47 protein-coding genes (2 of these 47 cut by a window edge) are annotated in these 56,606 nt (G+C 63.5%); 22 read left to right on the top strand and 25 right to left on the bottom strand.

Going from position 1 to position 56,606, the window contains the following annotated elements:
- The 3 genes in view from oadA to ACF8C6_RS17075 are tightly spaced (at most 53 nt apart) and all read left to right on the top strand, a layout consistent with a single transcriptional unit that may run on beyond the window.
- Positions 1-240, top strand: the 3' end of a protein-coding gene (gene oadA / locus ACF8C6_RS17085) for a sodium-extruding oxaloacetate decarboxylase subunit alpha (protein WP_392500375.1). It extends 1,569 nt beyond the left edge of the window; the window shows 240 of its 1,809 coding nt (coding positions 1,570-1,809); its start codon lies off the left edge, out of view; the stop codon is at positions 238-240.
- A gap of 53 nt (positions 241-293) precedes the next feature.
- On the top strand, positions 294-1,229 hold the full coding sequence (locus tag ACF8C6_RS17080) for a sodium-dependent bicarbonate transport family permease (protein ID WP_392500374.1): 936 nt from the start codon (positions 294-296) through the stop codon (positions 1,227-1,229).
- Position 1,230: 1 nt separating this feature from the next.
- Positions 1,231-1,533 carry a P-II family nitrogen regulator gene (locus tag ACF8C6_RS17075; protein WP_392500373.1) on the top strand — a complete coding sequence of 101 codons (303 nt, stop codon included), beginning with the start codon at positions 1,231-1,233 and terminating at the stop codon, positions 1,531-1,533.
- A gap of 134 nt (positions 1,534-1,667) precedes the next feature.
- On the opposite strand, the gene ACF8C6_RS17070 is transcribed toward ACF8C6_RS17075, so the two are convergent.
- Complete coding sequence (locus ACF8C6_RS17070) at positions 1,668-3,092, bottom strand: aspartate ammonia-lyase (protein WP_392500372.1); 1,425 nt, start codon at positions 3,090-3,092, stop codon at positions 1,668-1,670.
- Between the two features lie 174 nt (positions 3,093-3,266).
- Here ACF8C6_RS17070 and ACF8C6_RS17065 point away from each other — a divergent pair, with 174 nt between their 5' ends.
- The gene (locus ACF8C6_RS17065) at positions 3,267-4,172 is read left to right on the top strand and encodes a LysR substrate-binding domain-containing protein (RefSeq protein ID WP_277687977.1); all 906 of its coding nucleotides are present in this window, start codon (positions 3,267-3,269) and stop codon (positions 4,170-4,172) included.
- Here ACF8C6_RS17065 and ACF8C6_RS17060 read toward each other — a convergent pair.
- Positions 4,169-4,462: a YceK/YidQ family lipoprotein gene (locus ACF8C6_RS17060; protein WP_392500371.1), complete on the bottom strand. Its 294-nt coding sequence runs from the start codon at positions 4,460-4,462 to the stop codon at positions 4,169-4,171. The two genes, ACF8C6_RS17065 and ACF8C6_RS17060, sit on opposite strands and share 4 nt — an antisense overlap.
- A gap of 159 nt (positions 4,463-4,621) precedes the next feature.
- Between ACF8C6_RS17060 and ACF8C6_RS17055 the strand changes: the two genes are divergently transcribed.
- The gene (locus ACF8C6_RS17055; protein WP_392500370.1) at positions 4,622-5,848 is read left to right on the top strand and encodes a nucleoside recognition domain-containing protein; all 1,227 of its coding nucleotides are present in this window, start codon (positions 4,622-4,624) and stop codon (positions 5,846-5,848) included.
- 316 nt (positions 5,849-6,164) lie between these two features.
- Here the strand turns inward: ACF8C6_RS17055 and norR are convergent, their stop codons facing one another.
- The gene (gene norR, locus ACF8C6_RS17050) at positions 6,165-7,721 is read right to left on the bottom strand and encodes a nitric oxide reductase transcriptional regulator NorR (RefSeq protein WP_392500369.1); all 1,557 of its coding nucleotides are present in this window, start codon (positions 7,719-7,721) and stop codon (positions 6,165-6,167) included.
- A gap of 151 nt (positions 7,722-7,872) precedes the next feature.
- Between norR and hmpA the strand changes: the two genes are divergently transcribed.
- Together hmpA and ACF8C6_RS17040 are read left to right on the top strand one after the other, a co-directional pair.
- Positions 7,873-9,048, top strand: a complete 1,176-nt coding sequence (gene hmpA, locus ACF8C6_RS17045; protein WP_392500368.1) for an NO-inducible flavohemoprotein — start codon at positions 7,873-7,875, stop codon at positions 9,046-9,048.
- Between the two features lie 69 nt (positions 9,049-9,117).
- Positions 9,118-10,734, top strand: a complete 1,617-nt coding sequence (locus ACF8C6_RS17040; RefSeq protein WP_392500367.1) for a methyl-accepting chemotaxis protein — start codon at positions 9,118-9,120, stop codon at positions 10,732-10,734.
- A gap of 141 nt (positions 10,735-10,875) precedes the next feature.
- On the opposite strand, the gene ACF8C6_RS17035 is transcribed toward ACF8C6_RS17040, so the two are convergent.
- Both ACF8C6_RS17035 and ACF8C6_RS17030 read right to left on the bottom strand, forming a co-directional pair.
- A complete protein-coding gene (locus ACF8C6_RS17035; protein ID WP_392500366.1) occupies positions 10,876-11,883 on the bottom strand; it encodes a DUF5924 family protein in 1,008 nt (335 codons plus the stop codon).
- 83 nt (positions 11,884-11,966) lie between these two features.
- Positions 11,967-13,652: a Na/Pi cotransporter family protein gene (locus ACF8C6_RS17030; protein WP_392500365.1), complete on the bottom strand. Its 1,686-nt coding sequence runs from the start codon at positions 13,650-13,652 to the stop codon at positions 11,967-11,969.
- Positions 13,653-13,843: 191 nt separating this feature from the next.
- Here ACF8C6_RS17030 and recC point away from each other — a divergent pair, with 191 nt between their 5' ends.
- From recC to ACF8C6_RS17010, 4 genes are all read left to right on the top strand, one after another.
- Complete coding sequence (recC, locus tag ACF8C6_RS17025; protein WP_392500364.1) at positions 13,844-17,200, top strand: exodeoxyribonuclease V subunit gamma; 3,357 nt, start codon at positions 13,844-13,846, stop codon at positions 17,198-17,200.
- Positions 17,197-20,742 carry an exodeoxyribonuclease V subunit beta gene (gene recB, locus ACF8C6_RS17020; RefSeq protein WP_392500363.1) on the top strand — a complete coding sequence of 1,182 codons (3,546 nt, stop codon included), beginning with the start codon at positions 17,197-17,199 and terminating at the stop codon, positions 20,740-20,742. Before recC ends, recB begins: the two co-directional genes overlap by 4 nt.
- Positions 20,743-20,956: 214 nt before the next feature.
- On the top strand, positions 20,957-22,798 hold the full coding sequence (recD, locus tag ACF8C6_RS17015) for an exodeoxyribonuclease V subunit alpha (RefSeq protein ID WP_392500362.1): 1,842 nt from the start codon (positions 20,957-20,959) through the stop codon (positions 22,796-22,798).
- 116 nt (positions 22,799-22,914) lie between these two features.
- On the top strand, positions 22,915-23,442 hold the full coding sequence (locus ACF8C6_RS17010; RefSeq protein WP_392500361.1) for a transposase: 528 nt from the start codon (positions 22,915-22,917) through the stop codon (positions 23,440-23,442).
- 86 nt (positions 23,443-23,528) lie between these two features.
- On the opposite strand, the gene ACF8C6_RS17005 is transcribed toward ACF8C6_RS17010, so the two are convergent.
- A complete protein-coding gene (locus ACF8C6_RS17005) occupies positions 23,529-24,290 on the bottom strand; it encodes a TerC family protein (protein ID WP_392500360.1) in 762 nt (253 codons plus the stop codon).
- 104 nt (positions 24,291-24,394) lie between these two features.
- The gene (locus ACF8C6_RS17000) at positions 24,395-25,330 is read right to left on the bottom strand and encodes an AEC family transporter (RefSeq protein WP_392500359.1); all 936 of its coding nucleotides are present in this window, start codon (positions 25,328-25,330) and stop codon (positions 24,395-24,397) included.
- 55 nt (positions 25,331-25,385) lie between these two features.
- Here ACF8C6_RS17000 and ACF8C6_RS16995 point away from each other — a divergent pair, with 55 nt between their 5' ends.
- A complete protein-coding gene (locus ACF8C6_RS16995) occupies positions 25,386-25,787 on the top strand; it encodes a GFA family protein (RefSeq protein ID WP_392500358.1) in 402 nt (133 codons plus the stop codon).
- Between the two features lies 1 nt (position 25,788).
- On the opposite strand, the gene ACF8C6_RS16990 is transcribed toward ACF8C6_RS16995, so the two are convergent.
- From ACF8C6_RS16990 to ACF8C6_RS16960, 7 genes are all read right to left on the bottom strand, one after another.
- Complete coding sequence (locus ACF8C6_RS16990) at positions 25,789-27,738, bottom strand: DUF4105 domain-containing protein (RefSeq protein ID WP_392500357.1); 1,950 nt, start codon at positions 27,736-27,738, stop codon at positions 25,789-25,791.
- 2 nt (positions 27,739-27,740) lie between these two features.
- Positions 27,741-28,061, bottom strand: a complete 321-nt coding sequence (locus ACF8C6_RS16985) for a DUF2388 domain-containing protein (protein ID WP_392500356.1) — start codon at positions 28,059-28,061, stop codon at positions 27,741-27,743.
- Between the two features lie 99 nt (positions 28,062-28,160).
- Positions 28,161-29,066, bottom strand: coding sequence for a glycosyltransferase family 2 protein (locus ACF8C6_RS16980; RefSeq protein ID WP_392500355.1), 906 nt, complete (start codon positions 29,064-29,066; stop codon positions 28,161-28,163).
- Between the two features lie 141 nt (positions 29,067-29,207).
- Entirely contained in the window at positions 29,208-31,055 is a 1,848-nt protein-coding gene (locus ACF8C6_RS16975; protein WP_392500354.1) for an HAD family hydrolase, read from the bottom strand.
- Between the two features lie 13 nt (positions 31,056-31,068).
- A complete protein-coding gene (locus tag ACF8C6_RS16970) occupies positions 31,069-34,089 on the bottom strand; it encodes a glycosyltransferase (RefSeq protein WP_392500353.1) in 3,021 nt (1,006 codons plus the stop codon).
- Between the two features lie 13 nt (positions 34,090-34,102).
- On the bottom strand, positions 34,103-34,873 hold the full coding sequence (locus tag ACF8C6_RS16965) for an ABC transporter ATP-binding protein (protein WP_392500352.1): 771 nt from the start codon (positions 34,871-34,873) through the stop codon (positions 34,103-34,105).
- A 7-nt stretch (positions 34,874-34,880) separates the two neighbouring features.
- A complete protein-coding gene (locus tag ACF8C6_RS16960) occupies positions 34,881-35,636 on the bottom strand; it encodes an ABC transporter permease (RefSeq protein WP_392500351.1) in 756 nt (251 codons plus the stop codon).
- Between the two features lie 130 nt (positions 35,637-35,766).
- Between ACF8C6_RS16960 and ACF8C6_RS16955 the strand changes: the two genes are divergently transcribed.
- From ACF8C6_RS16955 to ACF8C6_RS16930, 6 genes are all read left to right on the top strand, one after another.
- The gene (locus ACF8C6_RS16955) at positions 35,767-36,519 is read left to right on the top strand and encodes a sulfotransferase family protein (RefSeq protein WP_392500350.1); all 753 of its coding nucleotides are present in this window, start codon (positions 35,767-35,769) and stop codon (positions 36,517-36,519) included.
- Between the two features lie 16 nt (positions 36,520-36,535).
- The gene (locus ACF8C6_RS16950; RefSeq protein ID WP_392500349.1) at positions 36,536-37,459 is read left to right on the top strand and encodes a glycosyltransferase; all 924 of its coding nucleotides are present in this window, start codon (positions 36,536-36,538) and stop codon (positions 37,457-37,459) included.
- A complete protein-coding gene (locus ACF8C6_RS16945; RefSeq protein ID WP_392500348.1) occupies positions 37,456-38,424 on the top strand; it encodes a glycosyltransferase in 969 nt (322 codons plus the stop codon). The genes ACF8C6_RS16950 and ACF8C6_RS16945 overlap by 4 nt, the downstream gene beginning before the upstream one ends.
- Before the next feature lie 77 nt (positions 38,425-38,501).
- On the top strand, positions 38,502-39,263 hold the full coding sequence (locus ACF8C6_RS16940; RefSeq protein WP_392500347.1) for a class I SAM-dependent methyltransferase: 762 nt from the start codon (positions 38,502-38,504) through the stop codon (positions 39,261-39,263).
- A gap of 28 nt (positions 39,264-39,291) precedes the next feature.
- Positions 39,292-40,299, top strand: a complete 1,008-nt coding sequence (locus ACF8C6_RS16935; RefSeq protein ID WP_392500346.1) for a phytanoyl-CoA dioxygenase family protein — start codon at positions 39,292-39,294, stop codon at positions 40,297-40,299.
- Positions 40,300-40,482: 183 nt separating this feature from the next.
- Complete coding sequence (locus ACF8C6_RS16930) at positions 40,483-41,631, top strand: acyltransferase family protein (RefSeq protein WP_392500345.1); 1,149 nt, start codon at positions 40,483-40,485, stop codon at positions 41,629-41,631.
- Here ACF8C6_RS16930 and ACF8C6_RS16925 read toward each other — a convergent pair.
- Positions 41,594-42,397 (bottom strand): 2OG-Fe(II) oxygenase, encoded by an 804-nt coding sequence (locus tag ACF8C6_RS16925; RefSeq protein WP_392500344.1) that lies wholly within the window; start codon positions 42,395-42,397, stop codon positions 41,594-41,596. The genes ACF8C6_RS16930 and ACF8C6_RS16925 overlap by 38 nt on opposite strands.
- Positions 42,398-42,454: 57 nt before the next feature.
- Between ACF8C6_RS16925 and ACF8C6_RS16920 the strand changes: the two genes are divergently transcribed.
- Entirely contained in the window at positions 42,455-44,287 is a 1,833-nt protein-coding gene (locus ACF8C6_RS16920) for a sulfatase-like hydrolase/transferase (RefSeq protein ID WP_392500343.1), read from the top strand.
- Positions 44,288-44,891: 604 nt separating this feature from the next.
- Here ACF8C6_RS16920 and ACF8C6_RS16915 read toward each other — a convergent pair.
- From ACF8C6_RS16915 to ACF8C6_RS16900, 4 genes are all read right to left on the bottom strand, one after another.
- Positions 44,892-46,340 carry an NAD(P)(+) transhydrogenase (Re/Si-specific) subunit beta gene (locus ACF8C6_RS16915; RefSeq protein ID WP_392500342.1) on the bottom strand — a complete coding sequence of 483 codons (1,449 nt, stop codon included), beginning with the start codon at positions 46,338-46,340 and terminating at the stop codon, positions 44,892-44,894.
- Between the two features lies 1 nt (position 46,341).
- Positions 46,342-46,656 carry an NAD(P) transhydrogenase subunit alpha gene (locus ACF8C6_RS16910; protein WP_021700956.1) on the bottom strand — a complete coding sequence of 105 codons (315 nt, stop codon included), beginning with the start codon at positions 46,654-46,656 and terminating at the stop codon, positions 46,342-46,344.
- A gap of 11 nt (positions 46,657-46,667) precedes the next feature.
- The gene (locus ACF8C6_RS16905) at positions 46,668-47,789 is read right to left on the bottom strand and encodes a Re/Si-specific NAD(P)(+) transhydrogenase subunit alpha (protein ID WP_392500341.1); all 1,122 of its coding nucleotides are present in this window, start codon (positions 47,787-47,789) and stop codon (positions 46,668-46,670) included.
- A gap of 387 nt (positions 47,790-48,176) precedes the next feature.
- Positions 48,177-48,701: a DUF962 domain-containing protein gene (locus tag ACF8C6_RS16900; protein ID WP_392500340.1), complete on the bottom strand. Its 525-nt coding sequence runs from the start codon at positions 48,699-48,701 to the stop codon at positions 48,177-48,179.
- Positions 48,702-48,783: 82 nt separating this feature from the next.
- Between ACF8C6_RS16900 and ACF8C6_RS16895 the strand changes: the two genes are divergently transcribed.
- Entirely contained in the window at positions 48,784-49,476 is a 693-nt protein-coding gene (locus ACF8C6_RS16895; RefSeq protein WP_392500339.1) for a Crp/Fnr family transcriptional regulator, read from the top strand.
- Here the strand turns inward: ACF8C6_RS16895 and ACF8C6_RS16890 are convergent.
- Complete coding sequence (locus ACF8C6_RS16890) at positions 49,473-50,690, bottom strand: HDOD domain-containing protein (protein WP_392500338.1); 1,218 nt, start codon at positions 50,688-50,690, stop codon at positions 49,473-49,475. The two genes, ACF8C6_RS16895 and ACF8C6_RS16890, sit on opposite strands and share 4 nt — an antisense overlap.
- A gap of 155 nt (positions 50,691-50,845) precedes the next feature.
- Entirely contained in the window at positions 50,846-51,397 is a 552-nt protein-coding gene (locus tag ACF8C6_RS16885) for a TetR/AcrR family transcriptional regulator (protein WP_392500337.1), read from the bottom strand.
- A 79-nt stretch (positions 51,398-51,476) separates the two neighbouring features.
- Here ACF8C6_RS16885 and ACF8C6_RS16880 point away from each other — a divergent pair, with 79 nt between their 5' ends.
- Both ACF8C6_RS16880 and ACF8C6_RS16875 read left to right on the top strand, forming a co-directional pair.
- A complete protein-coding gene (locus ACF8C6_RS16880; protein WP_392500336.1) occupies positions 51,477-52,208 on the top strand; it encodes an SDR family oxidoreductase in 732 nt (243 codons plus the stop codon).
- 162 nt (positions 52,209-52,370) lie between these two features.
- The gene (locus tag ACF8C6_RS16875; protein WP_392500335.1) at positions 52,371-52,964 is read left to right on the top strand and encodes a 2-hydroxychromene-2-carboxylate isomerase; all 594 of its coding nucleotides are present in this window, start codon (positions 52,371-52,373) and stop codon (positions 52,962-52,964) included.
- 53 nt (positions 52,965-53,017) lie between these two features.
- On the opposite strand, the gene ACF8C6_RS16870 is transcribed toward ACF8C6_RS16875, so the two are convergent.
- The 4 genes from ACF8C6_RS16870 to cysT all read right to left on the bottom strand — a co-directional run.
- Positions 53,018-53,782: a hypothetical protein gene (locus tag ACF8C6_RS16870; protein WP_392500334.1), complete on the bottom strand. Its 765-nt coding sequence runs from the start codon at positions 53,780-53,782 to the stop codon at positions 53,018-53,020.
- Between the two features lie 201 nt (positions 53,783-53,983).
- Positions 53,984-54,952, bottom strand: a complete 969-nt coding sequence (locus ACF8C6_RS16865; RefSeq protein WP_392500333.1) for a sulfate/molybdate ABC transporter ATP-binding protein — start codon at positions 54,950-54,952, stop codon at positions 53,984-53,986.
- 3 nt (positions 54,953-54,955) lie between these two features.
- The gene (cysW, locus tag ACF8C6_RS16860) at positions 54,956-55,825 is read right to left on the bottom strand and encodes a sulfate ABC transporter permease subunit CysW (protein WP_392500332.1); all 870 of its coding nucleotides are present in this window, start codon (positions 55,823-55,825) and stop codon (positions 54,956-54,958) included.
- A 10-nt stretch (positions 55,826-55,835) separates the two neighbouring features.
- A protein-coding gene (cysT, locus tag ACF8C6_RS16855; RefSeq protein ID WP_392500331.1) for a sulfate ABC transporter permease subunit CysT crosses the window boundary here: on the bottom strand, positions 55,836-56,606 show its 3' portion. Its footprint extends 48 nt past the window's final position; the window shows 771 of its 819 coding nt (coding positions 49-819); its start codon lies beyond the right edge, outside the window — the gene reads right to left on this strand; its stop codon occupies positions 55,836-55,838.

Here is a 56,606-nt window from a genome sequence, read left to right as displayed (position 1 = left end):
GGCAAGCGCAAGAGCGCCAGCGCGCCGGGCGACGTGTCGACCACCATGCCGGGCAATATCGTCGACGTGTTGGTCAAGGAGGGTGACAAGGTCAAGGCCGGCCAGGCCGTGCTGATCACCGAGGCGATGAAGATGGAAACCGAGGTGCAGGCGCCGATCGCCGGTACGGTCAAGGCCGTGCATGTGGCCAAGGGTGACCGGGTCAACCCCGGCGAAGTCTTAGTCGAAATCGAAGGTTAAGTCCCTGGGGCGCGCAAGCGCCCCTTTTTTTGCCTGCCCCAAGGAGGTGTGTGTTGGATCCGGTGGTGTTGTTCTTCGTCTTCGGCCTGGTTGCCGGCCTGCTGAAGAGCGAGTTGAAGTTGCCGGCGGCGCTGTACGAGACGCTGTCGATCATCCTGCTCCTGGCCATCGGCCTGCATGGCGGGGTGGAGCTGGCCGAGCAGGCCAGTACCCAGCTGCTGGGCCAGGCCGGCCTGGTGCTGCTGCTGGGCATGGGGCTGCCGCTGCTGGCTTTCGCTCTGCTGCGCGGGCTGCGCTTCGACCGGGTCAACGCGGCGGCGGTGGCGGCGCACTATGGCTCGGTCAGTGCCGGTACCTTCGCCGTGGTGGTGGCCTTCCTGGCCTCGCGCGAGGTGGCGTTCGAGAGCTACATGCCGCTGTTCGTGGCGATTCTGGAAATTCCGGCGATCCTGGTCGGCATCGTCCTGGCCAAGGGCATCAGCCGTGGTACCGACTGGAAGGAACTGGGCCGCGAGATCTTCCTGGGCAAGAGCATCATGCTGCTGCTCGGCGGCCTGGTGATCGGCGCCATCGCTGGCAAGGAGGCGATCAAGCCGCTGGAACCGCTGTACACCAGCATGTTCAAGCCGGTGCTGGCGTTCTTCCTGCTGGAAATGGGCCTGATTGCGTCCGGTCAGCTCGGTGCGCTGAAACAGTTCGGCCTGCGCCTGGCCGCGTTCGCCCTGCTCATGCCGCTGCTCGGTGCGCTGATCGGCGCGCTGCTGGCGCGTTTCATGGGCCTGAGTCTGGGCGGTACGGCCATGCTCGCCACCCTGGCGGCCTCGGCCTCCTATATCGCCGTGCCGGCGGCCTTGCGCCTGGCCTTGCCCGAGGCCAACCCCTCGCTGTCACTGACCGCCTCGCTGGGCATCACCTTTCCGTTCAACATTCTCATCGGCATACCGCTGTACCTGGTGCTGGCCGAGCAACTGATCGCCTGGGGGCTCTGAGATGAACACGCATACCCGTACCCTGCTCACCGTCATCGGCGAGGCGGCGCTGGAGAAAAAGCTGGTGGCCGACCTGGAAACCCTGGGTGCGCCCGGCTGGACCATCTCCGACGCCCGTGGTCGCGGCGCCCGTGGCGTGCGCAGCGCCGGCTGGGACACCGAAGGCAATATCCGCCTGGAGGTGATCTGTACCCGCGAGTTGGCCGAGCGTATCGCCGAGCACCTGCAGCAGCGCTACTACGCCCACTACGCCATGGTCTGCTACCTGGCCGAGGTGCAGGTACTGCGCGCGGAGAAGTTCTAGAGGGGATGAATCCGGGCAGGTGATTTCGCTTGCCGCCAGGCCGCAGGCAAAAAAAGGGATGGCCGAAGCCATCCCAGAGTGGTGAGGCCGGTGAGAGCCTCGTCTATGAACTGTGTTTCCGGCAGATCGCCGGATCAGGCGCTGAGCGGCACCAGGCGCGGGGCGATCATGTTTTCCGGGCGCAGGATGTCGGCCAGGGTGGCCTCGTCCAGCAGTTGCTCCTCGCGTACCAGCTCCAGCACGCCGCGGCCGCTGTCCAGCGCGGTCTTGGCGATGCGGGTGGCGTTCTCGTAGCCGATGTAGGGGTTGAGCGCGGTGATCAGGCCGATGGAGTTTTCCATAAGCGCGCGGCAATGGGCCTCGTTGGCGGTGATGCCGTCGATGCACAGCTCGCGCAGCATATCCATGGCGCGGGTCAGCAGGCGGATCGAGTCGAAGATCTTGTAGGCGATCAGCGGCTCCATCACGTTCAGCTGCAGCTGGCCACCTTCGGCGGCGAGGGTCAGGGCCAGGTCGTTGCCGATCACTTCGAAGGCCACCTGGTTGACCGCTTCCGGGATCACCGGGTTGACCTTGCCCGGCATGATCGAGCTGCCCGGCTGGCGCGGCGGCAGGTTGATCTCGTTGATGCCGGTACGCGGGCCGCTGGAGAGCAGGCGCAGGTCGTTGCACAGCTTGGACAGCTTGACCGCGGTGCGCTTGAGCATGCCGGAGAACAGCACGAAGGCGCCCATGTCGCTGGTGGCTTCGATCAGGTCGGCGGCCGGCTTCAGCGGGTGACCGCTGATGATGGCCAGGCGCTGCACGGCCAGCTGCTGGTATTTCGGGTCGGCGTTGATGCCGGTGCCGATCGCGGTGCCGCCCAGGTTGACCTCGTGCAGCAGGGTCGGAGCGAGCAGCTTGAGGTGCTGCAGGTCTTCGCCGAGGGTGGTGGCGAAGGCGCGGAACTCCTGGCCGAGGGTCATCGGTACGGCGTCCTGCAGCTGGGTGCGGCCCATCTTCAGCACATGGCCGAACTCCAGGCCCTTGGCGGCCAGCGAGTTGATCAGCTTGTCCAGGGCGTTGAGCAGGCTGTCGTGGCCGAGCAGCAGGCCCAGGCGGATGGCGGTCGGATAGGCGTCGTTGGTCGACTGCGCCATGTTCACGTCGTTGTTCGGGTGCAGGTGCTTGTACTCGCCCTTCTCATGCCCCATGGCCTCCAGGGCGATGTTGGCGATCACCTCGTTGGCATTCATGTTGGTCGAGGTGCCGGCGCCGCCCTGGATCATGTCGACCACGAACTGCTCGTGGAACTCACCCTGGATGATGCGTGCGCAGGCGGTGCTGATCGCCGTGTGCTTGGCGGCGGGCAGGTGGCCCAGCTCGCGGTTGGCGTCGGCGGCGGCCTGTTTGACCATGGCCAGGGCGATGACCAGTTTCGGGTAGTGGGACAGCGTGACGCCGGACAGTCGAAAATTCTGCACGGCTCGCAGGGTCTGGATGCCGTAATAGGCTTCGGCGGGGACTTCGAGGGTGCCAAGCAGATCTTTTTCGACGCGGGTGGATGCAGCAGCGGACATGATGAGAGTTTTCTCGGGGAAGACGGCGATTGCCGCGATGGGTGCGTATAGTGAGGCCTGTAGCCGTTTGTCGGCCAATGCTGTTGGTGGCTGGCCTATGCATAATCGGCATAATGTAGATGTGACTCGAATGTTCAATTGTGTGTGCAGAATATTTAACGAAGGTGCTGCTGCATGAATCTGGAAAGCAAATGGCTGGAAGACTTCGTCGCGCTGGCCGCTACCCGCAGTTTTTCCCAGGCGGCGGTGAAGCGTTTCGTCACCCAGCCTGCCTTCAGCCGCCGCATTCGCAGTCTGGAGGAAGCCCTGGGCCTGACCCTGATCAACCGCACCCGTACACCGGTGGAGCTGACAGAGGCGGGGCAGTTGTTCCTGGTCACCGCGCGCAACGTGGTCGAGCAACTGAGCGAGGCCGTGCGCCACCTGCACCACCTGGAGGGGCAGCAGGGCGAGGTGCTGCAGATCGCTGCTGCGCATTCCCTGACCCTCGGCTTCTTCCCCGAATGGATCGCGCGCCTACGTCGTGATGGTCTGCCGCTGTCGACTCGCCTGGTGGCGGCCAACGTGGGTGACGCGGTGCACCTGCTGCGCGAGGGCAGTTGCGACCTGCTGCTGGCGTTCTACGATCCGGATGCGGCGTTGCAGCTGCCGGCCGACATCTTTCCCTCGATGCACCTGGGCAGTACGGCCATGCTGCCGGTCTGCGCCGTTGGCGAGGAGGGGGCGCCGCTGTACGACCTCGACGGCGGGCAGAGCGTCCCCCTGCTGGCCTATAGCAGTGGCACCTTCCTCGGCCGCTCGGTCAACCAGTTGCTGCGCCAGCGCGCCCTGCGCTCCACCACGGTGTACGAAACGGCCATGGCCGACAGCCTCAAGACCATGGCCCTGCAGGGGCTCGGTGTGGCCTGGGTGCCGCGCTTGTCGGTGACCGCCGAGCTGGCCCGTGGCGAGCTGGCGGTGTGCGGGGCGGAGAGTTGGCAGATCCCGCTGGAAATCCGCGTGTACCGCTGGGTGCTGTCGCGCAAGGCGGCGCTGCGCCTGCTCTGGCGCAAGCTGGAGGGCGGCGTGGGACGGGACTAGCGACTGCGCAGGTGATCGGACGGCAGCAGCAAGGTGTCGGCGGCGGCATCGACGGGCAGGGAGGCGGCCGTGACCAGCGGGCAGACGATCAGCCTGTAGCAGAACACCGTGCCGCCATGGGCTTCGCCCTCGGCGCCGTAAGCGCCTGTCAGCTGAAGGTCGCTCTGCATGCCTTTGTCGTGGCTGGCCTGGACTGGCGGTGTGTCGCTGCCACGACCGAGCAGGGTGCCGCAGCCGCTGAGGCTGGCGCAGGCAAGTAGTAAGGCGGTGAGTGTGCTGGGGCGGCGCATATTGAAATCCTTTTCAATCTGGCGGGTGGAATTGGGCGCGAAGTTTACGGCACTGCTCGGTTGAGCAGGGCGGCGGAGTTCTCGCTTTGCGCTGCTCGGCGGGGCCCTGTTGCGTCGGGTGCTTGTTATCATCCCCGGCAACTGAAGCGGGGGTGCGGCATGCTCAACGGCCTGTGGCTGGGTTTTTTCGTGGTGGCGGCGCTGGCTGCCGGGGTGCGCTGGCTGGGCGGTGATCCGGCCGTGTGGGCGGCCATGGTCGAGAGCCTGTTCGCCATGGCCAAACTCTCGGTCGAGCTGATGGTGGTGCTGTTCGGCACCCTGACCCTGTGGCTGGGCTTTCTGCGCATCGCCGAAAAAGCCGGCCTGGTCGACCTGCTCGGCCGCGCCCTCGGCCCGTTGTTCGCCCGCCTGATGCCGGAAGTGCCGCGCGGCCACCCGGCCCTCGGCCTGATCACCCTCAACTTTGCCGCCAACGGCCTGGGTCTGGACAACGCCGCCACGCCCATCGGCCTCAAGGCGATGAAGGCGCTGCAGGAGCTCAACCCTAGCGCCACGGTGGCGAGCAACGCACAGATCCTGTTTCTGGTGCTCAACGCCTCGTCGCTGACCCTGCTGCCGGTGTCGATCTTCATGTACCGGGTGCAGCAGGGCGCGGAAGACCCGACCCTGGTATTCCTGCCGATCCTGCTGGCCACCAGCGCCTCGACCCTGGCCGGCCTGCTGTCGGTGGCGCTGATGCAGCGCCTGCGTCTGTGGGACCCGGTGGTGCTGGCCTACCTGATTCCCGGCGCGCTGCTGCTGGGTGGCTTCATGGCGCTGCTGGCCAGCCTCAGTGCGGTGGCGCTCAAGGAGCTGTCCGCGCTGCTCGGCAACCTGACCCTGTTCGGCCTGATCCTGCTGTTCCTGCTGGTCGGCTGGCTGCGCAAGGTGCCGGTCTACGAAACCTTTGTCGAAGGCGCCAAGGAAGGCTTCGACGTGGCCAAGAACCTGCTGCCGTACCTGGTGGCGATGCTCTGCGCCATCGGCGTGCTGCGTGCCTCCGGCGCCCTGGACTTCGGCCTCGACGGCATTCGCGCGCTGGTCGACTGGCTGGGCTGGGACAACCGCTTCGTCGACGCCCTGCCCACCGCGCTGGTCAAGCCGTTCTCCGGCAGCGCGGCGCGCGCCATGCTGATCGAGACCATGCAGACGCAGGGGGTGGACAGCTTCCCGGCACTGCTTGCCGCCACCGTGCAGGGCAGCACCGAGACCACTTTCTACGTGCTGGCCGTGTACTTCGGCGCCGTCGGCATCCAGCGCGCGCGGCACGCCGTGGGCTGCGCCCTGCTGGCCGACCTGGCCGGGGTGCTGGCGGCGATTGGGGTGTGCTACTGGTTCTTTGGCTGAGGGGGCTCGGGCTGGCTGAAGGGTAGGGCTTCGTGGCTGAGGTCTTTCGCGGCTGAAGCCGCTCCCACTGAGGCGTGGGTTGAGCCTGCGCGAACAACATTTCTGGCCGCTGTTCAGGCGCTGCCGAAGCGTCGCGGCCAAGGCCCCTCCTATATATCAGGCTCCTTGATCACGGCCAGGACGGCGGGCCGCCCCGTCGTACCTGCATGCCGCGCAGGGCCTGGCTTCTGTGGGAGCGGCTTTAGCCGCGATGTGCGGTGTCGCAGGCAGCGTAGCCAAAGCTTGGCGCCGCCCAGCAGGTTCTGTCGCACAACCTTTATTTGAGCCCCAGCCGTACTGCCAGGCGATGCAGGTTGGCGCGGTCGACGCCCAGTGCGCGGGCGGCGGCGGCCCAGTTGTCCTGATGCCGCGCCAGCGTGGCCTGGATCAGCTGGCGCTGGAAGGCGTCCACGGCCTGGCGCAGATCGCCCTCGGGCAGATTCGGCATGGGCGTGCTGGGCGACAGCTCCGGTGCAGGCGCCGCAACCGCAGCGGCCAAATCGAGATCGCAGGCCTCCAGGCTGAGAATGCGCGGCCGCTGCGGCTGGCGCGCCAGGGCCTTGAGCGCGGCGCGGCCGAGCAGATGTTCCAGTTCGCGCACGTTGCCCGGCCAGTCGTGGGCCAGCAGGGCGGCCTGCGCCTCGCTGCCCAGACGCAGGCCGCGCAGGTGCAGGCGCGCCCGGTTCTGTTCGAGGAAATGCCCGGCCAGCAACAGCACATCGCGGCCGCGCTCACGCAGCGGCGGAACCAGCAGCGGGTAGACGCTCAGGCGATGGTAGAGGTCGGCGCGGAAACGCCCGGCGCGCACCTCCTCGGCCAGGTCGCGGTTGGTGGCGGCGAGGATGCGTACATCCACCCGGTGCTCGCGATCCGAGCCCAGGCGCTGCAGCTGGCCGCTCTGCAGCACGCGCAGCAGTTTGGCCTGCACCGCGAGCGGCAGTTCGCCGACCTCGTCGAGCAGCAGGGTGCCGCCATCGGCCAGTTCGAACTTGCCGCTGCGCTCGCCACTGGCGCCGGTAAAGGCGCCGCGTACATGGCCGAACAGTTCGCTTTCCACCAGCTGGTCCGGCAGTGCTGCGCAGTTGATGCTGACCAGCGGCTTGCGCGCCCGTGGCGAGCGGGCATGAATGGCCTGCGCCACCAGCTCCTTGCCGACGCCGGTTTCGCCGGTTATCAGCACGGTCAGGTCGCTGCCGGCGACCGTGTCGATCTCGGCCAGCAGGCGCTTGTGCGCGGCGCCCTGGCCAATCAGCTCGGCCTGACTGCCTTGCCCGGCCACCTCGCGAAAGCGTGCTGCCAGCTGTTGCTCGGCCTCGGCCTGGCGGGCCAGGCCGAGCAGGCGCTGGTTGGCTTTGACTGCGGCGGCGGCCAGGCGGGCGAAGGCTTCGAGGTTATCCAGATCGCTCTGCGCAAAGCTGCCGGGGCGCAGGCTGTCGAGGGTCAGCAGGCCCCAGGGCTGGTCGTCGATGAACAGCGGGCAGCCCAGGCAATCGTGCACTTCCAGCTGGCCGACATGCGCTTCCACCAGGCCGTCGTAGGGGTCGGGTAGCTCACTGTCGGCGGCAAAACGGGTGGGCGTGCGCCGGGCCAGGAGCGCGGCGAGGCGCGGGTGCTCGGCGATGGCGAAGCGTCGACCCAGGGTATCCGGGCTGAGGCCATCCACTGCCAGCGGAATCAGCTGCTCGCCGTCCAGGCGCAGCAATGCGGTGGCGTCACAGGGGATCAGCGCGCGCAGGGTGTCTAGCAGGCGCCGGTAACGCTCCTCCTCGGCCAGTTCGCGGCTGAGATCGTCGACCAGTGGTAGCAGGGCCTGAAGCAGCGGGTTGGTTGTCATAAAGACTCTTAATAGTCTTTAGAACAGCTTTTGTTATGCTGTCATAAAGACAAGACTTCAATTAAATAATTGATTTTAAACAATAAAATTTCTGGCACGTTTCCTGGTAATGCATGGAGAGAAATCTCTGCGTGCAAAAAAGGAAACCATCATGTTGTCTCCCGAACACATCGCCATCGTCAAGGCTACCGTCCCTCTGCTGGAAAGCGGCGGTGAGGCTCTGACCACCCACTTCTACCGCATGATGCTCAGCGAGTACCCGCAGGTACGACCGCTGTTCAACCAGGCGCACCAGGCCAGCGGCGACCAGCCGCGCGCCCTGGCCAACGGCGTGCTGATGTACGCCAGGCATATCGATCGCCTGCAGGCGCTCGGCTCCCTGGTGGGGCAGATCGTGCAGAAGCATGTATCGCTGCAGATTCTCCCCGAGCACTACCCGATTGTCGGTAGCTGCCTGTTGCGGGCGATTCGCGAAGTGCTGGGTGACGAGGTGGCTACCGATGCGGTGATCGAGGCCTGGGCCGCGGCCTACGGCCAGCTGTCGCAGCTGCTGATCGGCGCCGAGGAGGAAGTCTATGCCGCCACCGAGCGAGCACCCGGCGGCTGGCGTGGCGCACGGGTATTTCGCGTGGTGGACAAGGTGCGCGAGAGCGCGGAGATCACCTCGTTCTATCTGCGCCCGGCGGACGAGGGCGCGTTGCTCGACTTCATCCCTGGCCAGTACATCGGCCTGCGCCTGCAACTGCAGGGCGAGGAAGTGCGCCGCAACTATTCACTGTCGCAGGCGCCGAATGGCCGCGAATACCGCATCAGCGTCAAGCGCGAGCCGGGCGGCAAGGTGTCCAACCACCTGCACGACCAGGTTGGCGTAGGCGCCGAGCTGGAGCTGTTCGCCCCGGCGGGGGAGTTCACCCTGAGCCGGTCGCGCAAACCACTGGTGCTGATCAGTGCCGGGGTCGGCATTACTCCGTTGCTGGCCATGCTGGAGCAGGCGGTGGCAGACGGGCGGCCGATTCATTTCATCCACTGCGCCCGAAATGGCGAGGTACAGGCCTTTGCGCGTCGGCTCGACGCACTGGCTGCCCGGCATCCGCAGCTGCGTCGTTACCTGTGCCTGGAGCAGCCCGGCGCGGAGGCGGATGCCTACGGGCGGCTGAGCCGTGAGCTGTTGCAGCGCTGGCTGCCGAGCGAGCCGGATGTGGACGCCTACTTCCTCGGCCCCAAGCCCTTCATGGCTCAGGTGCGCCGTGATCTGCGCGCGCTGGGCGTGCCGGATGCCCAGGCGCGTTATGAGTTCTTCGGCCCGGCGAGTGCATTGGAAAGTTGATCTTCGAGCATCCGTGCGAGATGTGACTATGTTTTTGGTAGGCATTTGGCCTGTAGTCGGTGACCTACCATGAACAATCTAACCATCCGGACCAGGCTGTTTGCCCTCATCGTGCTGATGATGGTCGGCAGCCTGGCCATCGGCCTGTCTGGCATGCTGGGCATGCGCAGCGTGCTAGGTGGCCTGAACAGCGTCTATCTGGACCGGGTCGTCCCGCTGCGCGATCTCAAGGTGATCGCCGATCTGTATGCGGTCAACATTGTCGATGCCAGCCACAAGGCCAGGGATGGCGCCTTGGCACCCAGCGATGCCGCGAGCCAGGTCGAGGAGGCCGAGAGCAAGATCCAGGAGGTCTGGAAGGCTTATCTGGCGACCGAGCTGATCGATGCTGAGCGCAGCATCATTGCTCGTATCGAGCCGCTGATGAGCGAGGCTCGCGAGCCTTTGCAACAACTCAAGTCCATTCTGCGTTCGAACGACAAGGCCGCCCTGGCCGAATTTACCCGCAAGGATCTGTATTCCTATATCGATCCGTTGTCCGAGCAGTTCAGCAAACTCATCGAAGTGCAGCTGCATGAGTCCGAGCGCCAGTATCGGAAGGGCGTTGCCCTGGAACGGCGCAACGAGTACCTGGTCGGTGGCTTGCTGCTGGTCCTGATTCTTGGCGGTGGTCTGCAGGCCTGGAGCATGAGTCGCGGCATCAATCTGCGCCTGACCGAGCTGCGCGCGGTGGTGGCGCGCAACGCCGCCGGCGACCTCAGCCAGCCGGTGCAATGCAGCGGGCGGGACGAGATCACCGAAGTACAGACGTCGCTGCGCCAGATGCAGGAAAACCTGCGCGAGACGCTGCAGGGCATCCAGGGCGCGGCCACCCAGCTGGCCTCGGCGGCGGAACAGCTGCATGCGGTCACCGAGGAGTCGTCCAAGGGCATCACCCGGCAGAACGACGAGATCCAGATGGCGGCCACGGCGGTCACCGAAATGTCGGCGGCGGTGGACGAGGTGGCGCGCAACGCCAACCACACCTCGGACTCCTCACGCGAGGCGGAACAGACCGCCGAGGCGGGCCGCCAGCAGGTCAGCAGCACGCGCAGCACCATTGAACAGCTCAGCGAGCGCCTGCAAATCACCTCCGGCACCATCGGCCGCCTGGCCGACGAGGCCATCGCCATCGGCCGGGTGCTGGAGGTGATCCGCACCATCGCTGAACAGACCAACCTGCTGGCGCTGAACGCCGCCATCGAGGCGGCCCGTGCCGGCGACCAGGGTCGCGGTTTCGCGGTGGTGGCCGATGAGGTGCGCGCTCTTGCGCAGCGCACGCAGACCTCGACCCAGGAAATCGAGCGGATGATCAGCGCCATCCAGGGCGCCAGTCAGGAATCCGTCGAGGCCATGGGCGAGAGCAGCGAATACGCCGGGCGCAGCAGTCAGATGGCCAGCGAGGCAGACAGCGCGCTGGCGCACATCGCCGAGCGGATCAGCCAGATCAACGAGATGAACCTGGTCATCGCCAGTGCCGCCGAGGAGCAGGCCCAGGTGGCGCGGGAAGTGGACCGCAACCTGGTGGCCATCCGCGATATCGCCGAACAGAACGCCACCGGCGCCCACGAGACGTCGGTGGCCAGCGACCAGCTGGCGCGCCTGGCCAGTGACCTGAACGGCATGGTGCAGCGCTTTCGGTTGTGAGCAGGGTGCTCCTGTAGGCGCTGCCGGGTGGCACTCCGCCTTGGCCGCGGCAGGCCCGGCTCTGTGGGAGTGGCTTTAGCCACGATTGGGGCTGGTCGAGAAATGCATCGCGGCTGAAGCCGCTCCCACCGACCTGCCCGGCTACTCCGTCACCACAAAGCGCAGCACGCCAATCTGCTGGCCATTCTCGGTCACCACCTGTACCTGCCAGCGGCCCAGGGCGTCGGCGGGAAAGTTGCGCTTGTGCGTCCAGGCGCGGTAGCCGGCCTTGCGTCCGCCGTGGATATCCAGAGCGATGCGATCCACCTCGCGGCCATCGTGGCGCCAGACGTGGTAGATGCGCTCGTTCAGCCCGCGTGGCGCGCTGATCGCGGTGTAGGCGTACAGGCCGACATCGCGCAGCTGGCGGCTGGTCACCGTCTGCAGGCTGCGCCCGGGGCTGCGCGCCTGTAGCTGATTGGTGACCGCTACCTCGCTCAGCCACAGGGTCGCCGGCGGCACCCAGGGGCGGGCCAGCCAGGCGCCGCCGCCGAGCGTCAGCAACAGGCCGGCCAGCAGTGGCCAGCGCCACCAGCGCTGCATGCGCAGGCTGCCGATCAGGCTGGGCGCGGCCAGCAGCAAGGCGATGACAAGGGCCAACCGATAACTCTCGGCGGTGGTCAGGTGGACGATCAACGGCAGCGCCACCAGCAGCACGGCGAACAGCGCCAGCACGTGATAGCTCAGGTACAGCCAGCGGCGCTTGGCCAGCCAGCGGTAATACAGCGGGTCGATGATCGCCAGCAGGGCGGCGGCGCCAAGCAGGCCGGTGACCAGCGCCTGGCCACTGTTCCAGGCGGTGGTGAGGAAGAAGAAGGGCAGGGCAAAGAACAGACTTTCCTGGTGAATCATCTGGGTCAGGTAGCGCACCAGCACGGGTGGCACTTCCAGGCCCAGCCAGCGGGCCGCGCCGCGGGTCAGCAAACCTTCGAGCAGCAGCACCACCCAGCTCAGCAGCATCAGCACGGCGATCACCTGGCCGACGCCAGCCTGGCGATCCACCAGAATGAAGCTGGCCACGCCGGAGCAGAAGCCGAACAGGGCGACCAGGCCCGGGTAGCGTTGCAGCAGGGCGATCAGGCGCAGCAGGTGGGGTTTCCAGTGGGGCATGAGGCGAGGCGCTGCTGAGACGGGCGCGCATGATCGCATGTGCGCCCGATGGGTCAACCGCCGCCCGACGTGCAGCGGCCACCTCAGTGGCGGGTGGCTGTGGTGCCTTCCTGGTCAGCGGCAGCGCTATCGGCCCCTGCGCTGGCTGCCTGTTGAGCACCACCGGCATTTTCGTCGAGCAGGGCATAGGCGCTGCTGCAGAACAGCGTGTTGAGGCGCTTCATGTCGGCGATCAGCTGCAGGTGCAGGTCGCTGGTCTCGATGCTCTGCACCACCTGTTGGCCCAGGCGGCCGACATGGGCGTGGGCCAGCTTGCGCTCCTCGCGGCGGAAGCGGTGTTTTTCTTCCAGCAGGCGACGGGCGTTGTCGCGATTGCCGCCGAGAAACACGTTGAGGCCCAGACGCAGGTTGGCCAGCAGCAGGCCGTGCAAGGCGACCAGCTCTTCCAGGCCGCTGTCGGAAAAACTCAGGCGCTCGCGTTTGTGGCTGCCCAGGCGGCTGGCCATGCGCTCGATCAGGTCGCCGGCATGCTGCAGGTTGACCGCCAGCTCGATGATTTCTGCCCAGCGCCGGCTGTCGTGCAGCGGCAGGTCGTCACGCGGCATCTGGGCCAGGTACAGCTTGAGGGCGCTGTGCAGGGTGTCGAGGTCGTCGTCGAGGTTGTGTATCTGCTGCAGGGCCTCGGACGAGCCCTCGCGCAGCACCGCTAGCAGCTGTTGCAGCATGCGCTCGACGATATCGCCGATGCGCAGGGTCTCGCGCACCGCGTTGGCCAGGGCCAGGCTCGGCGTGCCCAGGGCGGTGCGGTCCAGATGGCGCGGCTGGGCCGCACTGTCCTCGCGCGGCCGTTCGGGTAGCAGCAGGCGGCACAGGCGTGCCATCCAGTTCACCGTGGGTAGCAACAGCAGGCAGCGCAGGCTGTTGTAGGCCAGGTGGAAGACGATCACCAGGGTGGCGGCGTCCAGCTTCAGGCTGGCCATCCAGTCCACCAGTGGTTGCATCAGCGGCAACACCAGGAGCAGACCGAGCAGCTTGTACAACAGGCTGCCGAGGGCGACCTGGCGCCCGGCGGCGGACTGCATGCCGCTGCTCAGCAGGGCCAGGATGCCGCTGCCGATGTTGGCACCGATCACCAGGCCGATGGCCACCGGCAGGCTGATCATGCTGCTGCCGGCCAGGGTCGCGGTGAGCAGCACGGCGGCCAGGCTGGAGTAGGTGACGATGGCGAACAGCGCACCGACCAGAGCGTCGAGCAGCAGGTCGCCGGTCAGCGAGGCGAACAGCGCCTCGATGCTGTTGGATTCGGCGATCGGCCGCGCTGCCTCGACGATCAGCTGCAGGGCGAGGATCAGCAGGCCGAGGCCGATGGCCACCCGGCCGATCTGCCCGGCACGGGTCTGCTTGCGCGAGAGAAACAGAATCACCCCGGCGAAGATCAGCAACGGCGACAGCCACGACAGGTCGAAGGTCAGCACCCGCGCCATCAACGCCGTGCCGACATCGGCGCCGAGCATGATCGCCAGCGCCGGCGGCAGTGCCATCAGGCCCTGGGCGACGAAGGAGGTCACCAGCAGGGCGGTGGCGTTGCTGCTTTGCACCAGGGCGGTGACGCCGATGCCGGCGGCGAAGGCTTGCGGCCGTTTGCGTACACTGTGGCTGAGGATGCGCCGCAGCTGCGAGCCGTACACCCGCAGGATGCCGGTACGGACGATATGGGTGCCCCACACCAGCAGGGCGATGGCGGACAGCAAATTGAGCAAGGTCAGCATGGCGCAGCCTCCTGAACGCGATCGGGGCTCGCTCGTTGTTCATGGGCACCGTTCCCGGTGCCGTTGTTATTCAGCTTGGTCGCTGTTGGGCGTCGGCGCCAGCCACGTTGTCTGTGGCGGCTATGCGTCATGAGCTGTCGCGTCGCTCCGGCAGGCTGCTACCCTAGCGCCCATCGAACGGATGCCCGCCCATGCTCAGCCTGTACCACGCCCCCGACCTGGAAACCCTCGGCGCTCTCGCCTGCCGCCTGCTCGCCCAGCCGCAGGCGGATGTGCTGGCGCCGGCGCGGATCGTGGTGCCGAGCCAGGGTATCGGCCGCTGGCTGACCCTGCAGCTGGCGCGCGAGCAGGGCATCGCCATGCACCTGGAGGTGCAGTTGCCGTCCAGTTTCGTCTGGGGCCTGGCGCGCCAGGTGCTCGGCGCCCTGCCGGAGCAGTCGGCGTTCAACCCGCAGGCCATGACCTGGCGCCTGTACGACTGGCTGTGCGAGCCGGCCAACCTGGCCCGCGCCGAGCGCCTCGAACGTTACCTGCAAGGCGGCGACGAACGCCGCCGCCTGGCCCTGGCGGCGAAGATCGCCGACGTGTTCGACCAGTACCTGCTCTACCGCGACGACTGGCTGGCCGCATGGGAGCGCGGTGAGCTGTGTGACCTGGGGCCCGACGAAGCCTGGCAGGCGCTGCTCTGGGCCGAGCTGACCAAGGACGGCCACCCGCACCGCGCGCGCCTGCTTGGCGAGCTGTTGGCGCGGCTGCATGACCCGGCGCCGATTGCCGATTTACCCGAGCGCCTGCTGGTGTTCGGCATCAGCTCGCTGCCGCCACACCACCTGCGCGTGCTGGAAGGACTGGCGCGGCATACGGACGTGGTGATCTTCGCGCTCAACCCCTGTCGCGAGGCCTGGGGCGAGATCCGTGACGTGCGCGAGCTGGCGCAGTCCGAGGTCAGCCCGGATGACTGGTATCTCGACGTCGGCCACCCGCTGCTGGCCAGCCTGGGCAAGCAGGGTCGCGACTTTTTCGACAGCCTGCTCGGGCAGATCGCCGAGGAGCACGGCATCTACCCGCAGGACAACGAACTGGCCGACGACAGTCTGCTGCATGCGCTGCAGAACGATATCCTGCGCCTGCGCACCCGTACGCCCGATGAGCGCCTGGCGCTGCGCGCCGACGACCGCTCGCTGGAGCTGCACATCGCCCACTCGCCGCTGCGCGAGGTGGAAATTCTGCATGACCAGCTGCTGGCGCGCTTTGCCGCCGACCCGAGCCTGAGCCCGGATCAGGTGGTGGTGCTGACCCCGGATATCGAGCGCTACGCGCCCTATATCGAAGCCGTGTTCGCCCGTCGCGAGGGTGCGCCCTATGTGCCCTACAGCCTGGCCGACCGCAGCCTGCGCGCCGAAACGCCACTGATCGAAGCCTTCCTCGGCCTGCTCAGCCTGCCGGAGAGCCGTTTCGCCGCCGAGGAAATCCTCGCCTGGCTGGAGCAGCCGGCCATCGCCCGCCGCGCCGGCATCGAGCCCGAGGACCTGCCGCTGCTGCGCGACTGGCTGCGCCAGGCTGGCGTGCGCTGGGGCCGCGACGGCGGTCATCGGGCGGCGCTCGATTTGCCGGCCGACGAGGCCTTCACCTGGCGCCAGGGCCTGGACCGCCTGCTGCTGGGCTTCGCCGCGCCGCCGCAATTGGCCGGCGCCGGCCTGCCCCTGCTCGGTGACAGCTGGCCACTGGATGCTCTGGAAGGTGCGCGCGCGCAGCTGCTCGGGCGCCTGTGTGCCTTCGTCGAGCTGCTGGCCAGTCTGGCCGAGCGCCTGCAGCGCGCCCGCCCGCTGGCCGACTGGGCGCTGGACCTGCAGGGTCTGATCGATGCGTTGTTCGACGAGCGCGAGGCCGGCGACACTCTGTTGCTGCTGAGTCAGGCTTGCGCGGCACTGGGCCGCCAGGCCACGGACGCCGGCATCGCCCGCCCGGTGGAACTGGCGCTGGTGCGCCAGCAGCTCGGTGCGGCGCTGGACAGCGGCAGCGGCGCCTCGGGCTTTCTCACCGGTGCAGTGACCTTCTGCACCATGGTGCCGATGCGCAGCCTGCCGTTCCGCCACGTCTGCCTGCTCGGCCTGGATGACGGCGCCCTGCCACGACGCACCCCGGCCGCCGGCTTCGACCTGATCGCCAAGCGCCCGCGCCGTGGTGACCGCGCCCGGCGCCTGGACGACCGCTACTTGTTCTTGGAAACCCTGCTCAGCGCCCGCGACGGCCTGTACCTCAGCTACGTCGGCCGCGACCCGCGCGACAACGCCGAGCTGCCGCCCTCGGTGCTGGTCAGCGAGTTGCTGGAAGCAGTGGATCTCACTGCGGTGGTAATCCCCCCTTGTGGGAGCGGCTTTAGCCGCGATGCTTCTGAGGCAGCTGAATCGCGGCTGAAGCGGGATGCCGCCCAGCCGATCCCACAAAAGCAGGCCAGCGGCCAGATCACCATCGACCACCCGCTACAGCCCTTCGCCCCCGGTAACTTCGAGCAGGCCGGCGCGCGGCGAGGCTACGCCGCCAGCTGGTTCCGCGCCGCCCAGCGCCTGGCCTCCGCGCCGAGTGAAGCGCCGGCCTTTATCCAGCGCCTGCCGGAACCCAACGAAGATGGGCCTGGCGGCGATCCGCTGACCATCGAGCCCAGCCAGTTGCTCTACTGCTTCCGCCACCCGGCGCGCTTCCTGCTGGAGCAGCGCCTGGGGCTGCGCCTGGCTGATGCCGAGGAAGGTATTGCCGCCGACGAACCCTTCAGCCTGGAGCGCTCTTCCTACCAGGGCTTGCGCCAGCTGGCCCTGCAGGCGGTCGAGCGTGGCTGGAGCGATGAGCAGGAACGCCGCGTGGCCCGCGCCGCCGGCTGGCTGCCGCCCGGCGAACTGGGCCTGGCGCTGTGGGGCAAGCAGCGCGGCCCGGTACGCGCCTTCGCACCGCGCCTGTTCGAGGCGCGCCCTGAGGAAGCGCCGCAACCGCTGCTGGTGGATATCGAACTGGCCGGTGTGCGCCTGCACGGCTGGCTGGATGGGGTGACTTCCTGCGGCCTGTTCGACTGGCGCCTGCGCGCGCCGGATGCCCGCGACCTGGCCGGTTTCTGGCTGCGCCACCTGCTGCTCAACGTCGCCGCTGACTCGGGCATCGCCCGCGAAAGCCTGCTGGTATCGCCGGCCGGCGACTGGCAGCTCGGCCCGCTGAGCGACGCCCGGGCGTTGCTGGAACCCTGGCTGGCCGCCTACCGCGAGGCGCTGTGCGAACCGCTGCCCTTTATCACCCGCAGCAGCTATGAGTTCTCCAAGGCGCTGGTCACGCCCAGCGCCAAGAGCCGCAAGCAGCCCATCGACGCCGCCCGCGACAAGGCCCTGGCTGCCTGGCAGGGCGCCGAGTTCAGCCCCTTGCCCGGCGAGTGCCAGGACCCCTGGTACGCGCTGGCCTTCCGCGAGCGCGAGCCGCTCGACGCGCGCTTCGAGGCCCTGGCCGAAGAGCTGCTCGGCCCGGCGCTCAAGGCCCTGGCCAGCAATGAGGATGAGGGCGAATGAGCGACCTGAATCTGCACGACTCGCCCTTCGCCGGCCGCTCGCTGATCGAAGCCAGCGCCGGCACCGGCAAGACCTGGACCCTCACCGCGCTGTACGCGCGCCTGCTGCTGGAGCGCGAACTGTCGGTCGGGCAGATCCTGGTGGTCACCTACACCACGGCAGCCACCGCCGAGCTGCGCGAGCGTATCCGTGCGCGCCTGGCCGAACTGCTGGCGCTGTACGAGGGTGGCGTCAGCGGCGATGCCTTTCTCAACGAGCTGCACCGCCGCTATCCCGGCGAGGCGGCACGGCGGCGTCTGCTGCTGGCCGTACATGGCTTCGACGAGGCGGCGATCTTCACCATCCACGGTTTCTGCCAGCGCGCCCTGCAGGACTCGGCCTTCGAGGCTGGCGGTGATTTCGACGCCGAGCTGACTCAGGACGACCGCGAAGTACTCGACGCCCTGCTCGGCGACGCCTGGCGTCATGTGCTGGCCGACGCCGACCCGGCCTGGGCGCGCTTCCTGGCCAAGCAGCGCATCACCCCGGCGACCCTGCGCCAGGCCCTGCGCAGCCATCTGGGTAAACCCTATCTACAAGTAGAACCGCGCGAGCCCGCCGGCGAAGACGAGCTGGATGCGGCCAGCGCCGCCTGGCAATGCGCCGCCGCGCTGTGGCAGGCCGAAGGCTATGCCTGGGTCGAGGTGCTGCGCGAGCACGGCGGCCTCAGCCAGAGCACGCACAAGACGGCCAAGCTGCCGCTGTGGTCGGCCGAGCTGGACGCCTACTTCGCCGACCCGGCGGCGCTGTTCGAGGCACCGGAAGGCCTGGCCAAACTGGGGGCGGCGGCGCTGCTCAAGGCCACCAAGAAGAATTTCGAGGCGCCGCAAAGCGCCGTAGCCGAGGCACTGGACGCCCTGAGTTCAGCACTGGAAAGCGCTCTGCCGGCTGGCCGGCAGAAGCTGATCGCCCTGCAGGTCGAACTGCTCGACCGCCTCAACGTCGAGTTGCCCCGGCGCAAGGCCGCGCAGCGCCTGCTGGCCTTCGACGACCTGCTCAACAACCTGAATGAGGCACTGCTCAGTGCGGCGGGCGACGACTTGGCCGCGCGCCTGCGCGAGCAGTACCCGCTGGCGCTGATCGACGAATTCCAGGACACCGACCCGATCCAGTACGCGATCTTCGATCGTGTGTACCGCGATGGCGGCGACCTCTGTTTCGTTGGCGATCCCAAGCAGGCCATCTATGCGTTTCGCGGCGCCGACCTGGCCACCTACCTGCAGGCCCGCGACGACGCCGAGCGGCAGTACAATCTGCCGTTCAACTACCGCTCCACGCCCGAGCTGATCGCCGCGCTGAACCAGCTGTTCGATCGGCCGCAGCCCTTTGCCGAAGAGGGCCTGGTCTACCCGCCGGTCAGCGCCGGCAAGAAGTCGCGCGCCACGCTGGTGCTGCCCGAGCAGGACGGCACGGCGCCGCTGGGCCTGGTCTGGCTGGGCGACGAGAGCCTGAACAAGGCCACGGCCGGTGAATTGGCGGCGCTGGATACGGCTCGGCGGATCGCCGGGCTGCTGGCGGCCAGTGCCAGTGGAGAAGCCTATTTCGAAGACGATGGCGAGATAACGCCGCTTAAGGGCGGTGATATTGCGGTGCTGGTCAGCAACCACCGCGAGGCCGCCAGCGTCGCCGCCGAACTAGCCGTGCGTGGCGTGCCCAGCGTGCGCCGTGGCCGCGACAGCGTCTGGCACAGCGAGGAGGCCGCCGAGCTGGCGGCGGTGTTGGCCGCCTATGCCGAGCCGGGCCGCGAGGGCGTGCTGCGCTATGCCCTGGCCACCCGTTTGCTCGGCCGCGACGCGGCGCAGATCGCCCGCTGCCAGGAAGTCGAGCAGGAATGGGACCGCGAGCGCGCCGCCGCCGAGCAGTACCATCAGCTGTGGCAGCAGCAGGGCTTCATGCGCGTGTTCCGCGCCTGGCTGGATCAGGAGCGGGTGGCCGAGCGGCTGCTGGCCGGCATCGACGGCGAGCGGCGGCTGACCAACCTGCTGCACCTGGGTGAGCTGCTGCAGGCCGAGAGCCTGCAACGCCCGGGGCTGGAGCCGCTGCTGGCCTGGTTCGCCGCCCAGCGCGGTAGCGAGGGCGCCGGCGAGGACGCGTTGCTGCGCCTGGAGAGCGATGCCGAGCGGGTGCAGATCGTCACCATCCACACCTCCAAGGGCCTGGAATACCCGCTGGTGTTCTGCCCCTTTCTGTGGGACGGCCGCCTGCTCGGCCAGCACACCGACTCAGCACGCTGTCACGACGAACAGGGCCAGCCGCTGCTCGACCTCGGCAGCGCGCGTTTGGACGAGCGCCTGCAGGCGGCGCGGCGCGAGAGTTTCGCCGAGAAGCTGCGCCTGACCTATGTGGCCCTGACCCGCGCCCGCGATCGCCTCTGGCTGCACTGGGGGCCGGCTGCCCTGCCCAAGCCGAAGAAGGACGGTTCGCTGCCCGACGAGGGCCTGCACAGCAGCGCCCTGGCCTGGCTGCTGCACGGTCGCGAACTGCCCGGTGAGGATGCCCTGGCTGAGCTGGCGCAGTACCTGGCGAATCGCGAAGGCCCGGCGCTGGCGACCGAGTTGGATCAGCTGGCGGCTGCCAGCGATGGGCTGATCGCCCGTCTGGCGCCACTGGCACAGGAGGCCAGCGCCGCCGCTGAAGGCCGCGCCGAGTCGCCGCAAGCGCTGCAGCCATTCACCCGCAGCCTGCACAGCGCCTGGCGCATCGGCAGCTTCTCCGGCCTGGCCGCCGGCATGCACATGGAGGCGCCGGATCGCGACAGCCTGGCCCTGGTCGATGCCAGCGAGCCGGGCGCTGGCTTCTTTGCCTTCCCCCGTGGCGCCCGTGCCGGCACCTGCCTGCACGCCATCCTCGAAGACTGGATGCGCGGCAAGGGCGAGCTGGCGCAGCTGGTGCCGGCAGCGTTGCAGGCGCACGGTATCGACGCCGAGCTGTGGAGCGAGATCGCCACCGCCCAGCTGCAGGCGGTGCTGGATACTGACCTGGACGGCCACGGCCTGCGTCTGTCGGCGCTGCAGGCCAGTCGCCGGCTCCCCGAGCTGGGCTTCACCTTTCCGGTCGAACGCCTGGATGTGCAGCGCCTGCGCGAGCTGCTCGCCGACCCGGCTTACGGCTTGCCGCCAGCCATGCGCCAGGCCGCCGAGCGCCTGCAGTTCGATGAGCTGAAAGGCTTCCTCAAGGGCTTTATCGACCTGACCTTCGAGCACGCCGGGCGCTGGTACATCCTCGACTACAAGTCCAACTGGCTCGGCCCGACCGCCGCGCACTACGGCGCCGAGCGCCTGGAGCAGGCCATCGCCGCCGAGCACTACCACTTGCAGTACCTGATCTACCTGGTGGCGCTGCGCCGCTTCCTGCGTACGCGCCTGGCCGATTTTGCCGACGAACAGCTGGGCGGCGCCTGGTACCTGTTCCTGCGCGGCATGCCGGCGGCCGGGGTGTACTTCGCCCGGCCGTCCGATGCGTTGCTGGATGCGCTGGATCGGCTGTTTGCGGAGGGCCACTGATGGGCTGCATGGTTGGCAACAACCCCGTAGGAGGGGCCTTGGCCGCGACTCAGGCAATCCCAGAGTGTCGCGGGCAAGCCCCCTCCTACAGCGCTTCCGGCTATGACGCAGGAGCTCCTGTGGGAGCGGCTTTAGCCGCGATGAGGCTACTTTCTCGGCTGAAGCGGTGTGCCGCCCAGCCACATCCACAATGGCTTCCTGGTCTGGAGGTCGCATGATTTTTTCCGATTTGCCCCTCGGCCCGCTGGAGCGCGCCCTGCTGGCCAGCCTGCAGCGCCTAGACGCCTTGGCCGATGAGGCCGTGCTGGCCTGTGCGGCCCTGTGCAGCGAGGCCCTGGCTGCGGGCGATGTGTGCCTGCCGCTGACGCGTGTGGCGGGGCGTAGGCCCTGGCCGGAATTCGATTTCGCCCTGCCGCCTTTGGTCGAGCTGCATGACCTGCTGCACGCCTCCACCCTGGTTGGCGCACCGGGTGACTTTGCTCCGCTGATTGTCGAAGGCGAGCGCCTGTACCTGGCCCGTTACCAGGCCTACGAACAGCACCTGGCCGAGCGCCTGCTGGCCATGTCCGCCGAGCGTCCGGCGGTGGATGAGGCCGTGCTGAGCGAGAGCCTGGCGCGCCTGTTCGCCTTCAACCAACAGCAACCGGACTGGCAGCGCCTGGCTGCCGCGCAGGCGGTACGCCGGCGTCTGGCGGTGATCTCCGGCGGCCCCGGCACCGGCAAGACCACTACCGTGGTGCGCCTGCTCGCCGCGCTCTTGGAGCAACCGGGTGGTGACAGGCTGGCCATCGGCCTGGCCGCACCGACCGGCAAGGCGGCGGCGCGCATGGCAGAGGCCATTCGCAATGCCAAGGCCAGCCTGCCGCTGGCCGACGAACTCAAGGCGCTGCTGCCCGAAGAGGCGCGCACCCTGCACCGCCTGCTCGGCAGCCGTGGCGACAGCCCTGCGGTGCGCCACGATGCGGCGCGGCCGCTGGCGCTGGATGTGCTGGTGGTGGACGAGGCGTCGATGGTCGACCTGGCGCTGATGGCCAAGTTGGTCGACGCCCTGCCACCTGGCGCGCGGCTGATCCTGCTCGGCGACAAGGACCAGCTGGCCGCCGTGGAGGCCGGCGCGGTGTTCGCCGAGTTGTGTGAGGGGCGTGGCTTCGATGCTGAAGCGGCCGCCGAGCTGCAACGCATCACCGGGCAGGCGGTGCCGGTCGAAGCGCCACGCTCGGCGCTGGGTGATGCCGTGGTGCTGTTGACTCACAGTCATCGTTTCGCCGGTGACAGCGGCATCGGCGAGTTGGCGCGACGGAGTAACGCTGGCGACTCCGCCGGCACGCTCAATCTGTTGCGCGAGAACCGCGCGGATCTGGCCTGGCAGGCCGGGCCGACCCAGGCCGCGCTGCTGGAGCGCCTGGAGCAGGGTTATGCGCCCTATCTCAAGGCCGCCCGCAAAGGCGATCCAAGCGAAGCCTTCGCCGCCTTCAACGCCTTCCGCGCGCTCACTGCCCAGCGCGAAGGCCCCTGGGGTGTTGCCGGTATCAACGAGGCGCTGGAAGCGCGGATCAAACGCCGCTATTCGTTGCCCGAGCGCGAGCGCTGGTATCCCGGCCGCGCGGTGATGGTGCGGCAGAACGATTACGCCTTGGGGCTGTTCAACGGCGATATCGGCATCTGCCTCGCCTCCGAGCATGGCCTGCGTGTCTTTTTTGAGGGCGAGGGCTCGGGCGAGAAAGGCTTCCGCGCCTTTGCTCCGGCGCGCCTGCCCAGCCACGATAGCGCCTTCGCCATGACCGTGCACAAGAGCCAGGGCTCGGAGTTCGCCGAAGTGCTGCTGGCCCTGCCGGAAAGCCCCAGCCCGCTGCTGACCCGCGCGCTGTTCTACACCGGTATCACTCGCGCCAAACAGAAAGTGGAAATCTGGGGCCTGCCGGCGCGCCTGGCCGAGGCGGTGAATACCAAGGCCGAACGCGCGGCGGGGTTGGCCGAACGTTTGGGGGCGGGGTCGTGCGAGCGGTCACAGCCACCGGCAGCAGTGACAGCAACGGATCAGCTCAGTCTGTTTTGACGATGCCCTCTCTCCCGGACTGAAGTCCGGGCTACAGTCCGGGCTGCGGCGTGTGAATGGGTAGCCCGGACTTCAGTCCGGGGATGGAGGTAAGGCCGAACAAGGAGGTTCAGCCAATGGTGCTCTACAGGCGCGCCCGGGTAGCGGGCGCCAGCTATTTCTTCACCTTGACCCTCGCGGATCGGCGCCAGGACCTGCTCACGCGACATATCGACCTGCTGCGCGAGTGCTTCCGCCAGATGCGCCGGAACCGGCCTTGCGTGATAGATGCCGCAGTCATTTTGCCCGAGCACTTGCACCTGATCATGAGCTTGCCGGAAGGCGATGAGGATTACGCTGCCCGCATCGCTTCGCTCAAGGTGTTGTTCGTCAAAGGGCTGCGCGAGCGTGGCCTATCGATAAGGCCGAACGGCCGGCGCGAGGCCGGCATCTGGCAGCTGCGCTATTGGGAACATGTTCTGCGCGATGAGCGCGATTTTGCCGCGCATGTCGATTACATCCACCTCAATCCGCTCAAGCATGGGTTGGTGCAGCGGGTAGTGGACTGGCCCTGGTCGAGCTTCCATCGCTATGTGCGGGCAGGGTGGTTGGCGGCGGATTGGGCGGGGGGATCCGAGGTGGAAGTTGGCGGATTCCCGGACTGAAGTCCGGGCTACAGTCCGGGCTACTTCGGAGTAGGGAATGAAAAACGGGGCCATTTGGCCCCGTTTTCTTTTGCGCGCGTTTCGGCTTATTCGCCCGGAATATCCTTGCGCAGCTTGACCGGGTCTTCCTTGCGGCCGCGGGCGATACGCATGCGGATGTTCAGGGCTTCCACGCCGAGGGAGAAGGCCATGGCGAAGTAGACGTAGCCCTTCGGTACGTGTACTTCGAAGGCTTCGGCGATGAGCACGGTGCCGACCACCACCAGGAAGGCCAGGGCCAGCATCTTCAGCGACGGGTGCTTGTCGATGAAGTCGCTGATGGTGCCGGCGGCCAGCATCATCACCAGCACGGCGACGATGATCGCGGCGACCATGACCGGTACCTGGTCGACCATGCCGACGGCGGTGATGACCGAGTCGAGGCTGAAGACGATATCGATGATGGCGATCTGGATGATGGTGCCGATGAAGTTGCGCGCGGCGGTGTTGCCCGGCGTTTGCTCGGTTTCGTCCTCGCCTTCCAGGCTGTGGTACATCTCGGTGGTGCTCTTCCACAGCAGGAACAGGCCGCCGAAGAACAGAATCAGGTCACGCCCGGAGATGCCCTGGCCGAACATTTCGAACAGGTCATTGGTCAGGCGCATGATCCAGGTGATCGACAGCAGCAGCAGGATGCGGGTGATCATCGCCAGGGCCAGGCCGAACATGCGGGTACGCGCCTGCAGGTGTGGCGGCATGCGCCCGACCAGGATGGCGATCATGATGATGTTGTCGATGCCGAGGACGATTTCCAGGGCAGTCAGGGTCAGAAAGGCAACCCAGATTTCCGGGTTGGTCAGCCATTCCATAGGGATTCCTTGGTGTGAGGTGGCAAGCGCCGAGAGCGGCGCGCGATTCTAGCGCCTGTTTTGTGAAAAAAACGTCGAAACCGACCGGCGTCAGATCGGCCTGCTCACGGGCTCAGCAGGCTCATCACCAGCGGCAGGCTGGCGGCGGCCAGCAGGGTCTGCAGGGTGATGATCCCGGCCATCAGATGGCTGTCGCCACCGAGCTGGCGGGTCAGTACATAGGCAGTGGGAGCAGTGGGCAGGGCGAAGAACAGGATCAGCACGCTGCTTTCCAGCGGTGGCAGCTGCAGCAGGCGGGCGACGGCGAAGGCCAGGGCGGGCATGGCCAGCAGGCGCAGGGTGCAGTTCCAGGTCAGCGCGGCCTTTTCACCGCGCAGCTCCTGTGGGCGCAGCGCGGCACCGACGCAGAGCAGGCCGAGCGGCAGGCTGGCGGCGGCCAGCAGGCCGAGCAGACGGTCGCTGCCACCCGGCAGGCCAAGGCCGCTTAGGTTGACCAGGATGCCGGCCAGGCAGGCGAGGATCAGCGGGTTCTTCAGCACCGGCAGCAGCAGGCTGCGGGCGCTGACGCCGCGATCGGCCGACAGCGACCAGACCGACAGCACGTTCACCGTCGGCACCATCAGCGCCAGCAGCAGGGCGGCCAGCACCAGGCCGGGCTGGCCATGCAGGCTGCCGATGGCGGCCAGGCCCAGGTAGGTGTTGAAGCGCAGGATGCCCTGGCTGAAGGCGCCGAAACGCGCCGCCGGCCAGCCGCGCAGGCGCCGCACGATGAGCAGGCCGAGCCAGCTGGCACCGAGGGCGCAGAATACGGCCAGCGCCAGTTGCGGCAGCGCCGGGTTATCCAGCGGCGCGCTGGCCAGGCTGCTGAACAGCAGGGCGGGAAACAGGATGAAGTAGTTGAGGCGCTCGGCCTCGGGCCAGAAGGCTTCGCCGGGAAACTGCCAGCGGCGCAGGGCATAGCCGGCAATGATCAGGGCGAACAGGGGCCAGAGGGCTTGCAGGAGAGTGGTCACGGCGGTTTCCAGGCGCAAAACGGGCATCTTGGGCAAAACGCCGATGCCGCGCTAGGGTGAAAAGCTGATCAGGAGGACGACTATGGTCGAATCCACTGCCGGCGGCTGCCACTGTGGCCGTTTGCGTTACCGCATCGATGCTCCCGTGCAGGACATCGCCCATTGCCACTGTTCGATCTGCCGGCGCACTACCGGCGGCATCGTCACCACCTGGATGACGGTGCCACTGGCGAGCTTCCACTGGTCACATGGCACGGCCGCGGCCTACGCCTCGTCGGCCAGCTGTATCCGCTATTTCTGCAGCCACTGCGGTTGTCACCTGGTGCTGTTCACCAGCCTCAGCCCGGACAGCCTGGACATCACGGTGGCCAGCCTCGATCACCCCGAGCAGGCGCCGGCGGATCGGCATATCTGGGTGAGTAACCGCCTGCCCTGGCTGCAGTTGGATCCGCAGTTGCCAGCAGAGGACGAGGAAGTGTTATGACTCAGGGCAGGCGTAATCCGCCGCCGGCATCGTGTAGCTGGCGCAGGTGCGCGCCCAGGCTTTTCAGGTTGGCCTCGCTGGCTTCGACCTCGGCCAGCAGCGCGGGCTCCAGCAAGGTGCGCACCTCCTGATCGAGGCTGTCGCTGAGTTGGCGCAGGCGTACCTGGCGGGCTGTGCTTTCGGCTTCCAGGCGTTGCCATTCGCCGGGTTGCGGCAGACCGTAACCGGCGTCGAGCAGTTCGGCCGGGCGGCTGAGGAAGCCGCTGTTGGCGAGGATTTCGCGCAGGGTGGCATCGGCCTCGCTGAAGCGTTGATCCTGGGCGTCATCGCGGGCACTCAGGTAGCGCTGCTTGAGTTGTTCCTGGGCCAGCAGCAGCTGGCGGCGCAGGGCAGCCTGTTCGAGCAGCAGCTGTGCGGCGCTGGCGCGCAGATCGGCCGGCTCGATCCATACCTGGCGCTGCTTGGCCGGTAGATCCAGCCAGTCCTCCACCCGCTCCTGGGGGATTGGCAGGCGTCCGCGCAGGATGGCGAACATGGCCTGGTAGCGCTCGCGGAAGGAGTCGAAGTGATAGCCCAGACGCAGTGCCTCACGGCGATCATCGAGCACGCTCATGTCGGCCAGACCGCGCCCGGCGAGCAGGGCGAGCAGGCCGTTGGGCATGATGCTGTCCAGCGCCTGCAGCTGACGCTGGCCGCTGCCGCTACGCAGCAGCTTGAGGGTTTCCACGGCACAGTTGTTGGACAGGAACCAGTAGTCGCCGTCATAGCTCCAGTGCTGCTCGGCGGCGCGCACCACCAGCTGTTCGAGCTCGTCACGACTGAGCCGCAGTGGTACTGAGGCCAGGCTGCGCAACTCGATCTTGGTGTATTCCTCGATCACTTGCTCCAGCGGCAGGATGAACAGTCGAGAAGGGTAGACGCCGGTCAGGCCGTCCCAGCTGGACAACTGCACGTCGCCGACAAAGGCGCGGTAGGACAGCACTAGGTGATGGCTCAGGTCCAGGCGACAGGCTGGACCGCGCGGTTTGCCCGGGGCGCAGATGACCAGGCGCAGCATGCTGTGGCCCCAGCGGCTGGCCCATTGGTCGTTGGCTTCGGCGAGCAGGTAGTCGACTTCGTAGACCTGCTCGGGGTCGAGTTGGCCCAGTGGCTGGCGGGCGAAGTCGCGTCCGGCGTTGAGGTAGGGGTAGCTGTCGGGGCAGGTGTTCTGCTCGGCAGGTTGCCAGGCGAAGTGCTGGCGCAGGTAGCGTTGCAGGCTGGGGCGGCGGCAGGCATAGCTGGGGTCGAGCAGGAAGTACTCCATGTTCACCGCGAGGAATTCACGCGGGTTGCTCAGCTCATAGCTGTCCGGGCTGCGCGCCACCTGACCGTTATCCGATTCGCGGGCGCCGCGCTTGCCCACGGCCTGTTGCCAGCCGGCCAGGTCAAGCAGACGCGGGTCGTCGCTGAGGCTGAAGCGGCGTTCTGCCTGCCCCCGGCACTCGTCGCGCAGGCCGACCGGGCCGCTGCGTGCCAGGTCGAGCTTGCAGCGTTGTTGCAGGCGCCGTTCTTCCTGCGGCCAGAGGCGTGCACGGTCGTAGAGGTGGGTCAGTTCATGCAGCACGGTGGCCAGCACCTCGCGCTGCAGATTGCCGTGGCTGCGGCCGCTGTCGGCCGTGGCCTGTGCCGGATCGAGCAAGCGTGGAAGCAGGCGGGCGTTGAGGCTGAGCGCGTCGAGGCGGGTGATGCGTCCGTAGGCCTCGGCAGGCAGATCATCAGACCAGCTTACCGTCACTTCACGATCCAGACGCTGGATGAAGCTTGGCGGCAGATGGGCCATGGCCTGGTCGAGCAGGGCCTGACTGGCCTGCTGATCGCTAGGGCTCAGGTCGCTGCTATCCAGCATCAAGCGCAGCTCGGCCTTGGCCGTCCCGCCCAGCAGGAGCAGCGCCGCCAGCCACGCGGCGCGCATGATCACAGCGCGAGAATGGCTGCGGCCAGTTGCAAGTCGGATGCCTGGCGCGCTTCCGGCAGATGCTCGCGCAAGGTACCGAAGGCAGCCTCCAGCTGGGCGCCGCGCAGGTCACCACCACTGGCAACGAAGCTGGCCGCCTCGTCACGAGCGGCGCGCACGACTTTCATATCGCGTACTGAAGTCGTGGTGTCGGAGGTGAAGTCGAGGCTGCGATCCAGGGCGCGGACGAGGATGTTACTGGTGGCGACCAGGGTTTGGGCTTGGGTGGTAGCGGTGAAGCAGAGAGACGAGAGGACAACGGCGGACAGCAGGCGGCGCATGGTGGCTCCGAGAACAGGATGGAAGTGAGTATTGGACGAGAATAGGCATGGCCAGTTCAAGCAGGCAGATTGCTCGGTTTAAGGTTAGGCTCTGCAGAATCAGACTTTGCGTAGCAGTGCGGCAGTAATCAGTGCCAGGTTATCCAGCCTCCCCTGGCGATAGATGCCGGAGCGCAATGTGCCCATTACCCTGCCGATAAGGTTGGCTCTGCGAGAGTGCATAAAGTGCTCCAGTGTCTTGCCATGATGTACGGCTAGCAGATGTTTGCAGCTCTCCAGCGCTTCCAGATTAATCTCGTTCCACTCTAGAAAGTGCCCGGACATGACCCCTCTCAGACGCTTCAACCGGCTCATCAATGAGTTGTTGGAGCCGATAAGATTGGTGGAGTGCTGTCGGTAGTCGATAGAGGGTTTTGGATCGTAGAAGATTTTACCGTTGCACCCACTGGTCAGCATGTATAGCCACCAGTCGTGTGAGACAACTGGAAGTGTGCCAGCCTCTTTGATTAGCCTTTTAAGTGCTGCGTTGAAGACCATGGTGTTGCCGCCAGCAAGGCTTTGCACCAGAGCATTTTGGAAGGAGGGTGGGCGCTGGAATAACGGTGAGAGGCCCAGGGGGCTGCCGTGTGCGCTAACAAGACGGGTGCGCGAGCAATACAGTGCAGGTATTTGCTCGGGGCATTCGCGTAGCCAGGCGACAGCCCGCTCCAGTTTGTCCGGGTGCCATAGATCGTCTTGATCGCAAAAGGCAAAGTAGTCAGCCGTTATGCCATCTCTGGCTGCCATGGACAGGAAGTTGATGGCGAACCCTTGTTGCGGGCCTTGGAAAAGGCTCAGGCGATTGCCGATATCGGCTCGGTAGCGCTCAATAACATTGAACGTGTCGTCGCTGGAGCCATCATCGGACACATAGAGAGACCAGTTCTGGTGCGTTTGTGAGAGCAGAGACTCCAGCTGGGCTGCCAGATAGCGTTCACCGTTGTACGTTGCCAACAGAATCGCCACCTGCTCTTGTTCACAGGGTGTATGGGTTTGAGGGCGCGATGGTGACACTACGCAGGAGTGCATGGTTTCTATTCGCTCTATTGAACGACGGTTGCAGAATTAGTTCTTCTTGTTGTCATCTGGCACCTATCGCCCGCGATATCAGGCCTTGAGTGCGTTCCAACCTGCTGGCCAGAGGTCGGGCTTAATATTGCTGTTTTGACCGTCGCCTGCAAAGGCAAAATAAGTGTGGCGGTTCTCGCTGCTGGCCCAAGCATCCCAGTTGTAGATTTTTCCGATCAAGTCGACTTGGGCGCGTGTCGGGTTGCTCAGTAGTTGCAATAGATTGTCGAGCGACCCTGTATAGCCCTGAGGTAGTGCCAGATCTTGGTAGAGGTGTTCGGCACTCTGCACGTAATCAGCGATGCCCCGGTTGATCTCATCAACGATGGGCGCGATGTCATAGTCGAGCCCCCGTTCCAGGTCCTCGATGAACTGCAGGCTCTTGTCCGTGGCGGAGCGGTAGCCGATCGTGGTGGGATGAGGGGCGGAAAAGAACAGTTCAGCAACGGCACGGTTGCGATAAAGCGTCAGCGACTGCAGGTGGCTGAGTCCCATGCTCTCGCTGAAGGCCCGGAGTTTGAGGTTTCGGCTGCTGGCCAATTTGCTTGAGTGTTCGGAAAGGCCGAGGTAGTAGCCGGTTACCTCCCAGTCGAACATGCCTTCGCAGGCGCTCTGGAAGGCCTGCTGGGTGGTCCCACTCCAGCCGACGTCGACAAAGGCAATGCGCATGTCATCCCTTAGCCCCAGATCCAGGAGGTGCCGGTAGAGGCCCTTGCGGGTTTCGCGGGCGGCTTTTAGCAGGTTGGGCCGCATCGCGATCAGGAACTGTGTGATTTCTTCAGTGTTGCTTTGACTCAGTGCGGTCGCGCTGGTCAGGCCCAGGTCGAGCAGCACTTGTTCATCGGGCAGGCCGAGGCCGATTCTGCTGAAAAGATCTTCCAGGGTGATGCTGTCGGCCCCTGACATCAGGAAGGGGACGTGCTTGAGGAAGTTCTGCTCGGTGAGGTTGGCCAGCGTGAACGACACGCGAGAACCACGCAGATAGGAGGCTTGGACCTGTTGTTCCGTTGAGGCCTGGTGCAGCTGGTGAAGCAAGTAGCCATCGCGTGAAACAAAGAGGATGCGGTCCACGTTGTCCAGGCGGGCTTGCTGCTGGATCCATTGGAGAAAGTCCCGCAGCACGGGGCCGCCGAACTGCCATCCCAACTGCCACCAGGGGCTGTTATTGGGGAAGTAGGTGCCGTAGCGCGACAGCCCGATGCTGAGTGAGCTGCGGGCATCGGGGAGGTTGTCAGGGGCGTTGAATTCAGGGGCTTGATAGTGCAGGTGCCTCAAGCCTTTTTCACCCGCTCGCTGGACGTCGCCCAGGGGATTGTCGCCGACATGCAGTATCTCGGCGGGCGCCCTGCCAAGCTGTTGGCACAGATGCTCGAAGAGTGCACCGCTATCGCGCTTGGTGCTGTTGCGGGCGGAGGAGATCAGGAAATGATCGACGACGATGCCCATGCGCTCCGCAAGCGCGCGAAAGAAGTCTTCCGGCAGGTACATGTCGGATGTCAGTGCTATTTCCTTGCCGGCCGCTCGTGCCTCATCCATCAGGGCAAGTACTTCCGGGTTTATCCGCAGAACCTGCTGCTCCAGGCGCTGCTCAAGATCGCCATGCCCACTCAGCCTGGATAAGGCTTCCGGCATGCTGGCGTAGATGTCGTTCAGGCATATTTCCTGGCGGCCATCTTGATGCATGCGTTGGAACCCTCGCTGCTGGGCGAGACTGCGCTGATGTCGGAAGTCCGTTACCTCCAACTTCAGGGCCATCAGGTCGAACAGTGCTTCAGGCTCATGCAGAAGCCTGACGAACAGGGTGTCGAATGCATCGAAAGAGACTGCCCGGACGTGCGGCAGTTGTTCGCGGAAGGCTTCGCTGATGCCCTGGTAGCGCTGAGTCATTGGAGTCGGCTCGTCAGAAGTTCTGCGCAAGGAAGTTCACGCTACTGCCATGCAGGTTGGGATTGAAGTAGGGATCCGTCATGAAGTGATGAGGATGCTTCTGGTATAAGCGGCGCCGCTCTTTCTCCAGTCGCCGCAGCTTTACCGGATCGTCATCGTCAACACCGCGGGAAACGGATTCGTAGTGGATCAGCCGCGCAGCGTTGCATACAAGGTTTTTCAGGCCCTGATCGTGCAGGCGCCAGCAGAGGTCGACATCGTTGTAGCCCACCGGGAAGGTTTCGTCGAAGCCTCCTACGGCTGCAAACTTGTCGCCTCTGACCATCAGACAGGCGCCAGTGATGGCCAGCCAGTTCCATTCGAGGATGTTGCGTCCGAAGTAAAGTGGAGCGTCTGCGGGAGCATTGTAGAAAGCATGCCCAGGACCGGCCGCCAGGTTCAGCACGCCACAGTGCTGGATAGTGTCGCTGTTGGGGAACAACAGTTTGGCCCCTACCGCACCTACGTGCTCCAATTGAGCAAACCCCAGCATGCGTTCTAGCCAGTCCGGGGTGAGTATTTCGGTGTCGTCGTTCAGGAACAGCAGGTACTCGCCCTTTGCCTCGCGCGCACCGAGGTTGTTGATGGCCGAGTAGTTGAACGGATGCGGATAGCGCAGCACAGTTATCCGCGCGTGCTCTGCGGCTTGGTCGAAATACGCGAGCGCCTCGGGGGTCGCGGAGTCGTTATCGATTAGCAGTATTTCATAGTGTTCGTAACGTGTTTCCCGCAGCAGCGAGTCGATGCAGCGTCTTAGGACTTCGCTGTTGTCGCGGCTCGGAATGATGATCGAGACGAGCGGGGTACCTACAGGGTGGTAATTGATCCGGCACTGGCTGGGCATTTCCGCGACTTCTTCGACGCTGCCTTTGAGGCCGCGTCGCAGCAAAGCTTCTTCCTTGAGTCGAGACATGGCGCTGCTGGCGTAGGGTTTCGCCTCCAGGCCGCTAGCCGTCGATGAGGGCAGCGTACGCCAGTGGTAGAGCACCTTGGGGATATGGTGGATGCGCTGTGTGCGCTCGGTCAGGCGCAGTACTAGATCATAGTCCTGCGCGCCGTCGAAGGCCGGACGAAAGCCTCCGAGCTCTTCGATCAGATTCTTGCGCATGCAGGCCAAGTGACAGGTGTACATGATGCTCATGAGGGCATCAGGCGACCAGTCAGGCTTGAAGAAGGGCTGGCTGTAGTTGCCTGCGTCGTCGATCTTGTCTTCGTCGCTGTAGATAAAATCAGGGTCGCAGTTGTTGATCGCGCAGACCAGCTCATAGAGCGCGTCGGCAGTCAGCTCGTCGTCATGGTCGAGAAAGGCCACGTATTCGCCACTAGCCATGCTTAAGGCAATATTGCTGGCGACCGATATCCCACCATTTTCGTCGCAGAGTCTGACCTTGATGCGCGGATCGTTCAGTGAAGACAGAAAGCTTTTGGTGGCCGGGTTGGGGCCGGCGTCCTCGACGAGGATCAGCTCCCAGTGTGGATACCATTGCTGTTCCACTGAGCGGATCAGGGCCTGCAGATAATGCGGCTCTATGCCGTAGACCGGAGTCAGTATTGAGATCAGCGGCCGGCGGGGGAGCTCTTCCAGCACTTTCTCCACCGCCGAAGTGCGTCGTGGTGGCAGGTAGCAGTAAGCCGGATACTCGCTTTGCTCCAATTGGTAGCGGCCTTCACCAGTCAACTCTGCCCGGCGATAGCTGAGGCTGGATGGCTTGGGCTGGCCAGGAGTCCAGGCCAGGCGCCAAGCTTCATAATGGCCCATGCCGCGAAACAGGATGCCGAAATAGCGATAGGCAAGCCGCAGGCAGGGCTCTCGCAACTTGGCTGGCAGGCGGTGATAGATCCTCTTGGCTGTGAGGCGCATGGCAGGTTTCAGCCGCTGCAGTGCCTGGCGAGCAGCACCGGTCAGTGCGCGTATCGGCGCGGTGATGCGCCATGACGCAGACAGGCGCATGGCGTGTATAGCGGAAGAGAGGTCGTGAACTTCTTTGGATAGAGCCTGAGCTACTTCGGCTAGACCTTGGAACTCGCGCTGAGTATTCGCCAGAGCCTGGGAGACATGATTGAGGTGGGCGTTTTCCTTGTGCAGCGCATCGAGTCGCTCACTTACCGACGCCATCTGAGCATTCTGCTCTATCAGCACCTGATAAATAGGCCCCAGGTTTTTCAACCAGTCTTGTGCCCACTCAAGCTCGTCGCGGACAGTGGGCTCATCAAGATCTGATTGGTCGGTAGCGAGGCGTTGTGCCAGCGCGTGGATCAGGGCGATTTCCCGAGCCAGGTGTGGATCGGCAGTAAGCTCATCCTGGGTATGTTGGTGATGGCGTAGCCCGCTTTCCAGGAACTCTTCCTGGTAAGCGTCCAGCTCGGTTTGAACCGGTGCCGGCAGCCCTGTGAGTCGCGCTATACGCTCCAGCTCGTTAGCGGGCTGTTCGAGTAGTCGATCGAAGTCGACTACCAGACGACGATGACCGCGGGTTTCCAATAGTGCCGGTAGAACATGCTCCAGCCACAGGAAATAGCTTTTGCCGAGGAGGAAGTCGTCGCGCTTGGCTAGAGATCGCGCAACGCTTAGCGGGTCTCGGCTGCTGATCAGGAAGACGGGTTCGACCTGGCAACGTCGAAATATTTCCAGCCAGAAGGGCAGTAGGCGCACCATGCGCGGGTCTTTCAGACCGAACAGCGGATGCTGCGTTATTTGCGACTGCAGATAGGCTTCGGCCTTCGCTGCCAACGGGTGCTCCAGCAGCTTGGTCCAGTCGTGTCGCTTCTGTAGCGCCCCGAGGCTATGCCAGTTCATACCCAGTTCGGCCAGCAGGGCATCATTGAGCGCGACGATTTCCAGGTCTTCCCAGAAGCCTTTGCTGTTGTTGCCCTCGAAGGCAGGCATCAGGTTGTCGCCCAGTGACACGCCCAGTACCTGCAGGCCTCTGGTCAGGGCGCTGGTGCCACTGCGGTGCATGCCAAGCACGACAATTATTTTTGATTTCGCATTCATCGTCGTTTTGGACTCAGATCTGGGGGGCGTGTTCTCTGAGGAGGGCAGCCTGCTCGCGCTCTTTGGCTTGCAGCTCTTTTACTGCCATTCGTACGGTTTCGGTGTATCCGCTTATCGTTATGTCGGCGCTATCGCAGACTACGGTACGTCCTTGATGCAGCCACAAGACCCGATCACACAGCTCGCGAATCGCTTCCATGCTGTGCGAGACGAGCACTACGGTCTTGTTGGAGGCAATTTTGCCCTTCATAGCTGCGTGCGACTTGAGGCGGAAACTTTCGTCGCCAACCCCCAGAACCTCATCGATCAGCAGGATGTCCGGGTCGGCCTGAATGGCTAGTGCGAAACCGAGGCGTGCCCGCATTCCTGTCGAGTAGGTGCCTACGGGTCGCTCGAAGAAGTCCTTCAACTCGCTGTAGCGATGTATCTCGTCAATGCGCTCGTCAATCTGCTGCCGAGAAAGCCCCAGCAAAAGGCCACTGAAGCGAACGTTTTCGCGCCCGGAAAGTTCGGGTTTAAAGCCCACGTTGAGGGCGAGCAGATTGGCTATTGTATTTGGGCGTCGATATAGCTGGCCCTGGTCGGGATCTATGATGCCGGCGATCAGGCGAAGAAGTGTGCTCTTGCCTGCGCCGTTGCTGCCAATGACCCCTAGTGTCTCGCCAGGGCGCAGGTCGAAGGTGGCATCGCGCAGAGCCCAGAAGCGCTCGTACCTCAGGACACCTGTGCGCTGGCGATAATAAACGCCTACATTTTTGGCACTAATCAGTGGCTTATTGTCCATGCGACACCTAGTACGTCAGCTTTGGATAGTGCCGCTCATAACGCCTGAAAATCAGGCTTGCCGTAATCAGAAGCGGAGCGGAAAACAGAAGGGAGTAGCCAAGCTGAGACCATTGCGGCCATTGCCCCTCAAGCAGAATGATGCGGTATGCGCTGATGATCAGCACCATCGGGTTCAGTTCAAATGCTGGGCGCAATGCCTCTGGGACATGGTCTGCGTTGAAAAAGATCCCGGACATGAACATCATCAGCATCAGCAAGTTATCGACGACCTGCTTGAGGTCCTGAGCAAAGGGAATAATGGAGGCCAGGAGGAATCCAAGGGCGATTATCAGGGTCAGTTGGGTCAGGATGACCGGCACAAGCGCGAACCAACTCCATGTAGGCTTGTGCCCGGTCACTAGCAAGAAACCTAGCAGCAGCAGGAGTACGATCAGGAATTTGAAGGTATTGCTGAGGATCTGGATCAGTGGAAACAGATACTTCGGTACGTGAATTTGCTGAAGAAGGCCGGCATTGGCAGCAAGTGCAGTACCGGCTTGGCGTACCGATCCGTCGAACCACTTCCAGGCAATCATCCCGCTGAGCAGAAAAGGCACGTAGTTGGCGTCTCCCTGGCGTAATGCCAGGCCGAATACGACGTAGAACACGGCCATGTACATGACCGGCTCAATGATCCACCAGAGAAAACCTAAGAAGCGCCGGGCAATTTCCGTGCGCAGGTCGCTATAGACCCCGTAGAGCAGGATTTCACGGTAGTTCATCAATTTTGGCAGCCAGATTGAAAAGGGCGATCCATTTAAACACAATGGCTCGGCCCTCCAGCAAGAGGCAGGAGGGCAACGCTGCAACATCGTCTGATAGGCAGCCTTAAATCAAGAACAAGAGGCGCAAATGCGGTTCATCCGTAACATTTTCTCTCGCAGCCAGACGGTTCAGGCACGGGTCATGGAGTCAAAGCCGGGGCCTGTCATGGTGGTCGGCATGCACCGCAGCGGTACGAGTTTTCTGACGGGGTCTCTGCAGCAGGCAGGCTTGGAGCTCGGCAAGTTCAGCGCCTGGAACCCCCATAATCTCAAAGGCAATCGCGAAAACCTCGATATCGTTGCATTCAATGATTCGGTGTTGGCAGCGCGCGATTCTGCCTGGGATAACCCGCCCAAGGAGCGAGTGATCTGGAGCGAAGCGGAAAAGGCTCGCGCTCAGGAGCTGATTGCCGAGTATCAGGGGGCGTTGCGTTGGGGGTTCAAAGATCCGCGCACGCTGCTTTTGCTCGATGGGTGGTGGGAGCTGTTGCCCGATCTGCAGTTTGTTGGAATCTTTCGCCATCCAACGGCCGTCGCTCAATCCCTGAATGCGCGAGGTGGTATGCCGCAGAAACATGCGTTTGCGCTTTGGCAGGCCTATAACCAGCGGCTCCTGGATCTGCACCAGAAGGTCTCATTCCCTCTGCTCTGTTTTGATGAGGACGAAGACGTTCTCCATTCCAAGCTTGGTGCTGTGCTCCAGGAGTTGGGGCTGGGAAGCGAGCCCTTAGCGGAGGAGCGGTTCTTCAGTGCCGAGCTGAAGCACCATGCTCGGCAGGAGCAGGCCCTGCCGGCCGAACTTGACCATCTGTATCGACAGCTGTGTGCTCGCGCGCGCTGAATCCAGGGAGCTTGTTATGCCTTTTTTCCGTCGTCGCCCCCGGCTTTCGGTAATCGTCATCGTTTACAAGATGCCTGATCAGGCGGAGAAAACGTTGTATTCACTGAGTCCTGTCTACCAGCAGGGCGTGCTAGAGCAGGATTACGAGGTCATAGTGGTAGAGAATCACTCTGACCGTTTGCTGGGGGCAGAGAGAGCCTGCCGCCATGCGCGTAACGTGCGCTATTTTCAGCGGCGCGAAACACAACGAACACCGGTCCATGCCATCAATTTCGGTGCCTCCCAGGCGCGCGGCCAGCATCTGGCGATCATGATCGATGGCGCACGAATGCTAACCCCAGGCGTTGTACGTCTTGCCCTGGATGCTTTCAGAATAGACTCGCAGGCCGCCGTGTCGGCCCCCGGCTATCATATCGGCCACAAGTTGCAGCAGGTAGCCGTCAATGAAGGCTATGACGAGCAGGCCGAGGCGGCATTGCTGGAAAGTATCGCTTGGCCGAGTGATGGCTATCGGTTATTCGACATCTCGGTGCTTAGCGGCTCCTGTCAGGGCGGTTTTTTTCAGTCCAACTATGAAAGCAACTTCATCGCCATGTCGGTAAAGAAGTGGCATGCCCTTGGGGGCGTGGATCCGCGCTACAACGATTTTGGTGGTGGGAACGCCAACCTGGATCTATACAAGCGGCTGCTCGAATACCCCGGGACAGCGTTCTACATGCTGTTCGGTGAGGGGTCTTTCCACCAGTTTCACGGTGGTGTCACCACCGGCACGCGCAAGGCTGAGCGGGACATTATCTACAAGCAACTGGATGATCAGGATCGCGCCCTGCGCGGTGATAACCGCGCACCACCTAATGTTAGGCCGGTACTGTTCGGTACTCCGCACCCAAGTGTGTATCGCTTTATCAGGCATTCGCTAGACAAGGTGCAGGCCGAATGAGCCAGCCATTGCTGTCAATCATCGTGATTGCCTACGACATGCCGCGTCAGGCGCTCAACACCCTAATAAGCCTGAGTCCGTGTTATCAGCAGGGTGTCGATGCCGCCGACTATGAGGTCATCGTGGTGGAGAATCGCTCGCGGCGGAACATGGATGTATCTGCGATAGAGGCTCTTCCCGGGAACTTCCGTTACTTCCTGCGTGACGAGCCTGGCGTTTCGCCCGCTGCGGCAATCAATTTCGGCTTCAGCCAGGCTCAAGGCCGGCACATCGGCTTGATGATCGATGGCGCGCGAATGGTAACGCCCGGTGTGGTGCGCAATGTGCTGATGGCCATGCGCCTTAGTGCGGACGCCATGGTCGTTGTGCCGGGATACCACCTAGGGGAAAACGAACAGCAGTACCACCTTACCCATGGATACTCTGAGGCTGTCGAGCAACAGCTGTTGGCTGATATCGACTGGCAGAACAATGGTTATGGCCTGTTCGATATTTCCTGCCTTAGCGGCGCCAACCCGAACGGTATTTTTCACCCGTTCATGGAGTGCAACTGCCTGTTCTTCTCGGCAGAACTATTCAACGAGATAGGCCGGGCAGACGAGCGTTTCGATATGCCTGGGGGCGGCGCGCTCAACCTTTTCATCTATCGCAAGGCGGCCATGCACCCGCGCACTACCAGTTTCATGCTGGCGGGAGAGGGGTCTTTTCACCAGCTGCATGGAGGCGTGACTACGTCGCAGGTGGCGGAGCGTGAGGCCATTCTTGCGCGACAGAGCCAGCAGTTAACCGAGTTGCTCGGTCAGCCGTTTCGCTCACCTACGGTCGAGCCTGTCTTGCTGGGTGCGGTTCCTCCACAGGCCTTGCGCTACCTGAAGCACTCTGTAGAGCGCGGCCTGCACCGCATGGCACGCTGTGCTGAGCGCGGTGAGGACATGTACGCGGATCAGCGCCTGAAGAACACCTAAAAATCAGATACCAAAGTAGGGCTCGCGATGACGGGCCAAACGACACAACGTGCCCGTACGGGCAGAGGGAGCACCGAATGAGTCACGTTTACATGCCGCCGTCGATCCGCCGATTCGTCCCGCTACATATGGTATTCAGCACCTGGGTCGACCATCTGCCGTTTGGCTACGATCTAGTAGCGGCCTTGCGCCCGAAAATGCTGGTCGAGCTCGGCACCCACAAAGGCCTGTCCTATTTCACCTTCTGCCAATCGATGAAGGAAAACGAGATCGACGGACTGTGCTACGCGATCGATACATTCGAGGGTGACGAGCACACCGCGAAGTATGATGAATCAGTGTTCAACGCCGTGAATAGCCACAACCGGGAGCATTACCACGGCTTCTCATACCTGATGCGCATGTTCTTCGAAGATGCGCTGAAGCATTTCAACGAGGACAGCATCGACCTGCTGCATATCGATGGCTTCCATACCTATGAGGCGGTCAGTGCTGATTTCGCAAACTGGTATCCGAAGGTCAAGCCGGGTGGCGTCATCCTGTTCCACGATGTTCAAGCTCGCCTGCAGGACTTCGGTGCCTGGAAGTTCTGGGAAGAGATTCGTGGCCAGCACGAAACTTTCACCTTCAATCATGGCTTCGGCCTGGGGGTTCTGCGCAAGCCAGGTGGTGACCGGAGTCAGGATCCGGAGCTACTCAAGTTGTTATTTGAGGGCCAAACCGAGCAGTCGGCCGCTACCCTACGAGCCTTTTATGTTCACGCCAGCAAGCATCTGGAAAATACGCGAAAACTGAAGCGCATCGGGCAGGGCGTAAAGCAACCTGCTCAGCAGGCATAGCCGATTTAGTTTCGCTGTTAGACAGGGGATGACTTTGGAAGAGTTGAGCGTTGCGGAAAGCTTGTTCGCAGAAGGTCGAATCTATGAGGCCATTTGCGCACTTGAGGCCGATATCGTGGGTTATGAGACAGCGGAGAAACTTACCCGACTGATGCAGATGCGGCATGGTGGCTTTTTTCGTATGCCACTTAGCGCTGCGAGTGAACAATGGCCTCATGAAACTGGCGGCTTGAGTTTCCCGTTAGGCTCCATCCCGGAGATTCCGGCCAGCGAACTTGAAGCATCGTTGCTGGCTCAGGGGGTGATGAATCATGGTGCTCTCATCGTCAGGGGGCTATTCGGGGCGCAGACTATTCAGGAGTTGACCGAGTGCATAGATAAGGCGATGCAGGCGTATGACGATCTGGCAGGTACTCAGATGACTAACGAGTGGTTCGCTCCTTTGCGCCCATGTCCGGAGAACGGCGAAGTGCGCGTGGCGAGAAAATGGGTTCGTGAGGGCGGGGGCGTTCTTGCTGCCGACTCTCCCAAGGCCATGTTCAAGCTGATTAGGGTGCTCAAGAGTCAACAGATTCTGCCTATCATCGCTGATTATCTGGGGGAGCCTCCTGCACTGTCAGTTAAAAAGACTACCTTGCGACGGGTCGCGCCGGGCAGCAATGGTGGCTGGCATCAAGATGGAGCATTCCTGGGGCAGGGAATCAGGACACTCAATCTGTGGGTGGCGCTAACTGATTGCGGGGTCGATGCGCCGTCCATGGACATGGTGCCCGCTCGTATGAGGCGGATATTGCCAACCGGTCAAGGCGGGGCAGATTTTGGCTGGTCTGTAGGTGAAGGGTTCGTCGAGTCTGGGGACGTAGAGTTCGCGCCGGTCAGGCTCAAGTTCTCCGCAGGCGACGCAATTTTCTTCGATGAGATGAACCTTCATCGCACGGCTGTAGATGAATCGATGACCCGTTCGCGTTATGCGATCGAGGCATGGTTCTTCGCGCCATCATCCTACCCATTGGGGCAGATTCCCGTTGTGTGCTAGTTGCTGCCTTGAGCTGGCATTTGGCTATGGGTGACGCGAGCATTCGCTGGACTACCTACGGTCGCTCTCGGCTGTGGTCTTGTTGGCAGTCGCTGCAATGAGGGCTTCGGGCAGATGCAGGGGCAATACTCCCAGTATCACCAAGTTCAATGCCTCTCTCAGCGGTGAGTGTAAGAGCGACAGATGTTCAACGTAATAGCCGGCCTGCGCCAGCCTAGCGCCTATATCCCCCAGCTTGAGTCACTACGAGGCTGGGCGATTCTATTGGTTGTGGCCTTCCACTTTTTTGGCATTCTTCGGGGCGAAAGCCTGCAGTTGCCGGAGGAGTCGCCTATCTGGCTCAGGGTCATTGGGGCCGGCAACACTGGTGTTACGTTGTTCTTCGTGCTGAGCGGTTTTCTGCTGGCCCGGCCATTTATCAAAGCCTTCAGAAGTGGTGCGAAAGTCAACATTGGCCAGTTTTATCTAGCCCGCCTACTGCGCATCATCCCGCTGTATTACATCGCTGTTTTCGTTGCCTGGCTGGTAACCAAGAACTCTGTAGGGGCATTCAAGGCACTGTGGTTTATCCCAGTGGGCTTCGATATTTTTCCTTTCAGTGTGCCGTGGTGGTCGCTATGTACCGAGGTGCAGTTCTACCTGCTGCTGCCTTGGCTGATGCTGGCGCTGCATTATCGTTGGGGGCGTTGGTTGGTTGCTTGTGCAACTGCAAGTTGGCTCATGTTGCACGGCGCTCACCTATTGCAGCCGCAATGGCTTGGCTTGCCTGCCTGGAGCGAGTCGTCGCTGTTTGGGCGTGGTGTTGCCTTCCTGGTAGGCGGATTGGCTGCTTGGTTTCATGTCAGCAGTGGCTACGCAAAGGTATTCCGTTCGCCTTGGCTGGTCGGATTGCTCGCGCTCTTGCTGTTTGCCGCGCTTATTGGGCTACTGCAGTGGTATGGGCTGGTAGGGCAGAAGGCTGCCATGCGCTCAATGCCTTTTTACCATGATTTGGAGGCGCTGCTTTGGGCAGGTTTGCTGCTTTGCAGCTTGGCTCCGCTGGCGCAAGGGGCGGGGATTTTCATTAATCCGCTGATCAGCCACTTCGGCACAATTTCCTATTCGCTTTATCTCGTGCACGTCCCGCTGCAGTTCTATCTGATATACCCCTTCAAGGCCGCTGGTAGCGATATATCGGATAGTCGGATGTTGGTGGCTGTTGTCGGCAGCTTTGTACTCTCCTGGCTATTGGCGATACTGTGCTACCACGCTATCGAAAAGCCCTTCCTGAAGCTGAAGGCCCATCTGCCGATACTCAGCGATAGGCTTCGGGGACATCCTGCCAAAGCGTAGCGAAACCGGGTTCTGCTTCGCCTGCCGGTCGCCCATTGGTGTAGTAATAGAGCGCCAGAGATTTGCGGTAGATACCTTCCGGGCAAGAGAGCGGCTGTGGGTGGCCGTGATAGGAGGTCGAGGTGGTGTTGAACACCACGCAGCGATTGAGGATGGGCAATACCCGCTTTGGCGGACCCTGCATATCCTTGTCCCAAAGCTCCAGATGGCCACCATAGGATTCTGGCCAGTCCTGATTGAGGTAGAGCAGGAAGTTCAGGCGTCGATCGAGAGCGAATTCGCGGTGAGTTGCAAAGTCTGCATGCACCTTGAGGAAGCCGCCCCGCCCGATCTGGTGAATGCCGGCACCTCGCAGGTTGGGGTCGGGGATTAGGTTGCCAATACCGGTCATACCAGCAAGAAAGTGCAAGAACCGCTGGGAGTTCAGCTCCCAAAATAGCTGGCGATAGGTCGGAGGCATCCGCAGACTGTCGCGAATGTTACGTTTATCTTTCTGGACGTACTCCCCACTGCTCTTGTCTTTATGGGTTGCATCGTTCCAAACCGGCAGGCTCTGGTCGGATGGGTATTCGAGCAGCAGCTTTTCAATCGTGCAGGCAGGCAGGAAGTCGTCGATGACGATATGGGGGAAGGGCTGATTGCTCTGATAGACCGCTGCCAGTCGTTCCTGTGCATCCTCAAGTGCCTGATAGTTGATCAACAGGCCTGAGGGGTCCGGAATCGCGTGTTGATTAACGGACAGCTTCGGGAATAATGCGTCACTCATTGATCAGAGGTCCTTGTCGTGGCGGGCTCTTGTAAAACCGCGCTCTACTGTTTTTCTTTGCTGGCCATTCTCCTGTCTGCCGGCTGTTCGGGCAATGACGCCGATCAAGCAGCGCGGCCAAATATTCTGCTCATCCTGGCTGACGATCTAGGGAACAATGATCTGGCCAGCTGGGGAGATGGAACAGCGCCAACCCCAGCACTGGATAGGCTCAGCCAGCAGTCAGTGCGGTTCCGCCAGCATTACACCGACAGCACCTGTTCACCGAGCCGCGCTGCCCTGCTGACCGGACGGGAACCAACGAGTATCGGATTCCAACCAGTAGGTCTTGGACTGTCTGAAGACCTGGATACTCTGCCGAAGAAGTTGCAATCGCTAGGTTACCAAACAGCGCATATCGGCAAATGGCATATTGGCGAAGCTCTTGAGTACCCGAGCATTCAGCCCTCCCGGCATGGCTTCGATTACTGGTTCGGGATGCTTAATCATTTTGTGTTACAGGGCCCGAATGCCCAAGGCGAACTACGGCGCACCCGACCAACTCACTGGAACCCCTGGCTGCAGGAAAATAGCTCTCCTGCACATCAATTCCAAGGCTATCTTGATGACATTCTTACCGATAAGGCAATCAGCATAATACAGAAAAGCGACCACCAGCCTTGGTTCGTTAATCTCTGGCTTTACTCTCCGCATACGCCATATCAGCCACCAGCAGAAGACGCTGCAAAATATCCAGACACCAACGCTGGCCGATATCTGGCTGTGCTATCTCGGCTAGACCAAAATGTTGAACGAGTACTGAAGGCACTGCAGGACTCAGGCCAAGCCGAAAACACTATTGTGGTATTCGCTAGCGACAATGGCTCGCCTAACAAGGCGCGAGACAGCAACTGGCCATTGAGCGGAGTAAAAGCCACATACTTGGAGGGAGGGCAGCGCAGCCCGCTCTTATTGCACTGGCCAAACCGTTATCAAAACAAGGATATCAATGTCCCTACGACGATCATGGATATCTTTCCGACGCTTATAACTCTGGCTGGAGGGGAGAAACTGCAGGGAGTGGACGGGCAAGATCTCGTTCCGCTGATAAAAGGCGGTGTATTCCAGCCAATAAAAACATTATTTTTTGGAATGGCTAGCCAGAATGGCGACTCCTATGGAGGACGCATCTTTAAAGAAGGGCGTTTATTTTATAGATCATTTTCAGGAAATCTAATAAGCGGCGATATATACCCACCAATTGGCGTTGCAATCTCTCAGAATTCTACAAAAGCTTTTAATAGCAGAGAAGCAGATAACCTATTGAAAGTATGGGAACTGAAGACCAGAATCGTGCCACTAAACTGGCAACCACCAATCGACGGGAAGCCAGGCATCATAAATGGCAGACCAATGCAAAGAGCTCCAGTCTATGGGGGCTATAGCATCGGTCTCTCGTTGCATGGCACCCCATTCGCGAGGAGAGTGCAGTCGCTGGTGGATCAACCTGGGGTCTGGCAGGTGCAACTGCTGGAAGACAGGCGCTTACGCATTCAGCATGGGAATGTCGTTCAGTTCAGCTCTCCGCTTGAAAAAGAAGAAACCTGTAACAAGCTAGTGATCAGTCTACAGGTCGACGAAGCAGTCGACTTCCCATTACGCACGCCTGCTAATTCAGCACTTCAGGTCCACTGGAATGGCAATCTGGTTCTCGAGAGTACGCAGCTTTTACGGCGACCTGAGAATGAAGAAACGCTGATTCGGCCAACGCTCATTGGGGCCCGCGCGGACGGTAGCGAGGCGTTCAATGGATTCATCGAGAAACCGTTGGTCGTCAACAAAATGCTTACTGAAGTGCGACCTGGATTTAGTCTCAATGATCTACAAAAGGAGCTTTGCAAAGCTCGCTAAGCAATTCACGCTCGCGTTAATTAGCGCTCCAGAAAATCCACTGATTTAAATAGGGCGCCAACAACACGCCCTTTCGCATCCTTTCAAAAATGCTACGCACATAACAAGCATCCAGCAGGCCATCCCTTATAACAATATCGCAACCCATAGCCAAATCACTGCCGATCCCGACCAAGCGCAACAACCCCGCAGCCAGCGACAGCAATATCAATCAAAATACTCGAAGAATAATTCGAGAAATAAATTTAGCCACTCTCAAAATCAAACAGCCCCTGAAAAAGCACCTCGCAAACCACAACCGCAACCCACAATCAGAGAAAAATCTCATATCTAGCTTCGCAAAACATACAATTCAAGCCACTCGCACCCCCGCACAACAAGATAAATCACTTGACTATTAATTATTTCTTATCAACAGTACAGGTAAGTATTTTCATAATTCAATTAGACTTATCCATGATCAATCAACAAACCCCAATTACGACCACATAACCAGACGCACATAGCAATACAATAAAATCGAGTTTTCATTCACAGAACTCCACTCAAACACCCACAAAAAACCCGGCACATGGCCGGGTTTTTTGTGGGTGGGGAAAGCGTCTTACTCGACCGCCTTCACCATATCTTCGATGACCTTCTTCGCGTCGCCGAACACCATCATGGTCTTGTCCATGTAGAACAGTTCGTTGTCCAGACCGGCGTAGCCGCTGGCCATGGAGCGCTTGTTGACGATGATGGTTTTGGCTTTGTAGGCCTCGAGGATCGGCATGCCGGCGATGGGCGACTTCGGATCGTTCTTCGCCGCCGGGTTGACCACGTCGTTGGCGCCGAGCACCAGCACCACGTCGGTCTGACCGAACTCGGAGTTGATGTCTTCCATCTCGAACACCTGCTCGTAGGGCACTTCGGCCTCGGCCAGTAGGACGTTCATGTGGCCCGGCATACGGCCGGCAACCGGGTGGATCGCGTACTTCACGGTCACGCCGCGGTGGGTCAGCTTCTCGGCCAGCTCCATCAGCGCGTGCTGGGCACGGGCCACCGCCAGGCCGTAACCCGGGACGATGACCACGGTGTCGGCGTTGGTCAGCAGGAAGGCGGCGTCGTCGGAGGAGCCCGACTTCACGTTGCGCTCCTGCTGGGCACCAGCCGGGCCGCCGGCGTCGGCATCGGCGCCGAAGCCGCCGAGGATGACGTTGAAGAACGAGCGGTTCATCGCCTTGCACATGATGTACGAGAGGATGGCACCCGAGGAGCCGACCAGCGAACCGGCGACGATCAGCATCGAGTTGTTCAGCGAGAAGCCGATACCGGCCGCTGCCCAGCCCGAGTAGCTGTTGAGCATCGACACCACCACCGGCATGTCGGCGCCGCCGATCGGGATGATGATCAGCACGCCGATGACGAAGGCCAGCGCCACCAGGATGGCGAAGGCGGTGATGTTGCCGGTGAAGGTGAAGTACAGGCCCAGGGCCAGGATCGCCAGGCCGATGACCAGGTTGACCATGTGCTGGCCCTTGAACACCACCGGGGCGCCCTGGAACAGACGGAACTTGTACTTGCCCGACAGCTTGCCGAAGGCGATCACCGAACCGGAGAAGGTGATGGCACCGATGGCCGCGCCGAGGAACAGCTCCAGGCGGTTGCCGGCCGGGATGGCATCACCCAGGTTGGCGACGATGCCCAGCGACTGCGGTTCGACGACTGCGGCGATGGCGATGAAGACGGCGGCCAGGCCGATCATGCTGTGCATGAAGGCGACCAGTTCCGGCATCTTGGTCATTTCCACGCGCTTGGCCATGATCGAGCCGGCAGTGCCGCCGACCAGCAGACCGACCAGTACGTAGGCGAGGCCAGTGGCGGCGCCGCCTTCGGCCATTTCCGCGGCCAGTTTGAACACCAGGAAGATGGTGGTGACCACGGCGATGGCCATGCCGACCATGCCGAAGGCATTGCCCTGGCGCGAGGTGGTCGGGTGGGAGAGGCCTTTCAGCGCCTGAATGAAGCAGACGGAAGCGACCAGGTACAGCAGGGTGATCAGGTTCATGCTCATCTTATTTGCCCTCCGCCTTGGCTTTGGGCGCCTTCTTCTTGAACATTTCCAGCATGCGGCGAGTGACCAGGAAGCCACCGAACACGTTGACCGCGGCCAGGGCCACGGCCAGGGTGCCCATGGCCTTGCCCAGCGGGGTCACGGTCAAGGCGGCGGCCAGCATGGCGCCGACGATGACGATCGCGGAAATCGCGTTGGTCACCGCCATCAGCGGGGTGTGCAGGGCCGGGGTGACGTTCCAGACCACGTGGTAGCCCACGTAGATGGCCAGCACGAAGATGATCAGGTTGTAGATGCTGGGGGAGATCAGTTCCATCTCGCGACTCCTTAACCGTTCTTGCGCACGACTTCACCGCCCTTGCACATCAGGCAGGCGGCAACGATGTCGTCTTCGAGGTTGAGCTGGAACTGGGCTTCCTTGTCGATCACGAGCTTGAGGAAGTCCAGCAGGTTGCGGGCGTACAGGGCGGAGGCATCCGCCGGCACCAGCGCGGCCAGGTTGGTGTGGCCGACGATGGTCACACCGTGCTTGACCACGACCTGCTCGGCCTCGGTCAGCGGGCAGTTGCCACCCTGAGCGGCGGCCAGGTCGATGACCACGGAGCCCGGCTTCATCTCGGCAACGGTGGCCTCGTGCAGCAGGGTGGGTGCCTTGCGGCCCGGGATCAGCGCGGTGGTGATCACGATATCGGCCTGCTTGGCGCGCTCGTGCACGGCCTTGGCCTGACGCTCCATCCAGGATTGCGGCATCGGGCGGGCGTAACCGCCGACACCCTGGGCGCACTCGCGCTCTTCATCGGTCTCGAACGGCACGTCGACGAACTTGGCGCCGAGCGACTCGATCTGCTCCTTCACCGCTGGGCGCACGTCCGAGGCCTCGATCACCGCACCCAGGCGCTTGGCCGTGGCGATGGCCTGCAGGCCGGCGACACCGGCGCCGAGGATCAGCACGCGGGCGGCCTTCACGGTGCCGGCGGCGGTCATCAGCATGGGCATGAAGCGCGGGTAGTGGTTGGCGGCGAGCATCACGGCCTTGTAGCCGGCGATGTTGGCCTGCGAACTCAGCACGTCCAGGCTCTGCGCGCGGGAGGTGCGCGGGGCGGCCTCCAGGGCGAAGGCGGTAATGCCGCGGGCATTCATGCGCGCGATGGTGTCGTTGCAGAACGGGTTGAGCATGCCGACCAGCACAGCGCCGGACTTCATGTGGGCCAGTTCGGCTTCGGTCGGGGCGACCACTTTCAGCACCAGGTCGGCGCCGAAGGCGGCGGACTCGTTGCCGATGGCCGCGCCGGCGGCTTCAAAGGCGCTATCAGGGATGCTGGCGCTGACGCCGGCACCCGCCTGGACGGTCACCTGATGGCCTTGGCCAACCAGTTTCTTGACGGTCTCGGGCGTCGCGGCAACCCGCGTCTCCCCGGCGTGGGTCTCGAGAGGAACACCGATGTGCACTTCATAATCTCCTGCGTGATCTTTTAGGTGAACCCGCCTACTACGCTGGTACGCGGGCAAAAAGGGGATCAGCACAAACCGCCCCACAACAGGGCGGGCGCGGCATTGTGCAGGCGATTGGCAGGGGCATCAAGAATTTATGAAGCGGCACCGTGGAATAACTACAAGTCACGCGGTGACCAAATATTTGTCGCGCGCCCTGCAAAGTGCCGTCAGCGCTGGGATGGCGCTAAATTGCGGATGAACAAAGGGATTGCTGGTTATCAGGGAGCTGAATGACCGTTTGTCAGTCACAGCCAATACGCAGGCGGATGTCGCAAAGTCGACAGACGGAGTCGTTCTTGTAGTGATGCCGGCAGAGGCACTACCTGCTGCCGGCAGGGCCTGTCACGCCAGCGCCTTGCGCGGGCGAATGCAGGTCGGGCCGGCGCGCTTTTCCACGGCTTCCTGCACGTCTGGGCGCAGGCCGAGCAGGAAGCCCAGCTCAGCGACCACGAACAGCGGGCCGATCACCAGCCCCATCAGGTCGTCGACGAAGGCCGGTTTGCGCCCCTCGTAGTAGTGGCCGATGAACTGGATGATCCAGCCGACCACGAACAGGCCTAGGCCGCTACCTAGCCAGACCAGGGTGGATTGCTGGGCCAGCGTGGCGCCGGCCCACAGGCACAGCGCCAACAGGGCTGCCATGAGCAGGCCGAAGCGCAGGTCCAGGCGCAGGTAGAAGATGCCGGCAGCCAACGCCGTGAGCAGTGCCGGCGAGCCCCATAGGCCGGCAAGGTCCCAGCCTGGGCGCGACAGCAGGATGGCGACTGCGACCACGATCATCGGAATGCCGATGAAGTGGCTGAGGATGTTGCGCCGGTCGCGGTGGTATTCGGCGTATTGGGCGAGATGATCGACGAGGGTTTTCATTGTTATGGTCCTCAGCAAGGCAGGTTGCTGGCATGATCGCGCCAGCAGCCGATACACGACTGTCAGTTAGGCGACAAAGCCCATGCCCGATAATCCCGCCACCTATCTATCCCTGCTGCAAAGCGGCCAGTGGTTCAGCCACCTGCCGCCGGCCTTGCGTGCCGCCCTGCTGGACAAGGCGCGCCTGCTCCGGCTTGAGCCGGGTCAGCGTCTGTTCTGTCGCGGTGATCCGCCCTGCGGCCTGTACGCTGTGCTGGAGGGCATGATGCGGGTCGGTGCGGTCGGTCGGGACGGCAAGGAAGCCCTGCTGACCCTGGTCGAGGCGCCCTACTGGTTTGGCGAGATTTCCCTGTTCGATGGTCAGCCGCGTACCCATGACGCCTATGCGGAAGGTCCGACCCGTCTACTGCAGGTGCCGCAGGCTGCTCTGCTGGAGATGCTGGAGCGCGAGCCCGGCTACTGGCGGGATTTCGCCTTGTTGATGAGTCAAAAGCTGCGCCTGACCTTTATCGCCCTGGAGCAGATGAGCCTGCTGCCCGCCGCCCAGCGCCTGGCGCAGCGTCTGCTGCTGATGGCGGAGGGTTACGGCGAGATTGGACCGCGGCAGACACTGCACCTGGCTCAGGAGCAGCTGGCGCTGATGCTCGGGCTGTCGCGGCAGACGACCAATCAGATTCTCAAGGAGTTGCAGGTGCGCGGCGTGGTGCGCCTGACCTATGGCGAAATCGAGATTATCGACCTCGCTGGCCTGCGTCAGGCAGCAGAAGCCGGCTAGGCCGAACGCCGCAAGTGCGTCGGCACTCCATGCAGCAACTCGCTGCGCAGGCGTAGCAGGCGAGCAGGTCGCGATTCGATCAGTGCTTGCGGGTTGCCGTCGGCAGGCAGCTCCAGCAGGGCGGCGCTGAGGTTGAGTACCAGGGCTTCGCGGCTGAATACGCCGCTGCCGAGCTGGTAGAACGCGGCGATCAGCTCGCGCAGGCCAAGTGGCAGGCGCCAGCGCATGCGCAAGGCCGAGCCGAAGCCTGAGGCGCGCTTGTTCAGGCAGGCAGCGATCTGTTCGTCGCTCAGTTCCCCGCCCAGATTCAGCCAGTCCTGCAGGCTGCGCAGCAGTGCCAGTTCGCCGATGTTGTGCAATAAGCCGGCGGTGTAGCACAGCTCATGGTCGAGGCGCAGTTGTGCAGCCAGCCAGTGGGCCAGCTCCGCGCATTGCTGGGCCCGGTCTCCGACCTGGGTGGCTGCTTCGCGCAGGCGCGGGTCCTGCAGGCGGGCGTTGCGCTGTACGGCCAGCCCCAGCACCAGATTGAGGCTGTGGGCGATGCCCAGGCGTTGCATGGCCTGGGTCAGGGTCTGGCAGATGCCGCTGCGCTGTTCGGCGGCGCTGTTGGCGGCGGCGATCAGGCGTGCGGTGATTTGCGGGTCGCGGGCAAAGTCGCGGGCCAGGCTGCCCAAGTCGCTGTTGGCGGCTTGCAGGCAGGCGCTGACCGCGTCGCGTACCTCGCTCAACAGTGGCGCACCCTGGCCTTCTTCGCGTACCTCGTCGAGGTACTGCTCCAGGCTGGCTGCCGGCAGGGCTTTGCTGGCCGGGAGGTTGGCCGCGTTGGCCGCCGGTAACAGGCTGGCAATCTTCTGACGCAACAGTTCGGCGTTGAAGGGGCGGGCCAGATAGGCGGTCGGGGCGAGGGGCAGCACTGCCCGCACGCTTTGGGTGTCGACCCGGCGGCTGATCAGGATGCAGGGTAGGGCGGGGGTTCTCGGGTGGCGCCGCAGTTGGCGCAACAGCTCGATACCGTCGACACCGGGCAGCTCGCCATCGGCAATCACCAGGTCGGGGAGGCGGCGCCTGCAACTGGCGAGCGCGGCTGTGCCATCGTCCAGGCGCTGGACGCGTGCATCGCTGCGCACATCCAGCACGAGCTGGGTCAGCAGTTCGGCAGTCCAGGGGTCTGCTTCGGCAATGAGGATTTCAGGGCTGGCGGCCGAGGCGGACATGGATGACTCGAGTAGTGGCAAAGTAATGGCGCCAATATGGCGGCGCGCATTCTACGGTTTGCCCGATTTTTATCCAGATAATGCCGACGACCAGCGAGTCATCTAGCGCTGGATGCAACGCTAGCCCGATAACTGCAGGCCGGCATTGCCCTGAGTCAATCCAGGCTGCGGTCGATCATCGCTCTGCTGGCGGTCAGCACCTCGGCTTGTCGCGGCGGGCTCGCCAGCATACGGGCCACGACCAGCGCACCGACACATTGGGCGAGGATCGCCCAGGCCAGTTGCGGATCGGCCAGTTCCCTGGCCCAGGCCTGCTGCAGGCGTAGTAGCCAATGCTCGGCGCGCTCGCGCACGCTGCTGTCGGCGCGGGCGATTTCGGCCCCCAGGGTGGGGATGGCGCAGCCGCTGTCCGGCTGTTCCACATGCTGCAGGCTCAGGTACAGGTCCAGGCAGCGCTTCAGCTTGTCGCGACTGGCATCCTCGCTGCCGAGCAAGGTCAGGCTTTGGCTCAGCTCGCGCTCGACGATGGCGGCGAAGAGTTCATCCTTGGAGGCAAAGTGGCCATAGAAGGCGCCGCCGGTCAGGCCGATGGCCTTCATCAGGCCGTCCACGCCGGTGCCGGCGAAGCCGCCGCGCTTGGCCAGTGCGCCGCTGCTGGTCAGCAGCTTCTCGCGGGTCTGGGCCTTGTGTTCGGCGGAATAACGCATGACGGACTCTCTGCTTGACGGGTGTTGGAAGCATAGCATAACGTTCGTTTACTAAGTGATCGTTTAGTAAAGGTGGCGCATGAGCAACGACAAGAAAGTGGTGCTGGTCATTGGTGCGGGTGACGCGACCGGCGGTGCCATCGCCAAGCGTTTTGCCCGCGAGGGGTATGTGGCCTGCGTGACCCGGCGCAGTGCCGACAAGCTACAGCCGCTGGTCGATGAGATCCGCGCGGCGGGCGGCGAGGCCCATGGCTTTGCCTCCGATGCACGCAAGGAAGAGGCGGTGGCTGAACTGGTCGAGACGATCGAACGCGATATCGGCCCGATCGAGGCCTTCGTCTTCAATATCGGCGCCAACGTGCCTTGCAGCATCCTCGACGAGACGGCACGCAAGTACTTCAAGATCTGGGAGATGGCCTGCTTCTCGGCCTTTCTCACTGCCCAGGCGGTGGCGCGGCGCATGGTCGTGCGTGGGCGCGGCACCATCCTGTTCACCGGGGCCACCGCCGGCCTGCGCGGCGCGGCGCACTTTGCCGCCTTCGCCGGCGCCAAGCATGGCGTGCGCGCGCTGGCGCAGAGCATGGCGCGCGAGCTGGGACCGCGGAATATCCACGTCGCCCATGTGGTGGTGGACGGCGCCATCGATACCGCCTTCATCCGCGACAGCTTCCCCGAGATGTACGCGCGCAAGGCGCAGGACGGCATCCTCGATCCCGCGCATATCGCCGACAACTACTGGTTCCTGCATGCCCAGCCGCGCGATGCCTGGACCTTTGAGCTGGATCTGCGCCCCTGGATGGAGCGCTGGTAACGGCTGGCTGCGCGGCGCTGATGCGTCGTTGGCGTGCCGGTGCGAAATGCTCATTGGCTGCAGCCAACTGCGCTTTCTCCCCGACCCGCCTCCTAGCCTGAGCGCCGCTCGCTCAGCCTCGACCCCGAGCAGACAACAACAAGCAAAAAAGAGAAAAACTCCATGAGCAAAACCGTCGAGTTCTATTTCGATTTCGGCAGCCCCGCCACCTACCTGGCCTGGACCCAGCTGCCGGCGCTGTGCGCCGAAAGCGGCGCGAGCCTGGTGTACAAGCCGATGCTGCTCGGCGGGGTGTTCCAGGCCACGGGTGGCGCTTCGCCGGTGACCATCCCGGCCAAGGGGCGTTTCATGCTCCAGGACCTGGCCCGTTTCGCCCGCCGCTACCAGGTGCCGATGCAGTTCAACCCGCACTTCCCGATCAACACCTTGGGGCTGATGCGTGCTGCGGTGGCGATGCAGATGCATCAATCGCAGCGTTTCGAGGCGTTTCTCACGCTGATCTTCGAAGCCATGTGGGTGCAGGCGCGCAACCTTGGCGATCCTGCCGTGCTGGCCGAGGTGCTGGTCGGGGGAGGTTTCGATGCCCAGCAGCTGCTGGCCTGGAGCGCCGAGCAAGAGGTCAAGGACCAGCTCAAGGCCAACACCGATGAGGCGGTCAAGCGTGGCGTGTTCGGTGCACCGAGCATGTTCGTCGGCAACGAGCTGTTCTTCGGTCAGGACCGCCTGGACTTCGTGCGCGAGGCGTTACAGGCCTGATCGAGCGGGCAAGAAAAAGCCGGGCAGTGCCCGGCTTTTTTGCGCGCAGTGACTTATGGTGCTCCTGCGACCTGGCCCAGGCTGATCCACTGATCGGTCAGCGAGCGGGTGTGACGATCCACCGTGGTGGGCGCGAAGGCTCGACCCGAGGCACTGGCCAGGGCGTTGCTGCCGCTGTTCATGTCGATCAGGGCGGCGCGCAGGAATTTCCAGCGGGTCTTCAGCTTGGCCACTGAGCTATTGCCCTTGCTGTTCAGCTGGCCCAACTCGGCGTCGATTTGCGGGACGAGCTGGCGCTCGTCTTGGCCAATGTAGTTATCGGTCTGCTCGCGAGCGATTTCGAAGCTGCCGATGTAGGAGCGGCTCAGGTACTGCACGCCGAGGTATTCAACCTTGGCCGGCAGTTCGCCCGCCGGATCGGCATTCGGCACGCTGCGGGCAGTGCTCAATACTTCACGGAGTGCCTGGGCGAGATCCTGGGGGTAGGCCCAGGGCATGTCGTCTTCGTTGGGGCCAAAGGAAACACCCAGGCGTAACTGGGTAACAAGTTTGGTGGTCAGACCGGGTATTTCCGAGCTGGCGCTCATGGCGTTCTGCGCGGCGGTTTCCAGTTCGGCGATATCTTGCTCCAGGCGTGCCTTGTGGGCTTCCTGGAAGCCTTCGCCGCGCAGCAGCAGCAGGCTGCTGGTCGCTCGGGAGGCATAGATCTGTACTTGCTCGGCAGCGGTCATGGCGGCGGCCTGGGCCACCGCGGAAAAGGCCGTCAGTAGCCCAAAAGCCAATGAAAAATACAGCTTAATCAAAGGGTTACGTTTCATCCCCGGTCGCTCCTTATTATTTTTCTCGGCGCGGATGCGGAGGGTGCCGTTCAGGTCCCGACGCAGTAACAACAGCCTACTGCGCATCCTGATAGCAAAGGATGAGCCAAAAGAGTGAATTTAATCGCAATTTTGACGCCGTCCGGATGGCACACGCCGATCTGTGCTAGGCGGCCGGGCAGGTCGTTCGCCTAGCCCCCTTCAGAGCCTCGGGCGGAAATACAGCGTTGTGCCGCGTGCCAGGCCGCTCAGGCTGGCGTGATCCTTGATCACCTCGGCCTCGATCAGCTCGTCTTGCCCTTCCACCTTGAGCGTCACCCGGGTGATGGCGCCGAGCGGGCGGATGTCGCGCACCTGCGCCGCGCGGTGCTCGTCGATGGCCAGGCGCGACAGCGACACCTCGTGCGGGCGGAACAGCAGGTGCTGGTCGTCGCCCAGGTGCAGGCGGTTGGCGTCGCCGAGGAAGTGGTAGACGAAGTCGCTGGCCGGCTGCTCGTAGACCTCGGCCGGCGAGCCGATCTGCTCGATGCTGCCCTTGTTCATCACCACGATGCGGTCGGCCACCTCCATGGCTTCTTCCTGGTCGTGGGTGACGAACACGCTGGTCAGGTGCACTTCCTCGTGCAGGCGCGCCAGCCAGCGGCGCAGCTCCTTGCGCACCTTGGCATCCAGCGCCCCGAACGGCTCGTCGAGCAGCAGCACCTTGGGTTTCACCGCCAGGGCGCGGGCCAGGGCGATGCGCTGGCGCTGGCCGCCGGACAGCTGCTCCGGGTAGCGGTCGGCCAGCCAGTCGAGCTGCACCATGCCGAGCAGCTCGTGCACGCGTTCGGCGATCTCGCGCTCGCAGGGGCGCTCGCCCTTGGGCTTCATGCGCAGGCCGAAGGCGACGTTGTCGAACACCGTCATGTGGCGGAACAGGGCGTAGTGCTGGAACACGAAGCCGACGTTGCGATCACGCACGTCGTGGTTGGACACGTCCTCGCCGTGGAACTGGATGCTGCCGGCATCCGGCGTCTCCAGGCCGGCGATGATGCGCAGCAGGCTGGTCTTGCCGCAGCCGGACGGGCCGAGCAGGGCCACCAGCTCGCCGCTGTGGATATCCAGGTTGATCTGGTTGAGCGCGCGGAAGGCGCCGAAGGTCTTGCTGACGTTACGAATTTCGATACTCATGGCTTATTCCTCATCAGCAGACTTGAGACGGGGCAGACGGGATTCGCTCCACTGCTTGAGCAGCAGGATGATCAGCGCCAGGGCCAGCAGCAGGCTGGCGACGCTGAAGGCGGCGACATGGTTGTATTCGTTGTAGAGAATCTCGACGTGCAGCGGCAGGGTGTTGGTGTAGCCGCGGATATGCCCGGACACCACCGACACCGCGCCGAACTCGCCCATGGCCCGCGCGGCGCACAACACCACGCCGTAGATCAGGCCCCATTTGATGTTCGGCAGGGTCACGTGCCAGAACATCTGCCAGCCACTGGCGCCGAGCAGGCGCGCGGCTTCTTCCTCCTGGGTGCCCTGCTCCTGCATCAGCGGAATCAGCTCGCGGGCGACGAAAGGCACGGTGACGAAGATGGTGGCCAGGACGATGCCGGGCAGGGCGAAGATGATCTGGATATCGCGTTCCTGCAGCCACTGCCCGAAGAAGCCCTGGGCACCGAACAGCAGCACGTAGATCAGACCGGCGATCACCGGCGAGACGGAGAACGGCAGGTCGATCAGGGTCACCAGCAGGCTCTTGCCACGGAACTCGTACTTGCTCACGCACCAGGCGGCGGCCACGCCGAACACCAGGTTGAGCGGCACGGCAATGCCCACGGCGAGTAGCGTCAGCTGTAGCGCGGCAAGCGCGTCCGGCTCCAGCAGGGCGCTGAAGAAGGTGCCGAAGCCGAGCTTGAGGGCTTCGCTGAGCACCACCAGCAGCGGCAGCAGGAGGAACAGGGCAAAGGCCAGCCAGGCCCCGGCGATCAGCGCGCGGCGCCCGAGCGCGCTGCCACGGCGGCGGTCGTTGGCCAGGGTGGAGGACGACAGAACGGTGCTACTCATGGCGGCCTCCTTACGGGCGTTCGATGCGGCGCTGCAGCAGGTTGATCAGCAGCAGCAAGGTGAAGGACACCACCAGCATCAGCACGCCGATGGCGGTGGCGCCGTGGTAGTCGTACTGGTCGAGCTTGACCATGATCAGCAGCGGCAGGATCTCGGTCTTCATCGGCATATTGCCGGCTATAAAAATGACGGACCCGTACTCGCCGACGCCACGGGCAAAGGCCAGGGCGAAGCCGGTCAGCCAGGCCGGCAGCAGGGCTGGCAGCAGCACGTGGCGGAACACCTGAAAAGGCCGGGCGCCCAGGCAGGCAGCGGCCTCCTCGACCTCGCGCGGAATGTCCGCCAGCACCGGCTGCAGGGTGCGCACGACGAAGGGCAGGGTGACGAAGGTCAGCGCCAGGGTGATGCCCAGCGGGGTGTAGGCAATCTTGAAGCCCAGCTCGCTGGCGAACTGGCCGACCAGGCCGGCCGGGGCGTACAGCGCGGTGAGCGCGATGCCGGCCACGGCGGTGGGCAGGGCGAAGGGCAGGTCGATCATCGCGTCGATGATCTTGCGCCCGGGGAAGCTGTAGCGCACCAGCACCCAGGCCAGCAGGGTACCGATCACGCCGTTGAGCACGGCGGCGGCGAAGGCGGTGGCGAAGCTCAGCTTGAGCGCGGCCAGCACCCGTGGTGCGCTGACGATGGCCCAGAATTCGGCCCAACTCAGTTGGGCGGCGTGGACGAACATGGCACCCAGTGGAATCAGCACCAACAGGCTGAGGTACACCAGGGTGTAGCC

This window comes from Pseudomonas sp. zbq_18, assembly GCF_043102245.1.
In the GTDB taxonomy this organism is placed as follows: domain Bacteria; phylum Pseudomonadota; class Gammaproteobacteria; order Pseudomonadales; family Pseudomonadaceae; genus Aquipseudomonas.
The sequence above is the reverse complement of the archived record's forward strand: the minus strand, read 5'-3'. Positions and strand labels throughout refer to the sequence as shown.

Excerpts from the sequence above, each read along its gene's own strand:
- ACF8C6_RS16880 (WP_392500336.1), top strand. The coding sequence starts at position 51,477 with ATGAGCAACGACAAGAAAGTGGTGCTGGTCATTGGTGCGGGTGACGCG.
- ACF8C6_RS16970 (WP_392500353.1), bottom strand. The coding sequence starts at position 34,089 with ATGAATGCGAAATCAAAAATAATTGTCGTGCTTGGCATGCACCGCAGT.
- ACF8C6_RS16965 (WP_392500352.1), bottom strand. The coding sequence starts at position 34,873 with ATGGACAATAAGCCACTGATTAGTGCCAAAAATGTAGGCGTTTATTAT.
- ACF8C6_RS16945 (WP_392500348.1), top strand. The coding sequence starts at position 37,456 with ATGAGCCAGCCATTGCTGTCAATCATCGTGATTGCCTACGACATGCCG.
- ACF8C6_RS16940 (WP_392500347.1), top strand. The coding sequence starts at position 38,502 with ATGAGTCACGTTTACATGCCGCCGTCGATCCGCCGATTCGTCCCGCTA.
- ACF8C6_RS16870 (WP_392500334.1), bottom strand. The coding sequence starts at position 53,782 with ATGAAACGTAACCCTTTGATTAAGCTGTATTTTTCATTGGCTTTTGGG.
- ACF8C6_RS17000 (WP_392500359.1), bottom strand. The coding sequence starts at position 25,330 with ATGCCCGTTTTGCGCCTGGAAACCGCCGTGACCACTCTCCTGCAAGCC.
- recC (WP_392500364.1), top strand. The coding sequence starts at position 13,844 with ATGCTCAGCCTGTACCACGCCCCCGACCTGGAAACCCTCGGCGCTCTC.
- ACF8C6_RS17065 (WP_277687977.1), top strand. The coding sequence starts at position 3,267 with ATGAATCTGGAAAGCAAATGGCTGGAAGACTTCGTCGCGCTGGCCGCT.
- ACF8C6_RS16895 (WP_392500339.1), top strand. The coding sequence starts at position 48,784 with ATGCCCGATAATCCCGCCACCTATCTATCCCTGCTGCAAAGCGGCCAG.
- ACF8C6_RS17060 (WP_392500371.1), bottom strand. The coding sequence starts at position 4,462 with ATGCGCCGCCCCAGCACACTCACCGCCTTACTACTTGCCTGCGCCAGC.
- recB (WP_392500363.1), top strand. The coding sequence starts at position 17,197 with ATGAGCGACCTGAATCTGCACGACTCGCCCTTCGCCGGCCGCTCGCTG.
- cysW (WP_392500332.1), bottom strand. The coding sequence starts at position 55,825 with ATGAGTAGCACCGTTCTGTCGTCCTCCACCCTGGCCAACGACCGCCGC.
- ACF8C6_RS16875 (WP_392500335.1), top strand. The coding sequence starts at position 52,371 with ATGAGCAAAACCGTCGAGTTCTATTTCGATTTCGGCAGCCCCGCCACC.
- ACF8C6_RS16910 (WP_021700956.1), bottom strand. The coding sequence starts at position 46,656 with ATGGAACTGATCTCCCCCAGCATCTACAACCTGATCATCTTCGTGCTG.
- ACF8C6_RS17010 (WP_392500361.1), top strand. The coding sequence starts at position 22,915 with ATGGTGCTCTACAGGCGCGCCCGGGTAGCGGGCGCCAGCTATTTCTTC.
- ACF8C6_RS16925 (WP_392500344.1), bottom strand. The coding sequence starts at position 42,397 with ATGAGTGACGCATTATTCCCGAAGCTGTCCGTTAATCAACACGCGATT.
- ACF8C6_RS16975 (WP_392500354.1), bottom strand. The coding sequence starts at position 31,055 with ATGACTCAGCGCTACCAGGGCATCAGCGAAGCCTTCCGCGAACAACTG.
- ACF8C6_RS17070 (WP_392500372.1), bottom strand. The coding sequence starts at position 3,092 with ATGTCCGCTGCTGCATCCACCCGCGTCGAAAAAGATCTGCTTGGCACC.
- ACF8C6_RS16935 (WP_392500346.1), top strand. The coding sequence starts at position 39,292 with ATGACTTTGGAAGAGTTGAGCGTTGCGGAAAGCTTGTTCGCAGAAGGT.
- ACF8C6_RS16885 (WP_392500337.1), bottom strand. The coding sequence starts at position 51,397 with ATGCGTTATTCCGCCGAACACAAGGCCCAGACCCGCGAGAAGCTGCTG.
- ACF8C6_RS16995 (WP_392500358.1), top strand. The coding sequence starts at position 25,386 with ATGGTCGAATCCACTGCCGGCGGCTGCCACTGTGGCCGTTTGCGTTAC.
- ACF8C6_RS16930 (WP_392500345.1), top strand. The coding sequence starts at position 40,483 with ATGTTCAACGTAATAGCCGGCCTGCGCCAGCCTAGCGCCTATATCCCC.
- ACF8C6_RS17030 (WP_392500365.1), bottom strand. The coding sequence starts at position 13,652 with ATGCTGACCTTGCTCAATTTGCTGTCCGCCATCGCCCTGCTGGTGTGG.
- ACF8C6_RS16960 (WP_392500351.1), bottom strand. The coding sequence starts at position 35,636 with ATGAACTACCGTGAAATCCTGCTCTACGGGGTCTATAGCGACCTGCGC.
- ACF8C6_RS16985 (WP_392500356.1), bottom strand. The coding sequence starts at position 28,061 with ATGCGCCGCCTGCTGTCCGCCGTTGTCCTCTCGTCTCTCTGCTTCACC.
- ACF8C6_RS17075 (WP_392500373.1), top strand. The coding sequence starts at position 1,231 with ATGAACACGCATACCCGTACCCTGCTCACCGTCATCGGCGAGGCGGCG.
- hmpA (WP_392500368.1), top strand. The coding sequence starts at position 7,873 with ATGTTGTCTCCCGAACACATCGCCATCGTCAAGGCTACCGTCCCTCTG.
- ACF8C6_RS16900 (WP_392500340.1), bottom strand. The coding sequence starts at position 48,701 with ATGAAAACCCTCGTCGATCATCTCGCCCAATACGCCGAATACCACCGC.
- ACF8C6_RS16955 (WP_392500350.1), top strand. The coding sequence starts at position 35,767 with ATGCGGTTCATCCGTAACATTTTCTCTCGCAGCCAGACGGTTCAGGCA.
- recD (WP_392500362.1), top strand. The coding sequence starts at position 20,957 with ATGATTTTTTCCGATTTGCCCCTCGGCCCGCTGGAGCGCGCCCTGCTG.
- ACF8C6_RS16890 (WP_392500338.1), bottom strand. The coding sequence starts at position 50,690 with ATGTCCGCCTCGGCCGCCAGCCCTGAAATCCTCATTGCCGAAGCAGAC.
- ACF8C6_RS16950 (WP_392500349.1), top strand. The coding sequence starts at position 36,536 with ATGCCTTTTTTCCGTCGTCGCCCCCGGCTTTCGGTAATCGTCATCGTT.
- ACF8C6_RS16865 (WP_392500333.1), bottom strand. The coding sequence starts at position 54,952 with ATGAGTATCGAAATTCGTAACGTCAGCAAGACCTTCGGCGCCTTCCGC.
- ACF8C6_RS17040 (WP_392500367.1), top strand. The coding sequence starts at position 9,118 with ATGAACAATCTAACCATCCGGACCAGGCTGTTTGCCCTCATCGTGCTG.
- ACF8C6_RS17055 (WP_392500370.1), top strand. The coding sequence starts at position 4,622 with ATGCTCAACGGCCTGTGGCTGGGTTTTTTCGTGGTGGCGGCGCTGGCT.
- norR (WP_392500369.1), bottom strand. The coding sequence starts at position 7,721 with ATGACAACCAACCCGCTGCTTCAGGCCCTGCTACCACTGGTCGACGAT.
- ACF8C6_RS17005 (WP_392500360.1), bottom strand. The coding sequence starts at position 24,290 with ATGGAATGGCTGACCAACCCGGAAATCTGGGTTGCCTTTCTGACCCTG.
- ACF8C6_RS17035 (WP_392500366.1), bottom strand. The coding sequence starts at position 11,883 with ATGCCCCACTGGAAACCCCACCTGCTGCGCCTGATCGCCCTGCTGCAA.
- ACF8C6_RS16915 (WP_392500342.1), bottom strand. The coding sequence starts at position 46,340 with ATGAGCATGAACCTGATCACCCTGCTGTACCTGGTCGCTTCCGTCTGC.
- ACF8C6_RS16990 (WP_392500357.1), bottom strand. The coding sequence starts at position 27,738 with ATGCGCGCCGCGTGGCTGGCGGCGCTGCTCCTGCTGGGCGGGACGGCC.